Here is a 54,272-nt window from a genome sequence, read left to right on the forward strand (position 1 = left end):
TCTGGCCATCAATATCGCGGCTTCTGTTTTGATCATCACCTGCCCCTGTGCTTTGGGGTTGGCCGTGCCTGCGGTGGTGACCGCCGCTTCGGGCAAGTTGTTCCGCAAGGGGCTTTTGATCAAGGATGGCACCGCGCTGGAGCGGTTGGCCGAGGTGGATACCGTCGTTTTCGACAAAACCGGAACGCTGACATTGGGCGCGCCCGTGCCGGAAAACTTGGGCGATTTCGATACCGAAACGCTTTCGATTGCGGCGGCCCTTGCGGCGGCCTCTGCGCATCCTTTGGCCAAGGCGATCCATGCGGGCGCTTTGGAGATGGGCGTTGCGCCCGCGCGGCTGGATGACCTGCGCGAAGTGCCCGGCTTCGGGGTGGAGGGGCGTCTGGGCAAGCGCAAGCTGCGGTTGGGCCGGTCCGATTGGGTCGGCGCCGATCCGGTGGAAACCACCGCGACCCATCTGCGCCTTGGCGAGGCGCCGCCCGTCACCTTCCGCTTTTCTGATCATCTGCGCCCCGGCGCGGCGGAAGGCGTGGCACTGTTGCGCGCAAAGGGCAAACAGGTGTTGCTGGTTTCCGGCGATGTCGAAGCCGCCGTGGCCAAGCTGGCGCAAAAGCTTTCTATTTCCGAGTGGCGTTCGGGCGCGCTGCCTGCGGAAAAGGCCGCGCTTGTCGCTGATCTGATGGGGCAGGGGCGGCGCGTCTTGATGGTGGGCGACGGGCTCAATGATACCGCCGCGCTGGCAGCCGCCCATGTCTCGATCTCGCCCGCCACCGCCTTGGATGCGGCGCGCACGGCCTCTGACATCGTGCTGTTGGGCCAAGACCTTGCGCCGGTGGGCGATGCTTTGCGGATCGCCAAACAGGCGCGGGCCCGGATCAAGCAGAATTTCGCGATTTCGGCGGTGTATAACACCGTCGCTGTGCCGCTGGCGCTGATCGGTCTGGCCACCCCGCTTTGGGCGGCCTTGGCGATGTCGTCATCCTCGATTACGGTTTCGTTGAATTCGTTGCGGTTGCGCTAAGGGGAATGCCATGTCGGTTCTGACCTATCTCATTCCGATCTCGCTTTTCTTGGGTGGTTTTGGGCTGGTGGCCTTTATCTGGTCGCTCAAGAACCGCCAATATGATGATCCTAAGGGCGATGCCGAACGGATCTTGTCGGGCCAATATGACGACCATCCCAAGCCCTGAGCCCTGACGCGCTGCCCCCAGTAACAGGCCAAACAAAAGCCCGGGCGCCATATCGGCCCCGGGCTTTGTTTATAGCGGGTCGCTTGCCGCGCGTTACGGGCCGATCACCGTGCAATCGACGGCGCGCGCGCGCAGGCGGGCGCAGGCCAGATCGGCATTGCCTTGGGTCAGGCCGACAAACAGTGCCTCATGCCCTGCCGGGCGGCTGGCGACCTTGCGCAGCCCATCGCCCAAGGCGGTGCTTTCCATCAGCGCGGTTTTCAAAAGCGCTTGTTCGGCAGCATATTGCGAGCGGTATTTGCCAAGGCTCACACCCCATTGCCGCCCGCCCGAGCTGGAGGCCCGTGCCACCACCTCGCGGCGCGCTTGCGGCGCGGGCGGCGGCGGGGTCAGCGCGGCCAAGATCACCGTATCGTTGCGGGGGGCTTGCCTGCGGCTCATCGCCAAGGTTTCGGGCTGGGCCGTTGCCGTCTGAATAAAGATCGGCGCGCTTGCATCGGTGTCGCCCTGCGCCTGCACGCCGTCGTCTTCGTCCAGCATCGCCAGCGTTTCAAGCTCCGGTGCGGCGACCTCGACCAGCGGGGCAGGGGTGTCAGGGTCTTCTGCCAAGGCAAGTTGCACCGCCGCCCCCGTATCGGGCTTGGCGAGGGGGCGCGCGGTGCTGGCTTGCGCCGGAGAAACGGAAATGATCGGTGCCGCGGCAGGCGCGGGCACGGCGGCCGCCAATGCGACCGCTGCGGCAATCGCATCGGTATCCACCGCAGGCACCTCTTCGGCCATCGCCAGCGCGATGGCGGGTGTGACCGGGCGCGGCACCGGGCGCGGGCTGGTTTTGAGCAGCGGGCCGGGCAACCCGGCGGGGGCGGCGGCCAGAAGCATCGGCGGCTCGGGCTTCACGGTGCGGGCGCGGTTGGGCGCGCGGGCAAAGCCAAGATCCAGAAGTTCGGCCATTTTCGCATTGCGGCTTGCGGTCGATGTGCCGCCGAAAACGGTCGCAATGATACGCTTGTTGCCACGTTTGGCCGAGCCCACAAGGTTGAAACCTGCCGCGACGGTATAGCCCGTCTTGATGCCATCGGCGCCTTCATAGGCGTCCAGAAAACGGCGGTTGGTATTATAGACGCGCTTGATCCCGGCATCGGCACTGCGGCGCGAAAACAGGTTATAATATTGCGGGAAGTCGTAAAGGATGTGCCGCCCCATGATCGTCATATCATGCGCTGTGGACAAATGCCCTTCGCGGGTGAGCCCGTTGGCGTTTTTGAAGGTGGTCTTGGTCATGCCAAGCGCGCGTGCGGTGCGGGTCATACGGACGGCAAATGTTGCCTCGTCGCCGCCGATGAAATCACCAATCGCAGCAGCCGCGTCATTGGCGGATTTCACCGCAGCCGCGCGGATCAGATAGCGCAGCGCGATCTTTTGCCCGGTCTTGAGCCCCACGCGCGACGGCGGCTGCGCGGCGGCATTGGCGGAAACGGTCACCATCGTGTCAAGGCTCAGCCGCCCCGCCTCGATTTCCTGAAACGCGATGTAAAGCGTCATCATCTTGGTCAGCGACGCCGGATGCAGCCGGGTTTCAGCGTTCTTGGAATAGAGCACCTCGCCCGTGCGGGCATCGATCACATATGCCGCATAGGGGGCGGCCCAAAGTGCCACCGGTGCCAAAATAAGAAGAATTGCCACAAGCCCTGAACGGACCCAGCACGAAAGCCTGGTCACGGTACTGCCCTTACACTGCCTCGGATACCCCTGTTTATTCGGGGCTTTCGATTAGCCTAGCATGGGATGTCAGCGGTGAAAACCAAGAAGATTCAAAGGCTTTGGGTGCGGCCTTGATGCAACGAAAAGGCCCGTTAGCGCTATATTTCGTGCGTTGGGCTTTTGCTCAATCAAAATCTAGTGGCTTTGGTCCGTGGAAAGGCTGGGGCGGGCTGGTTTCGGTCGGGGCTGCGCGCCCGGGTTGCGCTTTTGCGCGTTCATCCTATCCTTGCGACAAGATCGCTCAGCCCGCCAAGATCGGGCAGTTCGGCAAAGCGGGGATGGCCTTCGGGGGGCAGGGCATGTTCAAGCGCCCATGTCAGATCATGGGGCACATAAACCCCCCATCCCCCGGCCGCGATCATCGGCAAAACGTCCGATTTCAACGAATTGCCGATCATCATGCCCTCATCAGCGCCGCTGCCGTGGCGGGCGAAAACGGTCGTGTAAGTCTCGGGCCGCTTGTCCGAGACGATTTCGACCGCGTCGAACAGATCGCCCAACCCCGATTGCGCCAGCTTGCGTTCTTGATCGAGCAAATCGCCTTTGGTGACCAAAACCAGCTTGTAGCGCCCCGAAAGTGCCTCGACCGCCGCGCGGGCGCTGGGCAGCAGTTCGATCGGATGCGCCAGCATTTCGCGCCCGGCGGCCATGATCTCGCCGATCACCGCAGCGGGCACCCGGCTTTCGCTGACCTCGATGGCGGTTTCGATCATCGACAGCGTGAACCCCTTCACGCCAAACCCATAATGGCCGATGTTGCGCCGTTCCGCCGCCAAGAGCCGCTCTTCCAGCCGTTCGGGCGGGGCATGATCGGCCAGCAGGTCGTGAAACCGCGCCTGTGTCAGCCGGAAGAACCGCTCGTTGTGCCAAAGCGTGTCGTCGGCATCAAAGCCAATGGTCGTCAGCGTCATGGGCGCCTCCTTGCGTCGTCAAGCTGACGTGAACCCTCTCGTTTGGCAACTGTTCCGCTTGGGCTTTTTTTCTGCCACCATCTTCCTATATTGACGCGCATGCCCAGCGATTCCCTGCCTTTGGAGGACCCCGTGCTTCAGCCTTTCCTTGCCAGCGCCGATGACGATGGCGACCGCGAGGGCGATGGCGACGCCGGCCTTGCCACCAAGACGCGCGCGCGCACCAAGCGCCCGCCGATGTATAAGGTGATGCTGCTCAACGATGATTACACGCCGATGGAATTCGTCGTGCATATTCTTGAGCGGTTCTTTGGCATGACCCATGCGCAAGCCTTTGAAATCATGTTGACGGTGCACAAAAAGGGGCTTGCCGTGGTGGGCGTTTATTCCTTTGAAGTGGCCGAGACCAAGGTGGGGCAGGTGATGGATTTCGCCCGCCGCCACCAGCATCCGCTGCAATGCACGATGGAAAAGGAGTGAGGGCACACGCCCTCTGCTGACACCGACATGAGCCATACCCGTCTGTCGCTGGCGCTCGATGCGCCCGAAGCTTTGCCGACCGAGGGACGGATCGCGGTGTTCCGTCCGACCGCCGACACCGATCTGTCGCTCTTGCCCAAGGATCGGGCGCATCTGGTGCAGGGGTTCCGCCCGGATTACGATGCCCTTTCGGCGCGTGGCTACACCGTTTCTCCGATGCCCGAGGGGGATTATGCCGCGGCAGTGGTGTTTTTACCCCGCGCCAAGGCCGAGGCGCGCGCGCTTTTGGCGGCGGCCTGCGACGGGGTTGCCCCCGGTGGCCCGATTTGGGTCGACGGGATGAAAACCGATGGCATTGACTCGATCATCCGTGATGTGCGCGCGCGTTTGCCGATCTCTGACCCGATCGCCAAGGCGCATGGCAAGATTTTCTCTTTTGCGGCCACGCCGGGCGGTTTGGCGGGCTGGGCGGCGCAGCCGATGACCCCGGCGGAGGGCTTTACCACCCAGCCGGGCGTGTTTTCCGCCGATGCGGTGGATCGTGGCTCGGCGCTTTTGGCCGCCTGTCTGCCCGACCACCTGCCCGCCAAGATGGTTGATCTGGGCGCGGGCTGGGGCTGGCTTTCGGCGCAGGTTTTGGCGCGTGACGGCGTCGAAAGCCTAGAGCTGATCGAGGCCGAACATGCCGCGCTGGAGTGTGCCAAGCAAAATATCACCGATCCACGCGTGCAGTTCACCTGGGCTGATGTGGGTAAGGTGACGCGCGATCCGCGCCCCACCGGCGCGGTGATGAACCCGCCGTTTCACACGTCGCGCAATGCCGATCCGGCACTGGGCGCGGCCTTCATTCGCGCGGCGGCGGGGCTTTTGTCGCTGTCGGGCACGCTTTGGATGGTGGCGAACCGGCACCTGCCCTATGAGGCCGTCTTGCGCGAAATGTTTCACGAGGTGACCGAATTGACCCCGCCCACGGGGCGCGACGGGGCCTTTCGTATCTTTCGGGCCGAACGTCCGATTGCCCATGCCGCCAAGCCGGGCAAGGGCGCTCAAACGCCCGCGCCCACCGGGGCAAAGCCGCGCCGCGTGGCGCGCACCCGCCGCTAAGCCGGCGCCTTTCTTCGGGACCGTCACAAAGGATTTGCCATGACGCTCGCAATTTCTGGCAAGACCGCCATCGTCACCGGGGCCGCCAATGGTATCGGCTTGGCCATCGCGCGCCATTTCCTTGACCGGGGCGCGCATGTGATCTGCGCCGATATTGACGAGGTGCGGCTTCAGGCCGAATGGGGCGATGCCGCGCGCGACGAAAACGGGCCGGTGCGGCTTTTCGCGGGCGATCTGTGTGAAAAGCTGACCGCGGCGAACCTTTTGTCGGCGGCGGTGGATGCGTTCGAGCGGATCGATGTTCTGGTCAATGCCGCGCGCAGTTTCGCCCCCACGCCCGATCCGCTCGACCCGTCCGATTCCGGGCTCGAAGAGATGCTGGCGCAGAATATGAAATCGAGCTTGCGGCTGTCGCAGATGACGGCCAAGCGGATGATCGCGCTGGCCGAAAAGGAAGAGCGCACCGAGGGCGAGATCGGCTCGATCATCAATGTCTCGACCTTGGCGGGGTGCCGTAACCAGCCGCAACTGCTAAACTATTCCATTGCTTGCGCGGCGTTGGATCAAGCGACACGGGCGCTGGCCGTGGCGTTGGCGCCGCAGCGCATCCGTGTCAACGGGGTGGCCTTTGCCTCGGTGATGAGTGCCTCTTTGCAATCGGCGCTGAAGGAAAACACGCCTTGGCGCGGCGCGATCTCCGAGGGCACGCCGATGGGCCGGATCGCGCCTGCCTCGGAACTGGTTGATACGGTGCAATATCTTGCCTCGCCGGGGGCGGGTTTTGTCACCGGGCAAATCGTCACCGTGGATGGCGGGCGGGGGCTTTTGGACCCGGTCTGCGTGCCCGCCTACTGATCATTCCTCTGGATAGGCGACGCGGCAGGCCGCCACAGCCGCATTGGCGGCCGGGGTTAACGCGCGCACTCTTTTGCGCAATCCATCGCGCTTGCGCGCCTCGGCTTTGGGGTCAATCGCCACTTTGCGGGTGCGGGTGACGGTATAATCCTCAAGACACATTTCGGGCTTTTCGATCACCGTGCCATCGGGGCGGGTAATCCTTGTGGTGCCGCAGACTTCCCAGCGCGTCATCGGCACGTCATAGTCTTCATAAGCGTAGCCGCGCGCCAGATTGCCTTCCACCGTGGCCAACAGGTTTTGCACGCTGCGCAATTCGCGCGTTTCGCGGTTGATGCAGCGTTCTTGCGGCGTGCCGCAGGCTGCCAGCACCCCCAAGGCGATCAAAGAAAGCTTGCGCATCGAAATCTCCGGTCTGGTTGGGCGCAGTGTTGCCCGAGTGGCGTGCAAGCGCAATGGGGCAGGCGCAATCGGGCAGGCGCGCCAAGATGGCCGGGCGGTTTGCCGCTCGGCTGCGCCTTTGCCCCCGGAATTTTCACCACGGTGACAAGGAATCGACGCTTGCGCCACAACGGGGCTTTCTTTTTGAGCAAAAGAGGCGTAGGGACTGCGCTTTCCGTCTTATCGAAAGCCTTCCCCATATGACCGAGTTCCCCCATCTTCCCGCCGCGCTGTCACAGGCGCTGGCTGCGAAGGGTTACGCTTCCCTCACCCCGGTGCAGGAGGCGGTGACGAAGCCCGAGGTGGCGGGGCGCGATTTGCTGGTCTCGGCACAGACGGGCTCGGGCAAGACGGTGGCTTTCGGTCTGGCGATGGCTGGCGAATTGATGGGCGAGGCGGGGATTTCCCCGTACCCCGATCTGCCGCGCGCGCTGGTCGTGGCGCCGACGCGCGAATTGGCGATGCAGGTCAGCCGGGAGTTGAACTGGCTTTACGCCGGTGCGGGGGCCGTGATCGCGGGGGCCGTCGGCGGGATGGATGCCCGTTCCGAACGGCGCGCGCTGGAACGCGGCGCGCATATCGTCGTTGGCACGCCGGGGCGGATTTGCGACCACATTCGGCGCGGTGCGCTGGATCTGGCGGCGCTGTCGGTCGTGGTGCTGGATGAAGCCGATGAAATGCTGGACCTTGGGTTCCGCGAAGATCTGGAATTCATCCTCCAATCGGCGCCCGAAAACCGCCGCACGCTGATGTTTTCGGCCACTGTCCCGCGCGAGATTGAGCGGATGGCGGGTACCTTCCAGCGCGAGGCAGAACGGATTTCCACCATTGCCGCGCGCGAAAGCCATGCCGATATTGATTATCGCGCCTTCTTGGTGGATCGCTCGGATCGGGAAAATGCCATCGTCAACCTGCTGCGCTTTCATGAAGCCGAACGCGCGATTGTCTTTTGCTCGACCCGCGTTGCCGTGGCGCATTTGACGGGGCGGCTTTTGAACCGGGGCTTTTCGGTCGTGGCGCTGTCGGGGGAGTTGACGCAAGACGAACGCTCGCGCGCGCTGCAAATGATGCGCGATGGCCGGGCGCGGGTGTGTATTGCCACCGATGTGGCCGCGCGCGGGATCGACCTGCCTGGGCTGGAACTGGTGATTCACGCCGATCTGCCGATGAACCGCGAGGGTCTTTTGCACCGCTCTGGCCGCACGGGCCGCGCCGGGCGCAAGGGGCTGTCGGCCATCGTCGTGCCCGCCAATATCCGCAACAAGGCGGAACGTCTGATCCGCGAGGCCGGCGTCAGCGTGACATGGGATACCGCGCCCACGCCCGAGGCGATCTTGGCGCGCGATGAAGAACGCATTTTGCAAGAGCCGGGGCTGGTGGAGCCGGTCACGGCCGAAGAATTCGATGCGGTCGAACGCCTGGTCTCGGCCTTTCCGCCCAAGCAATTGGCGGCGGCGGTGCTGCGCCATTTCCGGGCGGCGCGCACCGCGCCCGAAGACATCGTGCCGATGGTGGTGGGCGAGGGGCCGAAACCCCGCGCGCGCGAAGAATTTGGCGCCGCGCGGTTCTATCGTTTGTCGATGGGCCATGACCAATGGGTCGATCCGAAATGGCTTTTGCCGATGCTGTGCCGCGCGGGCGATCTGACGCGGCGCGATATTGGTATGATCCGGGTGATGGAAGATCATACTTTCGTGCAAATCCATGAATCGGCGGCGGCAAAGTTTGAAGCCGGGCTCGCCCCCTCGATGGTGATGGAAGACAAATGCACCGTCGAACCGTTGGCCGAGGCGCCCGCAGGGCTGGAGCGTCCGGCGCCGAAACCGGCGCGTTGGGGCAATAAGAAACCGGGCGCTGGCAAGGGCTTTGGCGGCAAAAGCTATGGTGACAAGCCGCGCAGCCCGAAGCCGCATCGCAAGGGCCCGCCGCGTGAAGACCGCAGCGAGGGCGGCGAGCGCCAAGAGCGCAGTGAACGCCCGGCCCGCAAATTTAGCGAAGGCGCGCCCGCCAAAGGCCGCAAAGCCGCCCCTTGGGCGCGCGAAGGCGGGCATGGCGCTGCCACGAAAGAGGGCAAGCCGAAGGCCAAATACGGCGCAAAGCCCGCAGGCAAGCCGGGCGGTAAACCCGGCCCCAAGAAACCGCGCAAAGCGTAAAAGCAAAAAAAGGGGGCCGCTTGGCCCCCTTTCGCTTTGGTCTCCCCGACCGCAGCTTAGCCGTTGCGGATGGTTTCCATCAGCAAGGTTACGTTCTCCGGATCGGCTTCGGGCGTGATGCCATGGCCAAGGTTGAAGATATGCGGGCCGTTTTTGAAGGCCGCGACAACCTCTTTCGTGGCCTTCACCAGACCTTCGCCGCCGGTGATCATATGCGCCGGGTTCAGGTTGCCCTGCACACAGCCATCTTTTTGCACATTGGCCGCGGCCCATTCGGGCGAGACCGAATTGTCAATCGCCACACAGTCCGCGCCGGTTTTCTGCGCAAAGCCAATGTAGCCGTCGCCCGCTTCACGCGGGAAGGCGATGACCGGCAGGCCCGGGAAGCGGGCTTTGAGTTCGGCGGTGATGCGTTTCGCCGGTTCGACCGCGAAATCTTCGAAATCTTGGCCCTTCAGGCTGCCCGCCCAGCTGTCGAACAGCTTGACGACTTCACAGCCCGCTTCGACCTGTTTCGACAGATATTCGATCGTCGCATCGGTCACCTTGTCAAGCAGCGCAACAAAGGCGGCGCGGTCGGTGTCTTTGAGTTTATGCGCGGCGGCTTGGTCTTTCGAGCCACGGCCCGCGATCATATAGGTCGCCACAGTCCAAGGCATGCCCGCAAAGCCGATGAAGGTGGTTTCTTTGGGCAGCTCACGCGACAAGATTTTGCAGGTCTCGTAGACCGGGGCCAGCTTGTCGTGGATGTCGTCTTTGCCTTTAAGCGCATTCACCCCGGCCATGTCCGTCGTGGTGGACATGCGCGGGCCTTCGCCGGTTTCAAACCACAGATCGGCACCCAAAGCCTGCGGCAAAAGCAAGATATCGGCAAACAGGATCGCGGCGTCAAAGCCAAAGCGGCGGATCGGTTGCAGCGTCACTTCTGCGGCCAGATCGGGCGTGTAGCACAGGCTCAGGAAATCGCCCGCCTGCGCGCGCGTCGCGCGGTATTCGGGCAGATAGCGGCCCGCCTGCCGCATCAGCCACACCGGCGGCGTGGGAAGAACTTCGCCCTTCAGGGCGCGCAGGATCGTCTTTTCGGTCATGGGGGCCTCCTTCACTTGTCCCCTTTCATCGCCCCCTGCGGCTGAATGTCAAGTCTTGTTGACAGTTGTAAAGCTTGCGCGGGCAATCTGACGCGGATATGCCAAGCATATGGAACAGATGCCCTCGCCCAACGCCCCGCTGAAGATCGGCACCCGCGGCAGCCCTCTGGCGCTCGCGCAAGCCTACGAGACCCGTTCGCGGCTCATGGCCGCGCATGATTTGCCCGAAGAGGCCTTTGAGATCGTGGTCATCAAGACCTCGGGCGATAATGCTTCGCTGATTGCGGCGGATAAGCCGCTCAAAGAGGTGGGGGGCAAAGGCCTTTTCACCAAAGAAATCGAAGAGGCGATGGTCGATGGCGGCATCGATATTGCCGTGCATTCGATGAAAGACATGCCGACGGTGCAGCCGGAAGGGTTGATCCTCAACTGCTTTTTGCCGCGTGAAAATACCGCCGATGCCTTTGTCTCGATGAAATACAATTCGATCGCCGATCTGCCCGAGGGCGCGGTGGTCGGCACCTCGTCCTTGCGCCGCCGCGCGCAATTGGCCTACCGGCGCCCGGATCTGAAAATGGTGGAATTCCGGGGCAATGTGCAGACCCGGATGAAGAAACTGGGCGATGGCGTGGCCGATGCGACCTTCCTTGCGATGGCCGGTCTGAACCGTCTTGGCATGTCGGATGTGGCGAAATCGACGATTGCGCCCGAAGATATGCTGCCCGCCGTGGCGCAAGGCTGCATCGGGATCGAACGCCGCATCGCTGACGAACGCTGCGAAGCGCTGTTGATGCCGCTGATGGATGGCCCCGCCGGGCTGCGCATGGCCTGCGAGCGCAGCTTCTTGCACACGCTTGACGGGTCTTGCGAAACGCCGATTGCCGGTCTGTCGATCATCGAAGGCGATGAAATCTGGCTGCGCGGCGAGATTTTGCGCCCCGATGGGTCGGAAGCGATCAATGACGAGATTCGCGGCCCCGCGACCGAGGGCGCGGCGCTTGGTGCGGAACTCGCCCGGCGGATGCTGGGCGCGGCCCCGGCGGATTTCTTTAGCTGGCGCTGCTAAGGCTGCCCAGATAAACCCTTTCGGGCCGGAAGCTTGCACCGCGCAGCTTCCGGCCCGTTGCTTTTGATGGCCCCCTGCGCAAGGACCGCGTTCGATGGATATGCTCGCCCGCCTGACCGAGATTGTCGGCCCCGCCCATGTGATGACCGGGGCGGCGGCGATTGCGGCGGGGTTCGGACGCGAATGGACGGGGCATTACCGATGGACGCCCTTGGCCGTGGTGCGCCCCGGCTGCACGGCAGAGGTTTCGGCGCTGATGCAATGGGCGGATGAAACCGACACCAAGGTTGTGCCCGTTGGGGGCAATACCGGGCTCAATGGCGGCACCTTTGCCGAGGGGGCGGTGATGGTTTCGCTGTCGCGGCTTAACCGGGTGCGCGCGCTCAACCCGGCGGCCCGCACCGTTGTGGCCGAGGCGGGGGTGGTGCTCGAATCCCTGCACGATCTGGCAGCCGCGCATGATCTGGCCTTTCCGCTGTCTTTCGGGGCCAAAGGCTCGGCTATGGTCGGGGGCTTTTTATCGACCAATGCGGGCGGTTCGAACGTGGTGCGCTATGGCTCGGCGCGGGCCCTGTGTCTGGGGCTAGAGGTGGTGCTGGCCGATGGCCGCATCTGGAACGGGCTAAGCGATCTGCACAAGGATAACACCGGCTATGACCTGCGCGATCTGATGATCGGGGCCGAGGGCACATTGGGCATCATCACCGCTGCGGTGCTGAAGTTGACGCCCGCGCCCAAAGCCTATGCCACGGCGCTGATCGGCCTGCCCAGCCTTGGCGCGGCGCTTGGTGTGCTCAATGCGGTGCAGATGGGCAGCGGTGGCGCGGTCGAAGCGTTCGAATATATGCCCGACAGCTATATGGAGCGGCTAGGCCGGGCGAAACCCGCGCTGGCCTGCCCGTTTGCGCCGCAACCCGTCAATGTGCTGATCGAAACCGCCACCACCGTGCCCGGGGCCGATCCGGTGGCGCAACTGGAAGCGGCGCTGTTCGAGGCGATGGAGCAGGGTCAGGTGACCGAGGCGGTGGTGGCCCATTCGACGGCGCAACGCCGCAAGCTGTGGGAAATGCGCGAATCAGCCGCCGAAATCACCTTCACCACGCCCGATATCGTCGATTGTGACATCGCGCTGCCGCTCGACCGGTTGCAGCCGTTTCTGGACCGCATGACTCCGCGCTTGGCCGCGCTTGATCCGCAGGCCGAGGAACTGGTGATCGGCCATCTGGGCGATGGCAATCTGCATTATACCGCCTATCCCAGCCGGTCAGAGGCCGCGCTGGGCCAAGCGATCCGCGCGGCGGTGAATGAAGAGGCGATGGCCTTGGGGGGCAGTTTCTCGGCCGAACATGGGGTGGGGCTGTCCAAACGCGCCACCATGGCTGCGCATAAAGACCCGGTGGCGGTGCAGATGATGGCGGCGATCAAGGGCGCGCTTGATCCCAAGGGCCTTTTGAACCCCGGCAAGGTTCTGCCCTAAGCGCTTGAACTTCGCGCCGCTTCGGCGCATGGATCGCGCGACATGAGCCTGTCCACCCCATTCCGCCCGATTTTCCGTGTGCCTGCGCTGCGCCTTGCCGCCGTGCTTTTGGTGCTATTTGGCGCCCATGCGGCGACGCTTGCGCCCTATGTCTCGACGCTGGCGGTGAAACGCTTTGGGCTCAGCGACAGCGCCTTTTCGGTGCTTTTGGTGGCGGCGGCGGTGGTGGCGGTGGCCGCCTCGGTTATCTTTGGTATTCGCGCCGATCAACGCGCGAACCGCCGCAAGATTGCGCTGATCGCGATTGGCGCGCTGACCTTGGGCACCGCGCTGATGACCTTTGCGCCCACGGCGCCAACCTTTGTGCTGGCACATGCGCTGATGCTGCCGATTTCGGGGGCAATCTTTGGGCAGGTCTTCGCGCTGGCCCGGCTTGCGGCCTCTACCTGCCCGGCGGAGGAACGCCCGGCGGTGCTGTCGACCCTGCGCGCGCTGTTTGCGCTGCCCTGGGTCATCGTCTTGCCGATCTGGTCGGTGGTGTTTCAGACCGAGACGCCGCTGACCGTGGTCTATCCGGTCTGTCTGGGCTTTTCGGGGGTGATGCTGGGGCTGACGCTGGCCTTTTGGCCGCGCGATGGGGCCACGGCTTGGGCCGATGCGCCTTCGGGGCTTAGTTTCCGCGCTGCCTTGCGCGAAATCGGCCATCCGCGCGTGCTGATCCGGGTGCTGGCGCTGGGCACGATCAATGGCGCGGTGATGCTTTATATGGTCGTGGTGGGGCTGGTTTTTGCCGCCATCCCCTATCGCGGCGCGTCCGATACCGCGCTTTATGCCGGGATCATGGCGGGGCTAGAGGTGCCCTTCATGCTGGCGCTGCCCTTTGTGATTGGCCGCATCCGCCAGACATGGTTCATTTTCATCGGCACGGTGCTTTATGCGCTCCACCTTGCGGGCATCCCGCTTTTGGCCGAAAGCCCCGCCGTTTGGGCGTTGACGCTTTCGGGGGCGATTGGCGGGGCAATCGTACTGACCCAGCCGATGGCCTATCTGCAAGACCTTATGGCGGAACGCCCCGGCGCGGGGGCCTCGCTCATGGCGTTGCAAAAGCTGGCGGGCGACGGGTTTTCCGCCGCCTCTTTCGCTTTGGGAACCGCGCTCTCGGCGGGCTATGGGCTTGCGGCCTTTATCGGTGCGGGGCTGGCACTTTGCGGCGCGACGCTGCTGATCGTGCTGGATCGGGGCCGATAGGGTCAGCTTTGCGGCGCGACGCGCTCCAAAAGCTCCAGCACCTTTGGCCCCAACGCCTCGACCACCAAGGTCACCCCCTTGGCCGAAGGGTGAATGCCATCGGCCTGCATCAGCCCTTGTTCGGCGCGCGCCTCGGGGCTTTGCGCGGCAATCGGGCCCAGAAGATGATCGACCACCACCGCATCGTATTTCGCGCCAAGCTCTGGCCAGATCGCGTTGAAATCGGCCTGATAGGCAGTGCCGTAATTGCCCGGCGCTTGCAGCCCCACCAGCGCGGCGGGCAGCCCCTTGGCCGTGACCTCGGCCAGCATCGCATCCAGATTTGCGCGTGCCTTCGCAGGCGGCTGACCGCGCAGCATATCATTGCCGCCAAGCGCGATCATCACCGCATCCACCTCGGGCGTGAGCGACCAGCCCAGCCGAGCGCGCCCGCCCGCTGTGGTATCCCCCGACACGCCCGCATTGATCACGTTCACGTCAGCGCCATGATCTTCCAGCCAGCTTTGCAATTGCGGCACCAGCCCCTGTTCCGGGGCCAAACCATAGCCTTGGGTCAGGCTATCGCCCACGGCCAGCAAAGTGACCGGATCTGCGCTTGCGGCGGATGCCAAGGAAAGGCTGACCAATCCGGCCGCCAAAACCTTGCCCGCGCCGCGTGCAACCCCATATCCCCTTGAACACAATGACAGGCAGGTTTGCATGACGGATACGGTTCTTTCCCTTGATGAAGCGCGGCTGACCTTGGCCGGAAATGCTGGCCCGGTCGAGATTTTGCGCGGGATTACGCTTTCGGTCGGCAAAGGGGAAAGCGTGGGGTTGGTCGGGCCGTCGGGCTCTGGCAAGTCGTCGCTCCTGATGTTGATGGGCGGGCTGGAACGCGCCACCGGGGGCAAGGTCACCGCTTTGGGGCAGGATCTGACCGCGATGGGCGAAGATGATCTGGCCCGCTTTCGCAGGGGGAATATGGGCATTGTGTTCCAATCTTTCCACCTTGTGCCCACCATGACCGCGCTGGAAAATGTGGCCCTGCCTTTGGAAATTGCCGGGCAGCCCGATGCGCAGGCCCGTGCAATGGAAGAATTGAACCGTGTGGGGCTGGGCCATCGTCACCACCATTACCCGTCTGAAATGTCGGGCGGCGAACAGCAGCGCGTGGCCTTGGCCCGCGCGGTCGCGCCGCGCCCGGCGATTTTGCTGGCCGATGAGCCGACGGGCAATCTGGATGCCAAGAACGGCGCCGCGATCATCGAGCTTTTGTTTGATCTGCAAACCCAGACCGGCGCAACGCTGGTGCTTGTCACCCATGCCCCCGATCTGGCCGAGCGCTGCGGGCGGCTGGTGCGTCTGGCCGATGGGGTGCTTGAATGAGTTTGGCGGTTCGGATTGCGCGCGCCGAATTGCGCGGCGGGCTGCGCGGGTTTCGCATTTTTCTTTTGTGCCTGATGCTGGGCGTTGCCGCGATCACCGCCGTGGGGCAGGTGCGCGAGGCGATCAAGGCAGGTTTGGCTGCCGAGGGCGCGACCATGCTGGGCGGTCAGGCCGAGATGGAATTCACCTATCGCCGCGCCACGCCCGCAGAGCGCGACTGGATCATGGCCAATGCGGCGGCCTTTTCCGAAGTGGTCGAGATGCGTTCGATGGCGGCGCTGGCAGATGGCTCTGAAACCGCGCTGACGCAGATCAAGGCGGTGGATGGCGCTTGGCCGCTTTTGGGGCAGGCCGAGCTTGACCCGCCGGTGAGCGTGGAGGCTTTGGCGGGGCAGGGCGGTGTGCCCGGTGCGTTTTTGGACCCGGTCTTGGCCGACCGGCTTGGGCTGCAACCCGGCGACAAATTCAAACTGGGGGGCGAGCCCTTCGTGTTGATGGCGCGGCTGGTGCGCGAACCCGATGCCGCCAGCGCGGGCATGGCCTTTGGCGCGCGCTCGGTCGTGGCGCTGTCGGCGCTGGAGGGCACGCCGCTTTTGGCGCCCGGCTCGCTTTATGAAACGAAATACCGGGTGATGCTGCCTGACGGCACCAGCCTGCCCGCGCTGCGCGCGGCGGCCGAAAAGCGGTTTGACGGCGCGGGGATGAAATGGGCCGATGAAACCCGCGCTGCCCCCTCGATTGAGCGGTTCACGGATCGGCTTAGTTCCTTCCTTGTCTTGGTGGGGTTGGCGGGGCTGGCGGTCGGCGGCGTGGGCATTTCCGCGACGGTGCAGGCGTGGATTGCGCGCAAGGCCGCCACCATTGCCACCCTGCGTGCGCTTGGGGCCTCTGGCACCACGATCCGGGGCGCGTTCCTGATCCAATTGGCGGTTTTGACGACCGTGGGCGTTGGCGCGGGGCTGGCGCTGGGCGCGGGGGCGGTTTGGGCCGCGCGCGGTCTGATTGTCGATGCGATGCCGGTGCCGGTGGAGGTGGCGCTTTCGGCCCGCCCGCTTTACGAGGCGGCGATCTATGGCGCGCTGACGGCGGCGATCTTTGCGCTGTGGCCTTTGGCGCGGCTGTCCGAACTGCGCGCCGCCACGCTTTACCGCGAGGCGGAGAAACCGCGCCGGGGCCTGCCGCCGCTGACGTTCCTTGCCATTATTGCCGGGTTGACAGGGGCCTTGGTTCTGGCGGCGGTGCTGTTTTCGGGCCTGCCCACGCTGACACTGGTCACGCTGGGCGGGGTGGCCGGGGCGCTGGTGCTGCTGGCGCTGGCGGCGATGGGCATTCGGGCGCTGGCGCGCCGGTTCGCGCCGCGCGCCGCGCGCCGCCCGGCGTTGCATGCCGCGCTCGCCGCGATTGGGGCCCCGCGGTCCGAGGCGACGGCGGTGATCTTGGCTTTGGGGCTGGGGCTTACCGTGCTTTCTGCCGTGGCGCAGGTGCAAAGCGGGTTGCGCGGCGCGATTGCGCAGGAACTGCCGCAACAGGCGCCCGCCTTCTTTTTGCTCGATATTCCGCCGCCCGAACGGGCTGCGCTGGTGGATCGACTGATGGCGCAAGAGGGCGTCAGCCGCGTTGACACCGTGCCGATGCTGCGTGGCATCGTGACTGAGATCAACGGTCAAAATGCGCGCGAGGTCGCGGGCGAACATTGGGTTTTGCGCGGTGACAGGGGCGTGACCTTTGCGGAAACACCGCGCGAAGACCTGACCGCAGGGGAATGGTGGCCCGAGGACTATACCGGCGCGCCGCTTGTGTCCGTTTCCCAAGAGGAGGCGACGGAGCTGGGCCTGAAACTGGGCGATAAGCTTACGGTGAACATTTTGGGTCGCGATATCGTGGCCGAGATCACCTCGTTCCGAAATGTGGATTTTTCCACCATGGGGATCGGTTTCGTGCTGACCTTTGATGCCGCGACACTATCGGGCGCGCCGCACACCGATCTGGCGACTGTCTATGCGCCCGCCGAGGCGGAGGCGGGCTTGTTGCGGCTGATGGCGCAGGAATTTCCCACCGTGACCGCCGTGCCGGTGCGCGAGGCGCTGAACCGGGTCAGCGAGGCTTTGGGCTCGATTGCCACGGCTGTGGGTTTGGCCGCCTCGGTCACGCTGGTGACGGGCTTTGCCGTGCTTTTGGGGGCGGCGGCTTCGGGCGAAGAGGCGCGGGCGCGCGAAGCGGCTTTGCTGAAAACGCTGGGGGCCACGCGCGGGCTTATCTTGCGCTCGTTCGCCTTGCGCGCGGCGCTGATGGGGGCGGCGGCGGGGCTGATTGCCGTGGGTGTTGGCGCCTTGGCCGGTTGGGCGGTGCTGGTGTTGGTGATGGAAGCCAGCTTCCGCTTTGATCTGCTGGCCGCGCTTTTGGTGATTGCGGGTGGCATGGGGGCGGTGCTTTTGGCGGGGACGGTCTTTGCGCTGCGCCCGCTTGGCGCGCGCCCCGCGCGGATCTTGCGGGCGCAAGACTAAGCGTGTCGGTAACTTTGGTCGGGGCGCATGCGCCCCCGGTCTTACGTCCGCAGCCCGGTTTCGCGCAAAATTCCGCGCCGTTTTGCCTCGTAATAATAGCCGCGCGCATACCACATCACAGCGGTCTGTTCGTCGCCATCGGCGCACATCCAAGCGCCGCGCAGGTATTTGACCGCGTATTTCAGGTTCGTATCGGCATCAAGCAGGTCCGCGGGCGCCCCCCGAAACCCCATTGTGCGGGCGGTTTGCGGCAAAATCTGCATCAACCCGTAATAGGGGCCGTTGCGCGCGGCGGGGTTATAATCGCTTTCGCGCTGCACCACCCGATGCACCAGCGAACGCGGCACCTGATAATGATCGGCCCAGCGATTGATCTTGGCGCGCAATTGCGGCGTTTCGCCGGGATAAAGTTCGCGCGGCGTCTTGGTGGATTCGCGCCCGCCACCACAGGCAGACAGGGTTGCAAGGGCACAGGCCCCCAGCAGCAGGGAACGACGAGACAGCATCGGGCCTCCGGCAATCGTGACGGCGAAAATGGGATCGTCCTCTTTGATACGCGGGCCTCATCCTTGGGGCGAGCGAAAATGTCGCGCCCGCTTGGCGCATGGGCAAGGCTTTGCCGATCCGCGCGCTACGTCGGCGAAATCCTGAATACATTCTATAACTTGAATTTGATCATAATGAATGCTAGCTCACGCTTTAGCATTTCCCCAATCGGAGCCTTCCCATGACCCTTGATCGTGCCGTTCTCGTTTTCGCCGGGATCATGGTTCTTGTCAGCGTGATCCTGACCTGGACCGTATCCGTCTACTTTTTGTGGTTCACCGTCTTCATCGGCGTGAACCTGATCCAGTCGGCCTTCACCGGCTTTTGCCCCGCCGCGATGGTGCTGGGCAAGCTCGGGTTCAAAACTGGCTGCGCCTTTGAGGCGAAATAAGTGCTGACTGACAGATCAAAAGAAAGGGCGGGAAATCCCGCCCTTTTGCGATCTGACGCCGGTTTTGGCGGTTTAGAACACGATTTCGGCGCTGGTTTCGGTCAACTCCCAGCTGACGCGGCGGCCCTGATGGCCCGCTTCGCGCGGCAAAAGCGCGAATTGCACCTGCGCGGGGCTGACGGGCACAAGGCTGCCGGTGAGCCGCGACCACAGCTCCGGATCGGGCTTGGTGCGCTTGGTTTGCGCGCTAAGCCGCCATTCCCCGCCCTCTTCGCGGATCACAACTTCGCCACCCCAAGGCAGCGCGGGTTCCAGACACAAAAGCCCCAAGAAGATCAGTTTGACCAAACGGCGCGGCTGGTCGCCCGCGCCCAGCCAATGGTATTGCAGCCGCCCGCCGCGCGAAATTTCTTCAAGCACGGTAAGGATTTCTTGTGTGCCAAGCTGTTGGTCGGCATTGGCCTGACCAAAGGCCACACGGAAGAATTTGATCCGGGCATTGGCGGCGGCGACGCTTTCAGAGATAAGCTGGACCTCGGGGCTGGAGCCCAGCCCCGACATGCCCAGAAGCTCGACCCCGTTGCCGATTGCGCCCAAAGGGCTGATAAGGTCGTGACAGAGTCGTGACCCCACCAGTGCCACAAGATCGGCATCCAGCAGCGTATCGTCAACGGTGGGGGCGGGGATCGTGGTCGTGTCGTGCGGCATTTTCAGGTGTTCCAACTGGGGGCGGGATGAACGAATTTCTTGAACCGGGGATGCTGGTGACAAACCCGCAAGCCCCTGAATGGGGCCGGGGCCAGGTACAATCGCGCATTGGCGATAAGGTGACGGTCAACTTCGAACATGCAGGCAAGCGGGTGATCGACGGGCGACGGGTGCAACTTTCCCTCGTTATCGAGGGGCAAGGTTGACAAAAGGTTAACATTATTCTGCTTGGTTAACAGCCCGGACCGGCATCGTGGTGTCGCGCGTGGCGTGAACAGCCCAACTGGGTGTTGCAGGCATTGATCGGCACGATTGCGCCCCTACATCGGGGCAAAGTGAAAGGCAGGGACGATGGCGGGAACGCCGCTGGTCTATGAAACACGAATTACGAACGATGCGCGGGACATTCGTGCCTCGCAACGGCTGCGCTATCGGGTTTTCGTAGAGGAATTGGGCGGCTCCGGGCCGCTTGTCGACCATGACAACCGGCTGGAAGCCGATGAGCTTGACCCGCTTTACGATCACTTGCTGCTGATCGATCCGCACAAAGACCCTGCGGATCTGGACCGGGTCGTGGGGGCCTATCGGCTGCTGCGCTCGGACCGTGCCGCCGAGATCGGGCGGTTTTATTGCGATGCGGAATATGACCTGACGCCCTTGCGCGCATCGGGGCGGCGGCTGTTGGAACTTGGCCGGTCCTGTGTGCACCCCGATCATCGCGGCGGGGCGGCAATGCTGATGCTGTGGAATGCGCTGGCCGATTACGTGCTGGAACACGAGATCGATATTCTGTTCGGTGTCGCTTCTTTCCATGGCACCGATATCGATGCCTTGCGCGCGCCGCTGGCTTGGCTGCATCACCACCATCTGGCCCCTGAAGCCCTGCGCCCGCGCGCGCGGGGCGATCATTTTCAGCGCATGGATCTGGTGCCCGAAGCCGCACTGGACCGGCGCGTGGCGATGGAACAGATGCCCAATCTCATCAAAGCCTATCTGCGGCTGGGCGGCTTTGTGGGCGAGGGGGCCTATGTCGATCATCCATTCAACACCACCGATGTATTGCTGTTGATGGACACGCAGGCGATGTCGGAAAAGCACCGCGAGTTCTACACGCGGCGCGCGGAGGGGCGTGGATGACCCGGCCCAACGACCAAGCCTCGAAACCGCTGTGGATGGGGGGAGAGCCGCCCGAGGTGCCGTCCGCCGGGCTGGGCGGCGTGCTGCGGCTTGTGCTGCGTGGCACTGGCTTTGCGCTCTTGCTGAGCTTTGGGCTGGTGCTGCTTTTGGCGCTGCGGCTGCTGGAGCGCCCGTTTTATGGCGCGGCGCGGCCATGGACACCTGCGCTGACCCGGGCCGTGTGCCGGATCAGCATCGCGATCATGGGGATTGGCTATCAGGTGCGCGGCACGCCGATGCATCATATCGGCGCGGTGGTTGCGAACCATTCCTCGTGGCTTGATATTTTTGCACTCAATGCCTGCCAGCGGGTCTATTTCGTCTCCAAAGCCGAGGTGGCGCGCTGGCCGTTCGTGGGCTGGCTGGCGCAGGCCACGGGCACTGTTTTCATTCGCCGGGACCCGCGTGAGGCGAAGGCGCAGCAAGCGGTGTTCGAGGCGCGTATCCGCGCCGGGCATCATCTGTTGTTCTTCCCTGAGGGCACCTCGACCGATGGTTTGCAGGTGCTGCCGTTCAAGACCACGCTGTTTCAGGCATTTTACACCCATGGGCTTGATCGGGTGATGCAAATTCAGCCGGTCAGTGTGATCTATCACGCCCCCGAAGGCCAAGATCGGCGCTTTTACGGCTGGTGGCGCGATATGTCCTTTGGCGGCCATCTGGCCAAGGTGCTGGCCGCGCCCCGCCAGGGCTGGATCGAGGTCATGTTCCACGATCCGCTGGATGTGGCGGCCTATCCCTCGCGCAAGGAGCTTGCGGCGGCTTGCGAGGCGTCGGTGCGCGCGGGGGTCACACAAGCCCTGTCGCGGTAAAAGGCCAGCACTTCAAGCCGGATCGCGGTGGCAAGGCCGGTTTCTTGCCCCCTTGCGGTGTCGATCTCGCGGGCGAGTTCATTGATGCCCAGCCCGCGCGCGGCGGCAAGCGCCTTGAAGCCTGCCCAAAACGCATCTTCGAGCGAGACCGAGGTGCGGTGCCCGCCCAAGGTCAGCGAATGTTTGCGCGGGCGGCTCATCGCCCGTCGTCATCGCGTTTCGCGCCATCCAGCAGATCGCGCGCCTTTTGCGCCTGCGTTTGCTCAAGCTGCTTTTGCGCCTTGGTGCGGCCGAACTTGGCCGCATTGGCATCGGCTTTGGCGCGCGCCTCTTGGCGGGCGGCGGTTTTGCGGAAACGGTTGAGGTTGACGATCTCGGCCATAGCGGCAGCATCGCATGGCGCGCGGGCTTGCGCAATCCGGGCCGGGCAGCGCCCCTTCTGGGGATGAAAAAGGGCGGCCCGAAGGCCGCCCCATAGTCCGATGCCAGAAAGATCAGCCTTTCGGGCCGATCATATCTTCGGGGCGCACGATCTTGTCGAAGGTCTCGCCATCGACATAGCCAAGCGCGATGGCTTCTTCACGCAGCGTGGTGCCGTTTTTATGCGCGGTTTTGGCGACTTTGGTGGCCGCATCATAGCCGATGGTCGGCGCAAGCGCGGTCACCAGCATCAGGCTTTCTTTCATCAGCTTGTCTATGCGCGCGGTATTGGCCTTGGTGCCGACCACCATATTGTCGGTGAAGGCCGAGGCCGAGTCGCCCAAAAGTTGCATGGATTGCAGCACGTTATAGCTCATCATCGGGTTGTAGACGTTCAGCTCAAAATGCCCTTGGCTGCCCGCAAAGCCGATCGCCGCGTCATTGCCCATGACATGGGCGCAGACCATCGTCAGCGCTTCGGCTTGGGTCGGGTTCACCTTGCCCGGCATGATCGACGAGCCCGGCTCGTTTTCCGGCAAGATCAATTCGCCCAGGCCCGAGCGCGGGCCGGAGCCCAGAAGCCGCAGGTCGTTGGCAATTTTAAAGAGCGAAGCCGCCACGGTTTTCAGCGCGCCCGAGAAGAACACCATCGCATCATGCGCGGCGAGGGCTTCGAATTTGTTCGGCGCGGTGACAAAGGGTAGGCCGGTGATGTCCGCGATTTGCGCCGCGACGCGGGTATCCCAACCGACTTTGGTGTTCAGCCCGGTGCCCACGGCGGTGCCGCCTTGGGCGAGTTCATAGATATGCGGCAGGGCAAGCTTCACGCGCTCGATGCCGCGTTCCACTTGCTTGGCATAGCCCGAGAATTCCTGCCCCAAGGTCAGCGGCGTTGCATCTTGGGTGTGGGTGCGGCCGATCTTGATGATATCCTTGAATTCTTCGGATTTGGCGACCAGCGCGGCATGGAGTTTTTCGAGCCCCGGCAGCAGCACATCGCGCGCCTGCATGGCAATCGCCACATGCATCGCAGTCGGGAAAGTGTCGTTCGACGATTGGCCCATGTTGCAATGATCGTTCGGGTGCACGGGCGTTTTCGAGCCTTTTTCGCCGCCCAGCATTTCGATCGCGCGGTTCGAAATCACCTCGTTCGCGTTCATGTTCGACTGCGTGCCCGAGCCGGTTTGCCAGACAACCAGCGGGAAGTTGTCGTCAAACTTGCCCTCGATCACCTCGGTGGCGGCGGCGGCAATCGCATCGGCGATCTGCGCATCCATATCGCCTTGGGCTTTGTTCACCAGCGCGCAGGCTTTCTTGATCACGCCAAGGGCGCGAATGATCGGCACCGGCTGCCGCTCCCAGCCAATCGGGAAATTCATGATCGAGCGCTGGGTTTGCGCGCCCCAATATTTGTCGGCGGGAACTTCAAGCGGGCCGAAGCTGTCGGTCTCGGTTCTGGTCGCAGTCATCCTGGGCCTCCATGATGCGAAAACTCCCGCGCGTTCTAGGACGGCGGGAGCGGTTTGGCAATTGGTATGCGAGCGTATACGGACGCGGGCCTAGCCCGCCGGGGAAAAGACCCGCGCATTGGCGCACAGCGGATGGTCGACCAAAAGCTCGGCCAGCGCGGCCTCGACATGGCGCACGGCGCGGCAGTGGAAATAAAGATCGGTCGTTTTGTCAAAGTCGCGCTGGCCCATGAAACGCCCGCCCGAGCTGATCTTGTGATTGATCCGTTCCAACAATTCTTCGGTCTTGTGTTCGGCTTTTACCGCCTCGGGCAGCCCGGCCATGTCGAGTTCGAGCACCAGAACATGGGTGGAGCCGAAGCTGCGCAGTTCTTTGCCCTCTTCATCGGTGAAAACCGAGCCGCGCGGCGCGCCCAAAGATTCAAAATGCGGCACAAGCCGATCCATCAGCTTTTTATCAAGCCCTTTGATCTGCATCGTCACGGTGCAGCCGGTCACGCGGCCCGCGGCTTCGCCTGCGGAACTGCCACCGGTCACCGCGCCCACGCCCCATGCGGTGAGCGCTTCTTGCACCGGGCCATCATAGCGCGCGGCGCGCTGGGCGTCTGTCAGGCAAGTGGGCAGGTGGGCGGTAACGGTGACGGTCTTTTGCGGCTTGAGAAAGCTGAACATCTGGGGGGCCGTTGCTTGCGGAAAGTTGAAGGAAAAATCTTATTTGCGGAACTTGTCGAGGCTGACCACTTCGGCCTCGGTCCGGGGTTTTTCTTCGACGGGCTCGGTGATTTCGAAGCCTTCCTCCTCGGTTTCGTCGTCCTCTTCCTCGTCGTCGTCGCTGTCTTGCGATTCGAAGCGCAGGCCGAATTCAACCGACGGGTCGACGAAAGTATGCACCGCATCAAATGGGATCCACAGCGGCTCGGGCTGGTTGCCGAAATTGAGCGTGATGCCGAAGCCTTCTTCGGTCACATGCAGATTGTCGAACCAATGCTGGATGACGATGGTCATTTCTTCCGGATAGCGCGACTTCAGCCAATCGGCCATTTCCACCTTTTCGGCGCGGGTGTCGAAGGTGATAAAGAAGTGATGCGCGCCGGGCAGGCCATGCTCGGCCACCTCGCCCAGAACGGTCTGGATGAGGCCGCGCATCGCGCTGTGCATGAGAGTGCCGTAATCGATCGTACGCGTCATGGGGGACCTTTCCTTTGGCGCCCAGCATAGGGAATTTGCCGGGCAAGGAAAGGGGGAAGGCAGGGCACAAAGGTCGCGCCATGCCCGCGCAGAAGGCTCAGTTCAATTGCTCGCCACTGAGCAGCAGCGCCATCGCATTTTGCGGCAAGGCGCGGATTTGTTCGAAGAACTGCAGCATGTCGGTGGTGTTATGCGCTTCGACGAATTGGCCGTTTGCAATGCGCACCGCGACTTGGCTGGTCATGTCGACGGGCGCGGCGTTGCGCCGGGCATAGCCGTGAAACCGCACAAGCGCCCAAAGCCAATCCTCGGTTTCGATATGGCGCAAGATTTCATAGTGCATGTCTTGCACCACGGCCTGCATTGCGGGGATGAATTCGGCGAAGTCGCGCGGGGTTAGCGACAGATCCGGCAAAAGGCCATTTGCGGCACTGTCTTCGGGGAAAAACTCAGGAATCGCGGCGATATCGCCGCCGATCCAGACGCGATCATACCAGTTTTTCAAGATGTCGAGGTGGCTCATTCCTGGTCTCTTGGCTGGGAGGTTGTGGTTAAGGTGCCAAACAAGGCTTTCAACACGGTTAACAGCAAACAAGCTTCAGTCCGGATGATCTTTCGTGATCACATCCGGGGCACTGGTCACAACATCGGCCGCGTGGGCGCTAAGGTATGGGAAGTGCAGGTTTCTGTTGCCAGGCACCTGCGAGCCCCGCCTAAGGCGGCTAAGCGTTAGGACTTAAGTTTCGGTTACCCGAGCTGCTTACGCAGCCAGAGCCACCGGAGCACGGTTGTCGTTGGCAACTGTACAATTTGCACCGATAACGGTGGTCGCTCACCGGGACAAAGCTATCACCTTTACACGTTCGTCGATCCTATTTCGGCCCCATGTGCCCCCAACGAGGGATTTTGGTGGAGCCGCCGGGTACCGCCCCCGGGTCCGATCCGCTTATTACGTGCGCGTTTATGCCCATAGTCCGGGTTGCCCCGAACAGGCCTAACTTAGGGTGTGCGGCGGTGGGCTGCAAGGGGCGGCGGTGGAAAGGTGGGTCACGCCTTGGCGCGCCGCAGCGCGCGGTCCAGCGCGTCCAGGAAACGCGACCGGTCTGCCTTGGTGAACCCCCGCCCGTTTCCTTGCAAAAACGGGTTGGCCGCACGCAGATCGGCCATCAAATCGCGCGTGGCGAGGATATTGCCGATATTGTCGGGGCCAAGCGCCTCGCCATCGGGTTTGAGCACCTGCGCGCCCGCTTCGACGCATTTGGCGGCCAGCGGAATATCGGCGGTGATCACCACATCGCCCGGGCCCGCCCGCTCCGCAATCCATTTATCGGCTTCGTCGGGGCCTTGTGCCACGATCACGCTTTGCACAAGCGGGTTTTGCGAGGGGCGAATGCCGCCATTCGACACCAGAACCATGGGCACGCCCAGCCGGGTGCCAACACGTTCGACCTCGGCTTTCACCGGACAGGCATCGGCATCGACATAGATCATGGGCGCCCCGCTGCGTTTGGTGTGGTCTGCCCGAAAGCGGGTGACCGCGTCAAGCACCCAACAACTGCAACGGCCCCGCAGAGGGTCAAGGTCTGCGGGGCCTCGGCGATCAGAGCGCGGGGCTATCAGCGCCCGTAGGTCGCCGTAAACGAGGCGCTGTCAAGCGCGGAGGTATTGGCAAAAAAGCCGACCACGGCGCCGGAGGCGGTTTCATCAATGCCCAGCTTTTCTTGCGGCATCGCATAGACGGTGAAGATATAGCGGTGCGGCGTATCACCTTGCGGCGGGCACGGCCCCCCCCAGTTGTTGGCCGAATAATCGTTGCGGGCCTGCATCGCACCTTCGGGCAGGTCGATGGCGGCGCCTTGCGGCAGTTCGGTCACCGAGGCGGGCAGGTCAAACACCGCCCAATGCCAAAAGCCCGAACCCGTCGGCGCATCGGGGTCATAGACGTTCACGATATAGCTGTTGGTGCCTTCGGGGGCCCCCTCCCACGCCAGCGCGGGCGAGGTGTTCGGCCCGGTGCAGCCGAAACCGTTGAAGACAAAGGCATCGCCGATCGTGCTGTCGGGGGCGATATCGGGCGAGGTGAGGGTCATTTCCGCATGCAGCGGGCTGGCTAGGCAAAAGGCAAACAGGGCACCGGCAACAACTTTCGAGGCGTGCAAAGGCAGGGTCATGAAAAAGCTCCGTATGGCTTGCGAAAGCCCCGACATGGGGGCGGACAGGGCCAGATTAGGCCCGCGGGAAAGATGCGCTATACCCCCGTTGGGGAATTGACACTGTGCTGCGATGCGGCGCGGACTGGGCGCGGCGGCGCGGCTTGGGCCGACAAATGCGCAAACAGCCGGGGCCAATGGCTAAAAAACACGAATTGCCCGGCGTTTTCATGCAGTTCGAAGTTGATCCAGGGGTAGTCTTCGCGAAATTCTGCAATCGTTTCGGGCGGGGCAATCGGGTCGGTCGCGCCATTGATGAAGGTCACGGGGAACCGTCCGCGTGCGGCGGCGACGCTATCGCTCCAATCCCCGCTTGCGAAGGCGCGCATTTCTTGGGCATAGGCGCGATGCGCCAGATGGCGCGGCGACAGCGCAATCCGCGTGCCATCCAAGATCGCGGCGCGCGCAGCGGGGTCTTGCAGAACCGCCACATCGGGCGGCGAGTCGGCATAAACCTGACGCACGAATTCCTCGCGCCCGATCCGCGCGGCAAAATGAAACCCGCCCTGCGCCACCAACGGGATCAGCGCGGGGGTATAATGCGCGGTGCCCACGACGAAGCGATGCCATTTGTCCATCCGCCCGTATTGTGCCTTGCGCGTGACCGGCAACACCCCGGCAAAGGCGATCAGCGCGCTGACGCGGTCGGGATGGGCGCGCGCAAAGGCAAAGCCCAGAAAACTGTCGTTTTCCAGCGTGACCAGCGGCGCGCATCCCACGCCTTCTTGGGCAAAAATCGCAATGATATCGTCAAAGATACGCTGGGGGTTCAGGGCCTCTTCGGCGCCGGTGGTGTTGCCATAGCCCGGCCGGATCGGCACGATCACCCGCCAGCCGCGCCGCAGCGCTTCTTGCTCGGCGGCGTGGGGCCAGCAGCAAAAGCCATAGGTGCCATGAAAGGCCAGCACCGGCTGGCCTTGCGGATCGCCGAAGATGCGATAGCTGATGCAGCGCCCCGCCGCGAAAATCTGCCGCTCATCCGGAAAATAGGGCAGCGGGCCGGCTTGCGCCTGCACAGTGTTGGCCTCTGGCGGCATCGCAGGGGCCTCGGGCTGGGGCCACGGCGGCGCGGGGGCGGCGGTGTCGCGCCACAGCGCCGCGCTCATCAAAGACAGCTCTTGCTGCGAGGCTGCGCCCGTTTTGGCCAAAATCCGTTCGATCTGCTTTTTGACCGTTTCCGGCGACACGCCGCGCCGATTGGCGATTTCCTTGCGGCCAAGGCATTGCAGCGACAGGGCCAGCACGTCGCGTTCGGCTGCGGTCAGATCGAAGGTGCCCGCCAGTTGTGCGGCCAGCCGGGCTTGGCTGGCGCGGTCAAAGAGCACGGTGAAAAGGCAATCTTGCGCGCCTTCATAAGATACGGGGATGCGCCGCATCACCGTGCCCGAGAGCTTGCCAGAAAGATCGCCCGGCCCGCTGGGCAAGCTGCTGGCCCCGTCCAAAAGCGCCATGGCGCCGGGATTGGCGTGCAGCACCTGCCCCGTGGCCGAGGTCAAAAGCGCGGGCAAATGGCGGTAAAGCGTAAAGAGGCGCTCAATTTCCGGGTATGGCGCCGAGGTGCCAAGGATGCTGCCCGCTTGCGCCACATGGCGCGCCGAACTGAGCGGATCGGGGGCGAGCCCGATCGTTTCGATCCGGGCGAGGGCGTCCAGCCCGGCATCGACCAGCCGTTCGTATTGATCGGGATTGAGCGCGGTATGATAGATTTCGCACACCAGATCATCGGCCAAGGGGCCAGAGGCGCTGGGCACACTCGTGGCCTTGGGGTGCCAGCGTTGTGGAGTATCCTCGAGCATCTGAAAGCTCCCAGCCATGGACACGTTGAAAAAACGGTGCCGGGCGATGTGCAATGAGATTGGCGCGCAGCCCCGCCCCGGGCGCAAATGGGGCGGATCGTCCAGACACGACTATAGGCGGATCGGGGATAAGCTCAACCATCGCGGCGCAGATCTGCCCGGCCGCTTTGTGTCGCAGGCGGTATTTCGCCTCGGCTTGGCCGAGGCGACCCGCAGGGGGGCGCTGCCCGCCTCTTGGCCTGTGGCCAATTCACCCCCGGGGATATTTGGACAAAGTCGAAGGCAAACAGGCGCAGTGGTGTCGCAGGGGCCGGCGCGCCCTTTGCGCGGCGCGGCACTTGCGCCACACTTCGCCCCGGCGCGAGTATGGCAGCATGGAGGGCAGCATGGAGGGCAGGATGGAGCGGATTGGGGTGATCGGGCTGGGCCGTATGGGGGCGGCCATTGCACAGCGTTTTGGCATGGCGGGCGCGCCGGTGCGGGGGTGGACCCGTTCGGGGCGCACTGTGCCGGGGGTGTCTGGGGCGGACAGCTTGGCCGGGCTTGTCGCGCAAAGCGATGTGGTGATCTTGAGCCTTTATGACGATGCGGCGGTGGGCGCGGTGCTTGATACCTTGCTGGAGCTGCCGCTAGAGGGGCGGCAGATCATCGATACCAGCACTGTCAGCCCGCAGATAGTGCAAAGCCGCGCGGCGGCCTTGACGGGCAAGGGGGCGCGGGCCGTGGATGCGCCGATTTCGGGCGGGCCCGAGCTGGTGCGCGCAGGCCAATGCGGCATTTTCATTGGGGGCGCGGAGGCCGATGCTATGGCGGCGCGCGCCGTGTTGGCCCCTTTGTCCGAGCGGATCTTCCATACCGGGCCTTTGGGCGCGGGGCTGGTGATGAAAGTCATCAATAACGGGATGTTGCAGGCTTATTGGGCGGGGCTGGCCGATCTGATGCCACTGGCGCGCCGTGCGGGGCTGCCGCTCGAAACGGTGCTGACGATCCTTTCGGGGGGGCCTGCGGGCCTGCCCGCGTTGCGCGACCGTCTGCCCAAGGTGCTGGGCCAAGATGACAGCGTGGGCTTTCCGGCGCGTGGCGTGTTCAAGGACAATGCGCTGTTTCGGCAGATCGTCGCGGCACATGGGGGGCACGCGCCCACGCTGGAGCGGTTGGCCGCAGAGGAAGGCGCCGCGCAGGCGGCGGGGCTGTTGGATCACGACCTCGCCCGGCTGGTCTGGCTGGCCTATGAAGCCGGCGCCGCCAATCTGTCGCAGCGCGATTTGCTTGACTGAAAGTCTGATTTATTCTTCCCTGCGCGCGTTCAAGTTCCGGTGAGAGTCGGATGAAAAGGGAACGCGGAACGGTGCGCGCACCGAAGCCGTGGCTGCCCCCGCAACTGTGAGCGGTGAGCGACGTCGACATGCCACTGGGCCAAGGCCCGGGAAGGCCGGCGAAGCCCTGACCCGCGAGCCAGGAGACCTGCTTGAGCGATCACCCTTTCCGGGCGCGGGGCGTGCCATGGAAGCGGCTTGATCCGCAGTGGTGACATGTCGCCGTCTGCGGGTGTCTTTCCCGCAGCATTCGCATTGCAGGCCTAGGGCCTGCGCTTGTCATGTCGGGCCGATGGGGGTCCGGGGGAAAGAACCTATGGCTTTTCAATCCACGCTTCGGCGTTTGCTTTTGGTGTCCAGTTGTCTGTGCGGGCCGGGTCTGGCCAGCGCGCAAGACTTCATGCTGTTGGACGAAATCCTTGTGCGCGCCAATCTGGAGCAAACCGACCCGGATCGCGCGGGCAGCACGGTGCATGTGGCCACCGCCGAAGATCTCGCACAGGCACCTTACACGCGGCTGGGCGCGGCATTGGCGCAGATGCCCGGGCTGACCTTCAAAAGCTATGGCCCGCCCGGCACCGCCTCTAGCATCACCTTGCGCGGCGCGCCTGCGCAATATGTGCCGGTGCTGCTTGATGGGATCGCGATGGGCGATCCCGCCGCTGGCAACGGGGATTTTGATTTCGGCACGCTTGGCATCGCGGGGCTCGACCGGGTTGAGGTGCTGACCGGGTCGCAAGCGGCGCTTTATGGCGCCAATGCCGTGGGGGGCGTGATCAACTTGACCAGCTTTCGCGCCCATGAGATTGGCACCGCGCAACGTTTCGTGGCGGAATATGGCAGCTATGCCACGCGCAAACTGAGCTATGCCCATGCGATCAAGACCGCGCGGGGCGATCTGTCGGTGACGCTGTCGCATATGGCGTCGAACGGGTTTTCCGCCCTTGATGAAAACGCGGGGAATTTTGAGCCCGATGGCTTTCGCGCCAACCGGATCGGCTTTTTCACGCAATATGATCTGACGGAAACGGTGACACTTGGCTTGAACGGCTTTTTCGAAGACAGCCGGGGCGAGAGCGACGTTTGGTCGGGCGATACCGTGGCCAATATCGGGCAAGATTACACTGACCGGCGCACCACCGGGCTGCGCGCCTTTGCCGACATTTCGGGTGGCGCCGTCGCGCACAAGCTACAGGCCGTCTATTACCGCTCTGACCGGCAAAGCTATACCTTTGGATCGTTGGTGCCTTCGGATTTCGATGGCACGCGGGTGAAGCTGTCTTACAGCGGTGCGATGGATCTGGGCGCTTCGGCGCGGTTGGTGTTTGGGGCCGATCACACGCGTGAGGCGGTGGATGGCAATGGCAGCGTGACCGATGCCGGGGCTTTTGCCGAGCTGACATGGGCGGCGAATGACCGGCTCGATGTTGCGGCCACCTTGCGCCATGATGACCATGAGATGTTTGGTCATTTCACCTCGGCGCGGCTATCGGGGGTGTATCGCCTGCGCGAGGATGTGTTGCTGCGCGCCTCTGTCGGCAATGGGTTCCGTGCGCCCACGCTTTATCAGCTTTATGGCCTCTATGGCGATGCCGGGCTGACAGCGGAAGAAAGCCTGAGCGCCGAGGTGGGCGTGGAAAAGCGCTGGGGCGAAACCGCCAGTTTGCGCGCGACGGCGTTCTTTTTGAAGGCCGACGATCTGATTGACTTTGTCCGAGCCGCAACGGTCTGCGGGCAGGCTTTTGGCTGCTATGCGCAGGTGACGGGCGAGACCCGGCGCAGCGGGCTGGAGCTGGAGGCCGAGGCCGCGCTAAGCGATCGGCTGACGCTCTCGGGCAATTATACCTATACCGACAATTATGCCGATGGCGGGGCGTCGGGGGTTTGGGCCGAAATCGCGCGCCACGATCTGATGCTGAGCGCGACGCTGAAGGTCACGCCGGCGCTCGATGCGCAATTGTCTGTGCAACGGGTGATGGATCGCCCCGGCCGTTTGGCAAATTACACGCTGGCCAATGCCGCAGTCACCTATGACTTGGGGGCGGGCAAACAGGCTTACCTGAACATCGAAAACCTGTTTGATGAAGAATATCAAACCTATAGCGGTTATGGCACATCGGACCGGGCGGTTTATGTTGGGTTCCGTGCGCAGTTCTAGTCTGGCCTTGGCGCTGGCGGCGATTTGTGCCGCCAGTGCCCTGGGGGCCGAGACGGGCGCCAAGCCCGCTCCCGCGCCCGCGCGGGTGGTATCGATCAACCTATGCACGGATCAACTGGCGATGCTGCTCGCGGCGCCGGGGCAGTTGCGCTCGGTCACGATGCTGGCGCGGGATCCAACGGTTTCGGTCTTGGCCGAAAGGGCGCAGGCCTATCGCACCAACCATGGCCATGCCGAAGAGGTCTATCTGGATTGGCCCGATCTGGTGCTGGCAGGCCGGTATACCGCGCAAGCCACCGTGAACATGCTGCGCGGGCTTGGCATTCGGGTCGAGATTTTCGAACCCGCGCAAAGCTTTAACGCGCTGCAAGAGGATATTTTGCAGATGGGCCGGGTTTTGGGGCGCGAACCGCAGGCCCGCGCGATGGTGGACGATTTTTCCAAGCGGCTGGCGGCGCTGCGCGCCAGCGCGCCGAAGGGGCCGCGCGATGTGGCGGCCACATGGGCTGCGCGCGGGTATATGTCGGGCAGCCAAAGTTTGGCGGCCGAGATCATCACCACTGCTGGCTTTGCGCCTTTGGCGGTCAAGCTGGGGCGCAAGGCGGGCAGTTTTTTACCGTTGGAGGCTTTGGTTATGGCCGATCCCGATCTGGTGATCGCGGGGCAAAGCCGTGCAGGCCATGCCCATTCCGAAGATATGCTGGCCCATCCGGCTTTGCGCAGCCTGACCGGGCGGCAAACGGCGTTGCAATCGAATGCTTGGGTCTGTGGCTTGCCGGCGGTTCTAGAGGCCGTGGTGGCATTGCGCGCGACCGAAGGGGGCACACCATGACCCGGCCATGGCTTTTGGGGGTGTTGGCGGGGGCAATGGGCGCGCTCTTTGTGATTTCGCTGCTGACCGGGGTGGCCGATCCGGGCGTTGCAACCAGCCTGAAGGCACTGGTCTTGGGCGGCGAAGGCCCGCTTGATATTGTGATGCGCGAAATCCGTCTGCCGCGCGCGCTTTTGGCGGTGATGGTGGGGGCCAGCCTCGGCCTTGCCGGTGCGGCGATGCAGGGGCTTTTGCGCAACCCGCTGGCCGAGCCGGGCGTGATCGGCATTTCCGCTTCGGCCGCTTTGGGCGCGGTGTTGGCCTTGCAAACCGGGCTGGCCGCGATGGTGCCGCTGGCTTTGCCGGGCGCGGCGCTTTTGGGGGCCCTTCTGGGCGTGGGCGCGATCTTGTTTTTGGCCGGGTCGGGCGGGGGCACCTTGGGGCTGATTTTGGCAGGGATCGCGCTTTCGGCGCTGGCCTCGGCGCTGACGGCGCTGGTGCTCAACCTTTCGCCCAACCCCTTTGCCGCGCATGACATCGTTTTTTGGATGATGGGGTCGCTGGCCGATACTTCTTTTACGCAGGTGGCGATTGCCGCGCCGGTGATGGCGCTGGGCTGGGTCTTGTTGGGGCGCAGCGGGCGCGGGCTGGAGGCACTGACCCTTGGGGAAGACACCGCCGCTTCGATGGGGGTGAATCTTGCCCGATTGCGGCTTGCGATCGTGCTTGGCACGGCGGCTGCGGTGGGCGCGGCGACGGCGGTGGCGGGCACGGTTGGGTTTGTCGGGCTTGTCGTGCCGCATGTGCTGCGCCCTTGGGTGGGCGCGCATCCGGGGCGGCTTTTGCCCGCCGCAGCTCTTGGCGGCGCGGTTTTGGTGCTGGCCGCCGATATTGCGGTGCGGCGCATTTTGCCGGGGCAGGATTTGAAGCTGGGGGTGTTGATGGCGCTGGTCGGCGCGCCGGTCTTTTTCCACCTGATTTGGCGGATGCGGGGCAGGCCATGACCGAGTTTCGGGTGGAAAATCTGACCGTGATGCGCGGATCGGCGCGGGTGTTGGACCGTGCTTGCCTGCATTTGCATCCGGGCGAATTTGTCGGGCTGATCGGCCCTAATGGGGCGGGCAAGTCCACGCTGTTGCGGGCCGCTTTGGGGTTGGTGGCGGCGCAGGGCTTCTCTTCCTTGGCGCGCCTCGCGCCCGCCGCGCGGGCGCGCACCTCCGCATGGCTGCCGCAGGCGCGCGAGATCGCTTGGCCGATGCCGGTGATCGATCTGGTGGCCTTGGCTCAGAACGGGCGGCGCGATGCCCCGCAGGTGCGCGCGGCGTTGAAACGCATGGATATCGCGCATCTGGCGCAGCGTCCGGCCACGGCGCTGTCGGGGGGCGAACAGGCGCGGGTGCTGATGGCGCGGGCGCTGGCGCAAGACACGCCCATTTTGCTGGCCGATGAGCCGATTGCCGGGCTTGACCCCGCGCATCAGATCACCTGCATGAACCATTGTGCCGCGCGCGCCGCCGAGGGGCGCACGGTTCTGGCCTCGCTTCATGATCTGGGGCTGGCGGCGCGTTATTGCGCACGCCTTGTTGTGGTGCACGAAGGTCGGATCGTCGCCGATGGCGCGCCCGCAAAGGTGCTGACCCCGGCGCTTTTGCGCGATGTTTTCGCCATTCACTGCCATATCGCACAGGCCGAAGGGGGGCTGATCGTGCAGCCGCTCGACGCCCTGTCTTCATCGGCTGCAAAGGAGAGCTGTCATGTCCCCCGTTGAGACATTGCTGATCGCGCTGTTGGACCGGTTCGGCCTTGCGGGGGCCGCGCAAGCGCTGCGCGCCGCCGAAACGGCGCAGACCCAGACCCCGCTTTCGATGTTCATGGCGGCAGGGCCTTTGGTGCAGGCGGTAATGGCGGGGCTGGCGTTGGCCTCGGTGCTGGTTTGGGCGCTTTGGGCGGGTAAGCTTTTGCAAATCAGCTTGGCGCGCGGGGCGCTTGCGCGTGACTACCGTCGTCTTGCGGTCACGGGCTCCTTATCGGTCGATCTGCCTCGGCGCGGCGTTCTGGCCCGTATGCAAAGCGCCGCACAGGCCGAGATGCACCTTTCGGCGGGCCTGCCGGTTGCCGGGGTGAAAGAGCGTGCCGCGATGGAGTTGGCCCGGATCGAGGCCGGGGCCGCGCGGGCGATGCAATCGGGGGTGACGGTGCTGGGTTCGGTCGGCGCAATCGCGCCGTTTGTGGGGCTTTTCGGCACGGTTTGGGGGATCATGGGCGCTTTCATCGGGATTGCGCAAAGTGGGCAGTCCAATCTGTCGGTCGTCGCCCCCGGCATTGCCGAAGCGTTGATGGCCACCGCGCTGGGCCTTGTCGCGGCGATCCCGGCGGTGCTGCTTTACAACCATTTGACGCGGGCTTTGGGCAGCTATCGCGGGGCGCTGGCCGATGCGCGCGCCTTGATCGCGCGCAGCCTGTCGCGCGATCTGGACCGGGCGCGCGCTGTCACGCATCCGGCGGCTTTGCATCTGGTGGCGGAATGAGGGGCGTCGGCGTGGAGGCGGAGGAGGATCTGCTGCCCGAAACCGGGATCAACCTTACGCCGTTCATCGATGTGATGCTGGTTTTGCTGATTGTTTTCATGGTGGCCGCGCCGCTCTCGACCGCCGATGTCGCGGTCGATCTGCCCGCCGTGGGCGCGCCGCCGGTCCCGCGCCCGGCCAAACCCGTGGTGGTCAATCTGCAAGCCGATGGTACGCTTTTGTTGGGCCACACGCCGATTGCGGCGGCGGATTTGCCCGCCGCGCTTAAAGAGGCCACCGGCGGGGATCGCACGGCGCGTCTTTATGTGTCGGGGGATAAGGCGGTCGCCTATGGCGAGATCATGGCGCTGCTGGATCGGATGCGCGCGGCGGGCTGGCACAAGGTCGGTCTGGTCGGGCTGAGTGCGGCGCCATGAGCTTGGCCTTTGGGCGTGGCGCAGCCCCGGGGGGGCTTCGGGCGCTGGCGGCGGGGCTGGGGCTTTCGCTTGCCGTGCATGGGGCGGTTTTGGCCGGGTTGGGGCGCGCCCCCGTGGCCCCGGCGGCCCTGGTTGCCGCAGGGGCGCAAGGCAAAGAGATGCAAAGCCTTGCCGCCGCGCAAATGGTCGATTTGATGCCTGAAATCGCGCTGCCCGCCCCGAAGATGCGCCTGCCCAAGACACCGCCAGAGATTGCGGCCGATGTGCCGCCCCCCGCCGCGCAAGCGCCGGTGCCGCCCAAGGTGCAGCCCGCACAAAAGGCGCCAGCGCGCCCCGTCGCAAAACCTGCCCAAAAGCCCGCGCCGCCCGCGCAGGTGCGCCATGCGCAAAGCCGGGCCAAGGGGACGGGCGGCGGGCGGCACGCGGGCAAAGCCGGGCAGGCGGCGCAAGCTGCGCTGTCGCCGGGGCAGGAACAGAGCTTGCAGCGGCAATGGGGGGCGAGGCTGCGCGCCCAGGTCGAGCGGCGCAAAAGCTATCCGGCGGCGGCGGGGCGCGCGGCGGGCACGGTGGTGGTGCAGCTTCGCGTGCGCCGCGACGGGCAGCTGTTGTCCGCATCTGTGGCGCGCAGCGCCGGCCATTCGGCGCTGGATGCGGCTGCTTTGCGCGCGGTGCAGCGGGCCGGTCGGTTTCCGCCCGCGCCCAAGGGGCTGACGAAAGCGGCCTATGGATTTGCACTCCAGATCACCTTTGATCGCTAGCGCACTGGACATGGAAGCGCCGGGCCGCATCTTAGGGGAAAGCGGTTCTGGCAGGAGGTAGCATGCGCATCGCGGTCCGATCTGTTCTTGGCCCCGCCTTGGTCATCGCCTTGGCGGTTGCGGGGCCCGCAACTGCCGAAACCGCCACCGCGTCCGCAAGTTTTCCGCACACGATCGAGGCTTTTACCATGCATCCCGAAACCCGCTGGCGGCTTTTCACCGATGGGGTGATGGGCGGCATCTCGACCGCTGAGCTTGTCTTTATCGAGGGGGACGGGGCGCCCTATGCGCGCATGACCGGGACGGTGTCTACTGCCAATCGCGGCGGCTTCATCCAGATGCGGCGCGATCTGGATCGCCCGCCGCCCGAGCGTGCCGCAGGTGTGCGGCTGGTCGTGCGGGGCAATAATCAGCGCTATTTCGTGCATCTGCGCACCCGCGGCACGGTTCTGCCATGGCAATATTACCAAGCCGGGTTTGACGTGACGCGTGATTGGCAAGAGATCAGGGTGCCGTTTTCGGCATTTCGCGCCTCTGGCAAGATGTTGCGCGCGGTGCCGCGCCCGGGGGATGTGCGCTCGGTGGCGTTGGTGGCCTTTGGCCGCGATCATCAGGCCGAGGTGGAGATGCGCGAGATCGGGTTTTACGAACAGCCCTAAAGTGTCTGCTGCGACATCTTGTCAAATATCAACCCGGTTTTAAGGTTTTTCGGCAATCGTCGCGATGGGGGAAGGGAGCCCATCATGACAGTCTTTCGTGACACTTTTGCCGACGTGTTCCACTTTGACAAGCGTATGGAGACCACCGGCCAGAACCTGCGCGGGTCGGATGAATTTCTGGACCTTGCGCAAGGGTTTTACGGGGATACGGTGTTGCAAACCGCGCGCGGCTTGCGGCGAGTTTCAAACCTTATTGAGGGCGATCGTATCCGCACTTTCGCGAATGGCTCCCGCCCGATCGAGGTGATCGAGCGCTTTCCGATCGAACGGCTGCAACACCCTTTGCCGGAACGCTTCTGGCCGTTGGAATTGCCCGCCGGGCTGTTTGGCAATGATGAAAAGCGCCTGATCGCGCCGGAACAATGTTTGGTGCTGCACAGTGAATTGGCGCAGATCGAACTGGACAAGCCCCTGCTGCTGATGCCCGCCAAGGTTCTGAGCCTGTTGCCCGAGGTGCGCGCGGTCAATCCCGGGCCCAAGGCAATGCTGTATCGGTTGCGGTTTGAAACCCCCGAATTGGTGCTAAGTGCGCGTGGCGCGGTGTTTTTGTGCGATATCGGTTCGATGTTCGACGATTGGGCCGATCTCGACCCGCATGATACGCTGGCGCATATGCCCAATGTCGCCGCGCTGCCCTTTGACGAAGCCTATGACATGATCCGCCGCGAGATTGAGATCGATGGCGGCGCGCAGGCGCATTTCGAAAAGCATCTGGAACAGATGAAACGCTGCGCGCAATGCCATCGGGTCGTGTCCCCGCCGACGCTTGACGAGGATGTGCCGGAAATCGCGCAAGCCTGCCGCGCGACCTGCCCGCGGGAATGGGCGGCGGAATAAGCCTGTGCTAGATCTGCCCTGATCGAGGCCCCGCGCAAGCCGGGCGCATCAGGGGACGGGGCTATGAGCTTAAGACAGGTGATCCGCGCCAGCCGCGAAACCGGGCTGGCGCTGGCGGGGCTTGGCGCCTTTTGGGGGGCGTTCGCGGCCTATCTTCCCGATTACAAATTGCGCGCCGGGGTGGCGGATGGCCCCTTTGGGCTGTTGCTTTTATGTGCGGCCCTTGGCGGTGTTGTTGCCATGGCTTTGGTGCCCCGGATCACGGCGCGGTTGGGGGCGCGCGCACTGCCGGTGCTGGCGGGCGCTTTGGCCATTGCGACGCTGGCCCCGCTGATTATCCAGTCGGCCTTGGGGTTGGGCGTGGCGCTTGTGGCGATGGGGGCGGCGATGTCCGCGCTTGATATCGCCACCAATGTACGGGTTTCCGAGGCCGAGCATGATACCGGCCTGCCATTGATGAACTGGAACCATGCGCTGTTTTCCTTTGCCATGGGCGGGGCGGCGCTCGTGACCGGGGCGGCACGTGGCCAAGCTGTGCCACCGGAGGTGGTGCAGCCGGTTTTGGCGTTTGCGTTGGCAGGGATGGCGTGGCGGTTGCGGGCACCGGGTCTGGGGGCGGCACCAGCGGGGGCCACCGCCGATGCCGCGCCCGCGCCGCTGCGCACGCCTTGGGGCGTGGTTGTGCCGGCTGCGCTGATCCTGTTTGCCGCCTTTGTCACCGAAAACACGACCGAGACATGGTCCGCGCTTTATCTGGAACGCAGCTTGGGCGGTGCGGTGGGCGCAGGCGCGCTGGGCCCGGCGATGTTTGGCTTGGTGATGGGGCTTTTCCGGTTGGGCGGGCAGATGCTGGCCACGCGGTTGGGCGAGGCGCGGTTGGTTGCGATTTCCGCCGCCGTCGGGGTGTTGGGGGCCGCAATCACCGCGACCGCGCCCAGTGTCGCCGTAGCGGTGACGGGGCTTGGCCTTTTGGGGATGGGGGCGGCGGTGATCGTGCCCTCGGCCAATGCGCTTTTGGGCCAGCGCGTGGCGCGCCCGGCGCGGGCCTTGGCGTTGTCGCGCGCGTGGATGATCGGTTTTGCGGGCTTCTTTATTGGCCCGGTGGTGATGGGCGGCTTGGCCGATTGGGCCGGGTTGCGCGCAGTCTTTGCCGCGCTGGCGTTGGTGATGGCGGCGGTGGGGCCGGGGTTGTGGGCGCTGTTGCGCTGCGCCCGGACCCCAAGCCGCCTTCCGGCTTAGCTGTAATTATTCAGAAAACCTTTGGGGAGTAGCAGGTTATCGCGGCCCAGATCCTGCACACGCTTTTCGCCGCATAGCGCCATTGAGATATCCAGCTCTTTTTGCATCACCTCAAGCGCGCGGGTCACGCCCGCTTCGCCCATCGCCCCCAAGCCATAGACATAGGCCCGGCCCGCCATCGTGCCCTTGGCACCGAGCGCCAGCGCCTTGAGAATGTCTTGGCCAGAGCGGATGCCGCTATCGAGCCAGACCTCGGTCTTGTCGCCCACCGCCTGCACGATCTCGGGCAGCATCCGAATGGCCGACAGCGCGCCATCCAACTGCCGCCCGCCGTGGTTGGAAACGATGATCGCATCGGCGCCAAAATCGGCGGCAACGCGGGCATCTTCGGCATCCAGCACGCCCTTCAGGATGAACTTGCCGCCCCATTGGTCGCGGATGCGGGCGATCTTCGACCAATCCAGACAGGGATCGAATTGTTCCGCCGTCCAGCTAAACAGCGACGAGGCGTCTTTCACGCCTTTCGCGTGGCCAACGATATTGCCAAAGAACCGCCGCTTTGTGCCCAGCATCTCCAGCCCCCAACGCGTTTTAAGCGCCATGTTGACCAGATTGGGCAGCGTCAGCTTGGGCGGCGCAGACAAGCCGTTTTTCAGGTCTTTATGCCGCTGGCCCAGAATTTGCAGATCGAGCGTCAGCACCAGCGCGGAACACTTCGCCCGCTTCGCCCGTTCGATGATCGCATCGACGAAATCTTCGTCGCGCATCACGTAAAGCTGAAACCAGAACGGATCGGGCGAATGGGCGGCCACATCCTCGATCGAACAGATCGACATCGTCGATAGCGTGAAAGGCACCCCGAATTTGGCGGCTGCCCGCGCGGCCTTGATCTCGCCATCGGCGCGCTGCATCCCCAAAAGCCCAACCGGCGCCAAGGCCACCGGCAGCGCCACTTCCTGCCCCGCCATCGTGGTCGCGGTAGACCGGCCCGCCATGTCAACGGCCACCTTTTGGCGCAGCCGGATTTGCGAAAAATCAGAGACGTTTTCGCGGAAGGTTTGCTCGGTATACGAGCCGCTTTCGCAATAGTCATAAAACATCTTCGGCGTGCGCTTGCGATGCAACTGCTTAAGATCGTCGATGCAGGTAATGACGGTCACGGGGCCCCTCCTAAAACTGGTCAGGTGAAATTACCAATCAAAGTGGGATTTGCAAGCAACCGGTCAGGCGCGCCACTGTCGCAGGGGCGGTGACCCCGCACAGGCTTTGGGCCTGCGCGGGCGGGGGCGCGGCTCAGGGGGCGAAGGTGAAGTCGAAACTGTCAGCTTTCCAAACCGCCGAAAGATCAACCTGTTCCGGTTCAAGTTTGGCGTCGCCGTCGTCTTCTGCGGCGCCTCCGACGCGGGCTACGGTGTCGCGCGTGTCATCAAAGCTGTCTTGAACGCTTTGAGCAAGAGTGAGCAAGTGCGCCGCGTCTTTCAGGGTCTGGCGCAAAACGTTCAGAAAATCTTCGTCGAGGGCGCTGTCGTTGCTTTTCTCATCGTGGCCAAGGGCTTCTGTGAGGTTGGTGGCGATACCGCTCAGGGCATCTTCAATAACCGCCCCGATGGTGCCGATGACCGCCCCCATGGTGTGGCCGATAGGCGCGCCTACCGCTGCGCCTGTGCCATCGGAGTTGGTCCAAAAGCTGTCTTTCATGCCTGAGATGTTGTCCACAACGGACTGAAGTTGATCTTCGCTCGCCCCATTGGCCGAGAATGCCTCAAGTAGATCTGCCATGTCTTTGATTTGTTGGATCAAAGCGTTGAAAAACTCGGAGGCACGGTCATTGTCTGGGTTTTCCACCCCGGTCTCTTCGAGGGCCACTTGTGTTTCCCCTGAAACGGAACCGGCGCGCCCCTGAACGGTGTCCAACACATCCGCACCACCAGAGACGATGCCCGGGCCAGCGGCGAGGGCGGGGTCATAGGTGTTTTGCGTTTCCGGCGCGGTTTCATACATCTCCAGAAGCGCCAACAGGGTTTCGGCTTCTTCTGTCAGGGCGACGGTCTCGAACAGGTCATACATCTGCGCTTTTCCTCTGTCTCGGTGGGCCCGCTCTTGGGCGATCCGGGGCAGTTTGCGGGGCGGCGCAAATCGCAGCAATTCCCCCGGGGGGGAATTGACCGCGGGTCTGAAACCTGTGTCGCTATACGGTTCTTTGTTAACAGCATTTCGCGGCAAGATCCCAAGGCGTAAGACGCCGGCCTGCGCGAAAAATGCCCCAAAGACAGGGCGATGGCCCTGCATCGAAAGGGCCGCATCACAAGGTTTGGGGATGCGCGCGCTTAGGCCGAATGCGCGCCGTGGGCCAGCGCCGCCACCACCTCAAGCACCTCCGCGGGGCTTTTGCCCGCGCCGATTTCCTTGACGATGGCCGAGCCCACGACACAGCCATCGGCCACGCTGGCAATGGCTTGCGCCGCTTCGGGCGTGGAAATCCCAAAGCCCACGATCAGCGGCAGATCGGTCGCCGCTTTGATCCGCGCCACCTCGGGGGCCACGTCATTCACTTGCGCCGCCTGCGAGCCAGTGATCCCGGTGACCGAGACGTAATAGACAAAGCCAGAAGTGTTTTGCAGCACTTTGGGCAGGCGTTTGTCATCGGTGGTCGGCGTGGCAAGGCGAATGAAGTTGATCCCCGCTTCTGCGGCGGGCAGGCACAATTCGCTATCTTCTTCGGGCGGCAGGTCCACCACGATCAGCCCGTCGATCCCGGCCTCCTTCGCATCGGCCAAGAAACGCGCCACGCCGCAGCTATAGATCGGGTTGTAATAGCCCATCATCACAATCGGCGTGGTGGCATCGGTTTTGCGGAAGTCACGCACCATATCGAGCGTTTTTTGCAGCGTTTGCCCGCCATCAAGTGCGCGTTGCCCGGCCAATTGGATCGTCGATCCATCGGCCATCGGGTCGGTGAAGGGCAGGCCCAGCTCGATAATATCAACCCCCGCCGCAGGCATGCCGCGCAAAATCTCGGCCGAGGTGTCCAGATCCGGATCGCCCGCCATGATATAAGCGACAAAGGCTTTCTTCCCCTCGGCCTTGAGCGCGGCGAATTTGGCGTCGATACGAGTCATGGCGGTCCCCTGAATGTGCTTGTGGCGGTTTGCAGAAAGCCCGCGCGAAAATCAATGGCGAAAGGGCCGCGCTTGCTTTGCCCGCCCGCCCCGCGTATGAGGCGCGCAAGCAGATCAGGAGAGTGACATGGGCTTTCGCATGGGGATTGTGGGCTTGCCGAACGTGGGCAAGTCGACGCTGTTCAACGCGCTGACGAAAACCGCCGCGGCGCAGGCGGCGAACTTCCCCTTTTGCACGATCGAGCCCAATGTGGGCGAGGTCGCGGTGCCCGATCCGCGCCTTGATAAACTGGCCGAAATCGCCGGCTCGAGACAGATCATCCCGACGCGGATGACCTTTGTCGATATTGCGGGCCTTGTGAAAGGCGCCTCCAAGGGCGAGGGCTTGGGCAACCAGTTCTTGGCCAATATCCGCGAAACCGACGCTATCGCCCATGTGCTGCGTTGTTTCGAGGATGGCGATGTGACGCATGTCGAAGGCCGCGTTGATCCGCTGGCCGATGCCGATACGATTGAAACCGAATTGATGATCGCGGATCTCGAAAGCCTTGAAAAGCGGCTCGCGAACTTGGGGCGCAAGATCAATGCGGGCGACAAACAGGCCAAGGAAGATGCGCGGCTGATGACCGCCGCGAAAGAGGCGCTGGAAGCCGGGCGCCCCGCGCGCACGGTTGAAGTGGCCGAAGATGACCGCAAAGCGTGGAACATGCTGCAACTGCTGACGGCAAAGCCCGTGCTTTACGTCTGCAATGTCGAGGAAGAAAACGCCGCCAAAGGCAATGCGCAATCCGAGCGAGTGGCCGAAATGGCGCGCGCCAGCGGTGCGGCGACGGTGGTGATTTCCGCCAAGATCGAAGAAGAGATCAGTCAGTTGGATGCCGAAGAGGCCGAAATGTTCCTGTCGGAGCTTGGCCTTGAAGAGGCGGGGCTGGATCGGCTGATCCGTGCGGGCCACAACCTGTTGGGTCTGCAAACCTATTTTACAGTCGGCCCGAAAGAGGCCCGCGCCTGGACAATCCGCAAGGGCACGCTGGCCCCGGCCGCCGCAGGCGTGATCCACGGCGATTTCGAGCGCGGTTTCATCCGCGCCGAAACCGTGGCCTATGACGATTACATCCAATACCGCGGCGAGACAGGGGCCAAAGAGGCGGGCAAGTTCCGCGTCGAAGGCAAAACCTATGAAGTGCAAGACGGCGATGTCCTGCACTTCCTGTTCAACGCCTAATCACCCGGCCAGCGCGGCGCTCAAAGCTTCGCAGTCTTTCAGTGCCGCACTTGCGGGTTCGGCTGCAAAGGCGGCCTTCGCCGTGATCAGGGCGGCCTCGGCTTTGGCCTTATCCCCTTGCATCAGCGCCACGCGGGCCAAGCCAATGTGGTTCGCGCCGGCACGGTAATCGGCAAAGTCACGGCTGCCTAAGGCCAGCGCGGCCTCAAAATCCGCCTCCGCGGCGTCGGGATCCTTTAGTGCCAAATGGGTGAGCGCGCGGGCTTGCAAAAGCCGCGCGCGGGGCGCGGGGGCGGTGATGTCGTCCAGCGCCTCGGTAAAATCTTCCAGCACGGTGTGAAGAAGGGCTTCATCCTCGGTCACCTCGCCCAGATGGCGGTTGGCCATCGCAAGATTGGCGCGCGCGCGCGCGCGATCTTGGGCAAGGTCATCGCCTTCAAGCGCGTCAAACACATTATCGAACATCTCGACCGCGTCTTGGATCGCAACGGGGTCTTGGGCCATCCGCCCAAGCGCGGCCTTCACATTGGCCAGCGCGCTGGTGGTATTGGCCCATTCCACCGGGTTGCCCTGCGCGTTGAACACCTCAAGCACATTGCCATAGGCTTTCGCGGCCTTTTTCAGCATCGCGCCATCTTGGTGGCGCAGGCCGATCAGTTCTTGGATGCCGCCAAGGTTATGCTGCGCAAAGGCCCAGTTTTCGGGCTGTTTGGTGCGGCTGGCCGCTTTGGCGGCGGCGGCAAACAAATCGGCGGCAAGGTCCAGATGCTTGCGGCCCGGGCGGAACTGGCCGATCACTTGGTGGCAATTGGCAAGGCTGGTTTGCGCTTGGCCCAGATCGCGGCCCTTGGCCCGTTTCAACAGCGCCTTGGCCAGTTCCAGCGCGACAAGCATATCCCACGGATCATTTGCCGCCTCGCCCGCTTCGAGCTTTTCATAAAGCAATTCGACTGCGGCCCGGTTCACACCACCTGCGGGCGCGGCGGCTTTCAGCGCGGCCAAGTGGCGCGCGGCGGCGCGCTCGGGGGCGTTGCAGATGCGGTCTTGGCGGAAAGCGGCGGCCTGCCGCGCGTCGTTCGCACCGTCTTTCAGCGCGGCGTCAAGCCGGGCCGCGGCGTCTGCGCGTGCGCCAGTGGCGTTCAACGCGGCCACCTCGGCCAGCACCGGGTCATCGCAGGCTTGCGTTTCGGCCGCTGCCGCCAGCGCCCCTTTCAGCCCGACAAGCGCCACATCGGGGGCTTTGAACCGGCCCGCGGCACTGTCTTCGGCCAAGGCGCGCGACAGCGGCGCGGGATGCGCGCTGGCATCGATCTGTGCAAGCAGGGTTTCGACCAGTTCGGGATGCGCCTCGGGTGCCACGATATCTTCCTTGTCTTCCTGCGCCCGGGGGGCGCGATCTGCCATGCCGTGGCTTACGCCGCCCGGCGGCGCGACACTAGCGCAGCCCCGCGTCGCTTGATATGCCCCTTTGATGGGTGATTTCGGCGCAGCTTGGCCTCGGCGTGCTGCCGCGCCCGATCGCCCCCCGATTCTCGCTTGCCAAAAAGGGCCGTGCGCTGTATGCGCAGCGCCTCATGGGCCCACACCCTTGGAGGGGGCCCTTTTCATATTGGAGATACCAAATGGCCAAAGAGATCGAAACTCTGAACGCCGAGGTGCGCACGGGGACGGGCAAGGGGGCCGCTCGCGCAGCACGTCGTGAGGGCAAGGTGCCCGGCATCGTTTATGGCGATGGCAAGGAACCGCTCGCGATCAACCTCGACTACAACAAGCTGCTCGCCCGTCTGCGCAAGGGCCGCTTCCTGTCGACGCTGTTCAACCTGCACATCGAAGGGCAGGAAGATGTGCGCGTGATCTGCCGTAGCGTGCAACGCGACGTGGTGAAGGACCTGCCGACCCACATCGACTTCATGCGCACCCACCGTGCCTCGCGCATCAACCTGTTCATTCACGTGAACTTCGAAAACCAGGAAGCTTGCCCGGGCCTTAAGCGCGGCGGCACCCTGACGATCGTGCGCCCCGAGGTGGAGCTTGAAGTGATGGCCGGCGATATTCCGGATCACATCACCGTCGATCTGACTGGCCGCGTGATCGGTGATGTCATCCACATCAATGACATTCCGCTGCCGGAAGGCTGCAAGCCGACGATCGAGCGCAACTTCGTTGTGGCCAACATCACGGCGCCGTCGGGTCTTGTGTCCTCGGACAACGAAGAAGCCGACGCCGAAGAGTGATTTCCCTTTCGGGAATGCTGCAAACGCCGGGCCTTTGGTCCGGCGTTTTTCGTTGCGGTCAGGCGCCGGGGGCGAATGGGTAACCTTCGTATTCCCAGCCCATCACCCCGCCCAGCATGATCTTGACCGGGCGACCAAGGCGGGCGAGCGCCAGCGCGGCCTGTTCTGCCGCATTGCAATGCGGCCCCGCGCAATAGACGACAAACAGCGTTTCTGCGGGCCAGTCGGCCATCCGCTCTGCGGTGATTTGCCGGTGCGGCAGGAAAATCGCATTCGGCACATGGCGGCGGGCAAAGGTTTCGGGCGTGCCCATCGTATGCAACAGCACGAACCCCGGATCGCCCCCCGTGTTGAACGCGGCCTGCACGTCAGAGCAATCGGTATGCAGCGCGCATTGGGCCGCAAGCGGGGCCAGCAGGCTTTCTGGCGAGGGGGCGGGGCGGGCAAGAACGGGGTTCATCAGGCTCTCCTAAGTGTTGATGAAATCAGATTGCCAGTGGCTTGGCCGCCGCGTAAGCTGGCAGGATGACAATCAGCGCGCAAATTCTGCCAAACTTGGATCTGCCGCCCCTAGCCAATAACCGGGTGGTGGCGCTGGCTTATGATGGGCTGTGCACCTTTGAATTTGGCATCGTCGCCGAGATTTTCGGGCTGGACCGGCCCGAGATGGGGCCAAATTGGTATGCCTTTGCCACGGCGGCGATTGAGCCCGGCCCATTGCGCGCGCATGGCGGGCTGCGCTTCACCTGCGATGGCGGGCTTGAGGTGCTGGAGGGGGCGGGGCTGATCGTGGTGCCCGGCTGGAAAGGGCTTGATGTGCCGGTGCCCGATCCCCTAATCGCTGCTTTGCGCGCGGCCCATGCAAAAGGCGCGCGGCTCGCTTCGATCTGCTCGGGCGCTTTTGTTTTAGCTGCGACGGGGCTTTTGGATGGTCGCCGCGCCACGACCCATTGGCGCTATGGGGCGGCGCTGGCCGAGCGGTTTCCCAAGGTGCAGGCCGACCCGGATGTGCTGTTCATCGATGAAGGGGATATTCTCACCTCGGCAGGCTCGGCGGCGGGCATGGATTTGGGGCTGCATATCATCCGGCGCGATTTCGGGGCCGAGGCGGCCAATCTGGTGGCGCGGCGTCTGGTAATGCCAGCCAGCCGCGATGGCGGGCAGGCGCAGTTCCTGTTGCGCCCGGTGCCGCGCGCGCGCGAGGCGCATAGGCTGTCGCCGCTCCTTGCCAGCCTGCGCGCCAATCTGCACGAAACGCCCACCGCCGCACAATTGGCGGCACGGGCGGGGCTGTCGGAGCGCACCTTTTTGCGCCGCTTTCAGGAAGCAACGGGAACCACACCCGCACGCTATCTGACAGAGGCGCGGCTGGCGCGCGCGGCAGAGCTTTTGGAAACGAGCCGGGCTGATCTGGAAGCCATCGCTCATGCATCGGGATTTGCCTCGGCCGCGGCGCTGCGTCGCCCGTTTCATGCGCGCTATGGCTTGGCCCCATCGGACTGGCGGCGGCGTTTTGCGCGCCGACCGGTTTGATCCCTTGACGGGGCACATAGCCCGGCAAGGGGGCGCGGCGGGGTGGCGGGGCGCAGCCGAAGAGGGGGCTAGCCCCCCGCGGCCCGGCCCGTTAGAACCACCCCCAAAGGAGAGGCGCGATGCAGCTTTGGGTGGGGCTGGGCAATCCCGGCGCGAAATATGCCGCCAACCGGCACAATATCGGCTTCATGGCGGTGGATCGGATCGCCGCCGATCATGGCTTTGCGCCATGGCGCAAGGGCTATCAGGGGCAGGTGAGCGAGGGGCGCTTTGGGTCCACACGGGTGCTTTTGCTTAAGCCTGAGACGTTCATGAACCTGTCCGGCCAATCGGTGCGGGCGGCGGCGGATTTTTACAAGATCCCGCTCGAAGAGATCACCGTTTTTCATGACGAGCTGGATCTTGCGCCCGGCAAGTGCCGCCTGAAGCAGGGTGGCGGGCATGCGGGGCATAATGGTTTGCGCTCGATCCATCAGCATATGGGGCCGGATTATGCCCGCGTGCGGCTGGGTATTGGCCATCCGGGCGATAAAAACCGTGTCGCGAATTATGTGCTGGCCGATTTCGCGAAGGCCGAGGCCGCGTGGCTCGATGACCTTTTGCGCGGGATTTCCGATGGCGCGCCAGCTTTGGCGGCGGGGGAGGGGGGCAAGTTCCTCAATGCCGTGGCGCTGCGCACCGCGCCGCCGCGTGCCTCTACCGGCACCAAGCCCGAGGGGGGCAAACCCGCAGGGCCAAAGGCCAAGCCCGAACCGAAGCCTGCCCCAAAGACGGGGCCAAAAGAAAGCGCCGAGCCGGAAGACACCCGCTCGGCGCTGGAAAAGCTGGCCGACAAGTTTCGGCGGTAAGCCTTACCAATGCCCGGTATTGGGCATGGACAGCCACGGATCGGCGGGGGCGAGCGCCTCGCCCATTTGCAACAGCTCGATCGAGGCATTGTCGGGGCTGCGCACAAAGGCCATGCGACCATCGCGCGGCGGGCGGTTGATCGTGACGCCATTGGCTTGCAGATGCGCGCACATCGCGTAGATGTCTTCGACCTCATAGGCGAGGTGGCCGAAATGGCGGCTGTCAGAGGGCAGGCCCGCGTCGCCATCCCAGTTGTAGGTCAGTTCCACCGGGCAATCTTCTTGTCCCGGCGGGGCAAGGAAGACCAAGGTGAAGCGGCCCTCTTCGCTTTCAATGCGGCGCGTTTCTTTCAAGCCGAGCAAGTCGAAAAAGGCGATGGTGCGATCTAGGTCAGCGACCCGGAGCATTGTGTGCAGGTATTTGATCTGCATGGGGTTTCCTTGTGTCTGGTGCGCCGATGGTAGCCTTTGGGCGGGCCGAGGCAAGTCAGAAAGCCGATTTGATCCGCATCGACAGGTTCAGCCCATGGCTATCGCTTAGGGCCCAGTTGGAGCGGTTTTGCGTATAGCCAAGCCCGATTTCCGGGGCAAAGCCCATCACCGCATGGTCGCGCAGCAAAGCGTCGGCGCCCAAGGTGATGCGGTGATCGGTGCGCTCATCGGTGCTTAGCGCCAGCAGCCCGTAATCGCGCCGCTCATAGCTTGCGTTCAGCGAGACCTCGGCGCCGAAGACGGGGCGAGCCAGATCAAGCCCGAGGCTGATCCCTTTGCGGATATGCGCGACATCGGCAGAGGCCGAGTCCACCTCGCCAAGCCGCAGACCAAGGCTTGCGCTGCCGATCCGGCCAATCCCGCGTTGCAATTCTAGGTCGGCAAAGCGCAGCACCGCGGATTTGCGCGCAGTGTCTTGCCGCCATTGCCGCTCGACCGAAGCACCAAGATGCATCCGGGTGCGTCGGTCGATCCCGATAGAGCGCCCAAGGGCCAGACTGGCGTAGTTGGAAAGCGGTTGGCCGCTATAATCATTATGCCCGGCAAGCAGGCGCATATCCCATTCATCCCGGCCACGCCCTGCCCGCATTTGCCCGATGACATAGGTTTCCACTGCCCAGAAAGCGTAATCCGACCCTTTGGCGGTCGGCGCAAGTTGCTTGGCTGCATCGGAAAGACGGTAATCTTGCCCGGCGAGGTTGAAGCCGAGCCGCACCCGGTGGTGGTCGGTTTCGGACACCGTGCGTTGCACCGAAAGCGAGCCATGCGTTTGCTGCCCCGACAGCGCCTGCGCATCGCCCGAAAGCGTGAAGGGCAGGCCGTAAAGCCAGATCGTATCCGTTTCCGTGCCGCCGTTGATATTGGACGAGGAGGCAAGCCCTGCATCAAGGGTAAAGGTCCAAGGGTTGCGCGCCCGCACATAGCGGAAATCGCGCAAATCGCGGGCCCGCGTCGCCGGGTCGGGCGCCACGTCGATTGCGCGGCGCAGCCACAATTGCGCGATGGTGCGCCGGCCCGCCGAAGCCTGTGCCTGCGCAAGCGCCAGCATCGCATCATGGCGCTGCGCGTCCCCATCGGCCAGCGCCAGTGCGCGCCGCGCCGCCAGCCGCGCATCGGTAAACTGACCCAGATCACGCGCGGCATAAGACAAAAGCAAATGCGCCGAGAACGTGTTCGGGTCGCGTTGCAACAAGGCTTTGGCAAGGCCTTGTGCAATTTCCGGACGGCCAGCTTCAAGCTGCCGGATCGCCTCCATCTGCGCTTGGTCGGGGGGCAGCCTGACGGGGTCTGCCAGCGCGCCCCCCGCAACAGAGGTCAGCCCCAGCACCAAAAGCGCTGCGCGCAGCGGCTGCTGGACCAGCCCAAGCCGCCGCCCCGCGCCGCAGCGCATGGCCCACATCAGTTATTGGCCCCGCGATACACAATGAAGCCGCCGGTTTCGCGCGCGGTGCCCGATGTGCCCAACGGCCCCTCGACCACCACAATGCCGACAATCTCGCTATCTGCCGTGCTGGCATCGCCCGCCATCACCGCATAGAAATTGCCATCCTGATAGGTGGTGGTCTCGCCCGTTGCCGTGGGCGCGGTTGTAAAGGCCGTGCCTTCCATTTCGCCATTGCCGTTCATCACGCCGCCGGCCTGAATGCGGAACTGCAACACCGGCACCGAGGTCAGCCCCGAACCGCTGGCATAACCCAGATCGTTGTTCAGCGTGGCCAGATAGTTATCGGTGATGTCTGCCCCGGTCAGGCTGTAATAACGCCGCCCCGTAATTTGCGCATCCACGCCATCGCCAATATTCGTCTGGTCATTGAAATCTTCGAAATCGACGGTCACCCGCGCATCGCCCGACACATAGACCAGCCCGGCCGCGCCATCGAAATCCACCATCCCGGCATAATCGCCGGTGAACACGCCCTGTGTCGAGCCGGCGGCGGTGTCGGCCGTCGGCATCGGGATCGTCACGGTGCCATTGCGCTCGAACACAAAGCCGCCGAACCCGTATTGGGTGTAGCTGCCGGTGCGCACGATCGCAAAAGAGGTGCGCGGCGCGCCATTCACCTGATTGACGCTTTCGCCATAGACCGCGCTATAGACCATCTGCGTGATGCTGTCATTCGTGACGTTGTCGGGCACGACTTTGGGCGCCTCATACACCCGAAAGGCCGAAGAGGCCGAAAGGGTCGCACCGCCAATATTGGGCAGCGCGCTTGAGCGGGAATAGGGCGTATTCGACCCGTCAAAAGGCAGGTTGTCCACCCGGATCGTGTCGGTCTGCGCGTCATAGCTGATGCCGCGGGCCGATCCTTCAGCCTCGGTGCCTTCGTAACGCTGCACATAGCTGGCGCTGCTGCTGCCCTCAAGCGAGCTGGTGTCGGTGCCTTCGGTCTCGGTGTTGCCGGACGGCCCTGCCGGGCCAACAACGGCCGGACCACCACAAGCCGCAATGCCCAAAAGCACTGCAAACGGAAAAGCCCGTCTGATCATTGGTTATGTCTTTCGTTGACTGCTCTTTTGCGCGAAGCGTGCCGAAAATAGGCCGAAAAGTCAATTTGCATAAACTTTTGCTGAGCTTGCCAAACCGCCCCGTGCCCCATCTGCGACACTCGCCTTTGCGTCTTACAGCATCTCGCGGTTCCGTGAGGCGGTCCGGGCAGATATAGTCTGCCCGATTCTTACCCCCTGGAGGCCCCCATGTCGCTTACCCCCGAACAGCTTGCCGAGATCGACGCTCAACGTGCTGCCACCACGCCCACCTTGCGCGCCACCTCGGCGGGGATGGAGGGGCGGCTTTACACCGCGCATCCGGTGCTTGATCACGGGTTGGTGCGGGTGATCGATTACATGGGCGATGATGCCGCGATTTGTCAGGCTGCCCGCGTCAGCTATGGCAAGGGCACCAAGGCGGTGTCCGATGACCGCGGCCTGATCCGCTATCTGATGCGGCATTGGCACTCGACCCCGTTTGAGATGTGCGAGGTCAAGTTTCACGTCAAGCTGCCGGTCTTCGTGGCGCGGCAATGGATCCGCCACCGCACCGCCAATGTGAACGAATATTCGGCGCGCTATTCGATCTTGGACCGCGAATTTTACATTCCCGCGCCCGAGGCGCTGGCGGCGCAATCCACCGTCAACAACCAAGGCCGCGGGCAGGTGCTGGAAGGGGCCGAAGCCGCGCGCGTGCTGGATGTGCTGCGCGAAGATGCGATGCGCGCCTATGACCATTACGAAGACATGCTGACGCCCGATGAAGACGCGGGCAAGCTGGGGCTGGCGCGCGAATTGGCGCGGATGAACCTGCCCGCCAATATCTACACCCAATGGTATTGGAAAATCGATCTGCACAACCTGTTCCATTTCCTGCGTCTGCGTGCCGATGTGCATGCGCAATATGAAATCCGCGTCTATGCGCAAATCATGTGCGACATCGTCAAGGATTGGGTGCCGCAAGCCTATGAGGCGTTCGAGGATTACCGCCTTGGCGCGGTAAGCGTGTCGTCAAAGGCGAAAGAGGTGCTGAAACGCCGCTTGGCAGGTGAGACAGTGACGCAAGAAACCTCGGGCATGAGCAAGGGCGAATGGCGTGAGTTTGTGGAGGAATGGGGATGAAGCTGGCGCGCGTTGATGATGTGTATGGTGTAACAAGAGATGTCCCGCTTAACTATGTTGAGCGAGAGAATGTCGACGGAAAGTTCATTAACTGTCTCTCGCAAGATAAGCATGTGATCATTTTTGGGAGCTCTAAGCAGGGTAAGACTTGTTTGAGAAAAAATGGTTTACCTGAGACGGATTTTATACTCGTTCAGTGCCAAAATACATGGGGGATTAGATAAGCTAGCTGAAGCAATACTGAAGGCGGCTGGGTTCCGAGTTGAGCTGTCAACTTCTAAAACTGTTGAGAATAAGTTTAAGCTTGTCGCAAAGTTTGGTTTGCCAGCCTTTGGGGGAGCGGGCTCGGAGGTCGAGTGTAAGGGGTCATTGACAAAAACGGATGTTTCTCTGGAGATAGATCCTTCGGATCCGAATGATTTGGTTGGTGCGCTAGAGAAGGTGGGGTTTGAAAGTTTTATTGTTTTAGAGGATTTTCACTATCTTCCGAAAGAGACGCAGAAAAAATATTCTTTCTTTTTGAAGACGGTGCATGAGCGATCTAATATTTGCTTTATAATTGTCGCTGTTTGGCGTGAAGAAAATCGGCTGATACTCTTTAACGGCGATCTGAGCGGACGTGTTGTATCGGTCGATGCTGATGCTTGGAGTGAAAAAGAGCTTGAGGCTGTCATCAGTAAAGGCGAGGATTTACTAAATATAGATTTTGGTGCGGATTTTAGACGGGATTTGATTAAGGCCAGTCTAGGTAGTGTCTACATCGTTCAAGAGGCATGCAGACGCGCATGTAATGATGCGAATGTTGTTCGAACTGAGTCTTTCAAGGCAAATCTCAAATTGAAGAGGAGTGCGAATGAATATGTCGCTGAAGTGGTTGGTGAATCTGCGCCAAGGTATCGTAATTTCTTGACTAGATTTGCGGATGGTTTCCAAGATACAAACCTTGAAATGTATAAATGGCTCCTTTACCCCATTGTGACTGCTCCGGTGGAGCAATTGGAGCAAGGTTTGAGATATCGATATATAAAAGAACAGTTGATGGCGGTGCATCCTCGGGGGTCTGACCTGAACCCTGGAAACGTTACTCAGGCTTTGATTTCTGTGCCAGCGCTTCAGTCTAAGAAGAACATCAAGCCGTTCGTCCTAGATTATGATCAATCGGATTTGAAGCTTTCAGTTGTGGATAAGGGCTTTTTGATTTGGTTGTCGACGGCTGATGTTTCGGAAATATTAGATTTTCTCGATCTTTCGCCCTTCCCAAAGAAGAGGCCCTGATGCGGCAATATGCCTGTGCTGCGGTGCTGGTGGGCGCGGGGCTCTGGCTGGGAACGGGCGCGCAACGGCGCTATCGTCGCGCCGATTGCACGGAAAGGAACCATCATGGCCGATCTCGACGACATCAAGGAAGGCAAGGATTTCGGGCTCGACCAGCCTGCCGACTTGCAAGGCTTTTACCTCAAAGGGGCCGCGCATTACGATTGGGGGATGAAGAACCGGCTTGCCCGCATCTTCAACCCGAAAACCGGTCGCACCGTGATGCTGGCCTTTGACCACGGCTATTTCCAAGGCCCGGCGACGGGGCTGGAGCGGATGGATCTCAATATCCTGCCCTTGGCGGATTACGCCGATGTGCTGATGTGCACGCGCGGCGCCTTGCGCTCGACCATTCCGCCGACCAACACCAAACCGATGGCGTTGCGTTGCTCGGGCGGCAACTCGATCCTGACCGAATTGTCGAATGAAACGGTTGCGGTGGAAATCGAAGATGCGATCCGGCTGGGCGCCTGTGCGATGGCTGCGCAGGTCTATATCGGCTCGGAATACGAGCATAAATCGATCACCAATGTGCTGAAACTCATCGACACCGGCACCCGTTACGGCATCCCGACCTTGGCGGTGACGGGCGTGGGCAAAGATATGGCGCGCGATGCGCGCTACTTTGGTCTCGCCACCCGGATCGCGGCGGAATTGGGGGCGCATTACGTCAAGACCTATTTCGTGGAAGAGGGTTTTGAGAAAGTGGCGGCCGGTTGCCCGGTGCCGCTGGTGATTGCCGGCGGCAAGAAGC

57 protein-coding genes, 1 other RNA gene and 1 riboswitch (2 of these 59 running past the window's edge) are annotated in these 54,272 nt (G+C 63.3%); of the genes, 33 read left to right on the plus strand and 25 right to left on the minus strand.

Annotated features, from left to right (window positions below):
* Positions 1–1,021, plus strand: partial view of a cation-translocating P-type ATPase gene (locus CKO11_RS02980; protein ID WP_223633064.1) — the final stretch only. It extends 1,100 nt beyond the left edge of the window; the window shows 1,021 of its 2,121 coding nt (coding positions 1,101–2,121); its start codon lies off the left edge, out of view; its stop codon occupies positions 1,019–1,021.
* Positions 1,022–1,031: 10 nt separating this feature from the next.
* Entirely contained in the window at positions 1,032–1,190 is a 159-nt protein-coding gene (gene ccoS, locus CKO11_RS02985; RefSeq protein ID WP_223632702.1) for a cbb3-type cytochrome oxidase assembly protein CcoS, read from the plus strand.
* A gap of 93 nt (positions 1,191–1,283) precedes the next feature.
* Here the strand turns inward: ccoS and CKO11_RS02990 are convergent, their stop codons facing one another.
* Both CKO11_RS02990 and CKO11_RS02995 read right to left on the minus strand, forming a co-directional pair.
* On the minus strand, positions 1,284–2,909 hold the full coding sequence (locus tag CKO11_RS02990; protein WP_411741983.1) for a D-alanyl-D-alanine carboxypeptidase family protein: 1,626 nt from the start codon (positions 2,907–2,909) through the stop codon (positions 1,284–1,286).
* A gap of 257 nt (positions 2,910–3,166) precedes the next feature.
* A complete protein-coding gene (locus CKO11_RS02995) occupies positions 3,167–3,862 on the minus strand; it encodes an HAD family hydrolase (protein ID WP_223632708.1) in 696 nt (231 codons plus the stop codon).
* A gap of 99 nt (positions 3,863–3,961) precedes the next feature.
* Here CKO11_RS02995 and clpS point away from each other — a divergent pair, with 99 nt between their 5' ends.
* From clpS to CKO11_RS03010, 3 genes are read left to right on the plus strand one after another with little or no spacing between them, the layout of a single operon-like run.
* The gene (clpS, locus tag CKO11_RS03000) at positions 3,962–4,342 is read left to right on the plus strand and encodes an ATP-dependent Clp protease adapter ClpS (RefSeq protein ID WP_411741984.1); all 381 of its coding nucleotides are present in this window, start codon (positions 3,962–3,964) and stop codon (positions 4,340–4,342) included.
* Between the two features lie 27 nt (positions 4,343–4,369).
* Positions 4,370–5,446, plus strand: coding sequence for a class I SAM-dependent methyltransferase (locus CKO11_RS03005; RefSeq protein WP_223632714.1), 1,077 nt, complete (start codon positions 4,370–4,372; stop codon positions 5,444–5,446).
* Positions 5,447–5,485: 39 nt separating this feature from the next.
* Positions 5,486–6,301: an SDR family NAD(P)-dependent oxidoreductase gene (locus CKO11_RS03010; RefSeq protein ID WP_223632717.1), complete on the plus strand. Its 816-nt coding sequence runs from the start codon at positions 5,486–5,488 to the stop codon at positions 6,299–6,301.
* On the opposite strand, the gene CKO11_RS03015 is transcribed toward CKO11_RS03010, so the two are convergent.
* The gene (locus tag CKO11_RS03015; protein WP_223632720.1) at positions 6,302–6,703 is read right to left on the minus strand and encodes a hypothetical protein; all 402 of its coding nucleotides are present in this window, start codon (positions 6,701–6,703) and stop codon (positions 6,302–6,304) included.
* Between the two features lie 239 nt (positions 6,704–6,942).
* Here CKO11_RS03015 and CKO11_RS03020 point away from each other — a divergent pair, with 239 nt between their 5' ends.
* A complete protein-coding gene (locus CKO11_RS03020; RefSeq protein WP_223632723.1) occupies positions 6,943–8,895 on the plus strand; it encodes a DEAD/DEAH box helicase in 1,953 nt (650 codons plus the stop codon).
* Positions 8,896–8,951: 56 nt separating this feature from the next.
* Here the strand turns inward: CKO11_RS03020 and hemE are convergent, their stop codons facing one another.
* A complete protein-coding gene (hemE, locus tag CKO11_RS03025; protein WP_223632726.1) occupies positions 8,952–9,983 on the minus strand; it encodes a uroporphyrinogen decarboxylase in 1,032 nt (343 codons plus the stop codon).
* A 118-nt stretch (positions 9,984–10,101) separates the two neighbouring features.
* Here hemE and hemC point away from each other — a divergent pair, with 118 nt between their 5' ends.
* The 3 genes from hemC to CKO11_RS03040 all read left to right on the plus strand — a co-directional run bounded on the left by hemC (position 10,102) and on the right by CKO11_RS03040 (position 13,774).
* Positions 10,102–11,049: a hydroxymethylbilane synthase gene (gene hemC, locus CKO11_RS03030; RefSeq protein ID WP_223633066.1), complete on the plus strand. Its 948-nt coding sequence runs from the start codon at positions 10,102–10,104 to the stop codon at positions 11,047–11,049.
* A gap of 94 nt (positions 11,050–11,143) precedes the next feature.
* The gene (locus tag CKO11_RS03035) at positions 11,144–12,526 is read left to right on the plus strand and encodes an FAD-binding oxidoreductase (RefSeq protein ID WP_223632728.1); all 1,383 of its coding nucleotides are present in this window, start codon (positions 11,144–11,146) and stop codon (positions 12,524–12,526) included.
* A 42-nt stretch (positions 12,527–12,568) separates the two neighbouring features.
* Positions 12,569–13,774, plus strand: coding sequence for an MFS transporter (locus CKO11_RS03040; protein ID WP_223632731.1), 1,206 nt, complete (start codon positions 12,569–12,571; stop codon positions 13,772–13,774).
* A gap of 2 nt (positions 13,775–13,776) precedes the next feature.
* On the opposite strand, the gene CKO11_RS03045 is transcribed toward CKO11_RS03040, so the two are convergent.
* Entirely contained in the window at positions 13,777–14,475 is a 699-nt protein-coding gene (locus CKO11_RS03045) for an arylesterase (RefSeq protein WP_411741985.1), read from the minus strand.
* Here CKO11_RS03045 and CKO11_RS03050 point away from each other — a divergent pair.
* Complete coding sequence (locus tag CKO11_RS03050; protein WP_223632737.1) at positions 14,474–15,142, plus strand: ABC transporter ATP-binding protein; 669 nt, start codon at positions 14,474–14,476, stop codon at positions 15,140–15,142. The genes CKO11_RS03045 and CKO11_RS03050 overlap by 2 nt on opposite strands.
* The gene (locus CKO11_RS03055) at positions 15,139–17,646 is read left to right on the plus strand and encodes an ABC transporter permease (protein WP_223632741.1); all 2,508 of its coding nucleotides are present in this window, start codon (positions 15,139–15,141) and stop codon (positions 17,644–17,646) included. The genes CKO11_RS03050 and CKO11_RS03055 overlap by 4 nt, the downstream gene beginning before the upstream one ends.
* Positions 17,647–17,687: 41 nt before the next feature.
* On the opposite strand, the gene CKO11_RS03060 is transcribed toward CKO11_RS03055, so the two are convergent.
* The gene (locus CKO11_RS03060) at positions 17,688–18,152 is read right to left on the minus strand and encodes a lytic transglycosylase domain-containing protein (RefSeq protein ID WP_223632744.1); all 465 of its coding nucleotides are present in this window, start codon (positions 18,150–18,152) and stop codon (positions 17,688–17,690) included.
* 221 nt (positions 18,153–18,373) lie between these two features.
* On the opposite strand from CKO11_RS03060, the gene CKO11_RS03065 reads away from it, so the two are divergent.
* Positions 18,374–18,583, plus strand: a complete 210-nt coding sequence (locus CKO11_RS03065; protein ID WP_223632747.1) for a DUF2892 domain-containing protein — start codon at positions 18,374–18,376, stop codon at positions 18,581–18,583.
* A 72-nt stretch (positions 18,584–18,655) separates the two neighbouring features.
* Here the strand turns inward: CKO11_RS03065 and CKO11_RS03070 are convergent, their stop codons facing one another.
* Positions 18,656–19,291 (minus strand): histidine phosphotransferase family protein, encoded by a 636-nt coding sequence (locus tag CKO11_RS03070; protein ID WP_223632750.1) that lies wholly within the window; start codon positions 19,289–19,291, stop codon positions 18,656–18,658.
* A 26-nt stretch (positions 19,292–19,317) separates the two neighbouring features.
* Here CKO11_RS03070 and CKO11_RS03075 point away from each other — a divergent pair, with 26 nt between their 5' ends.
* From CKO11_RS03075 to CKO11_RS03085, 3 genes are all read left to right on the plus strand, one after another.
* Entirely contained in the window at positions 19,318–19,497 is a 180-nt protein-coding gene (locus tag CKO11_RS03075) for a DUF3553 domain-containing protein (protein ID WP_223632753.1), read from the plus strand.
* Positions 19,498–19,642: 145 nt separating this feature from the next.
* Entirely contained in the window at positions 19,643–20,428 is a 786-nt protein-coding gene (locus CKO11_RS03080; RefSeq protein ID WP_223632757.1) for a GNAT family N-acetyltransferase, read from the plus strand.
* Positions 20,425–21,279, plus strand: a complete 855-nt coding sequence (locus CKO11_RS03085) for a lysophospholipid acyltransferase family protein (protein ID WP_411741986.1) — start codon at positions 20,425–20,427, stop codon at positions 21,277–21,279. Before CKO11_RS03080 ends, CKO11_RS03085 begins: the two co-directional genes overlap by 4 nt.
* Here the strand turns inward: CKO11_RS03085 and CKO11_RS03090 are convergent.
* The 10 genes from CKO11_RS03090 to CKO11_RS03135 all read right to left on the minus strand — a co-directional run bounded on the left by CKO11_RS03090 (position 21,201) and on the right by CKO11_RS03135 (position 28,362).
* Entirely contained in the window at positions 21,201–21,479 is a 279-nt protein-coding gene (locus CKO11_RS03090) for a ribbon-helix-helix domain-containing protein (RefSeq protein WP_223632760.1), read from the minus strand. The two genes, CKO11_RS03085 and CKO11_RS03090, sit on opposite strands and share 79 nt — an antisense overlap.
* Complete coding sequence (locus tag CKO11_RS03095) at positions 21,476–21,661, minus strand: DUF4169 family protein (protein ID WP_223632763.1); 186 nt, start codon at positions 21,659–21,661, stop codon at positions 21,476–21,478. The genes CKO11_RS03090 and CKO11_RS03095 overlap by 4 nt, the downstream gene beginning before the upstream one ends.
* 112 nt (positions 21,662–21,773) lie before the next feature.
* Positions 21,774–23,168, minus strand: coding sequence for a class II fumarate hydratase (gene fumC, locus CKO11_RS03100; protein WP_223632765.1), 1,395 nt, complete (start codon positions 23,166–23,168; stop codon positions 21,774–21,776).
* A gap of 90 nt (positions 23,169–23,258) precedes the next feature.
* The gene (locus CKO11_RS03105; protein ID WP_223632767.1) at positions 23,259–23,840 is read right to left on the minus strand and encodes a hypothetical protein; all 582 of its coding nucleotides are present in this window, start codon (positions 23,838–23,840) and stop codon (positions 23,259–23,261) included.
* 39 nt (positions 23,841–23,879) lie between these two features.
* Positions 23,880–24,356: an SspB family protein gene (locus tag CKO11_RS03110; RefSeq protein WP_223632769.1), complete on the minus strand. Its 477-nt coding sequence runs from the start codon at positions 24,354–24,356 to the stop codon at positions 23,880–23,882.
* Positions 24,357–24,453: 97 nt separating this feature from the next.
* The gene (locus CKO11_RS03115) at positions 24,454–24,879 is read right to left on the minus strand and encodes a nuclear transport factor 2 family protein (protein ID WP_223632771.1); all 426 of its coding nucleotides are present in this window, start codon (positions 24,877–24,879) and stop codon (positions 24,454–24,456) included.
* Between the two features lie 152 nt (positions 24,880–25,031).
* Positions 25,032–25,385, minus strand: a transfer-messenger RNA (tmRNA) gene (gene ssrA / locus CKO11_RS03120).
* An 18-nt stretch (positions 25,386–25,403) separates the two neighbouring features.
* Entirely contained in the window at positions 25,404–25,847 is a 444-nt protein-coding gene (locus tag CKO11_RS03125; protein ID WP_223632773.1) for a YaiI/YqxD family protein, read from the minus strand.
* Positions 25,848–25,972: 125 nt separating this feature from the next.
* A complete protein-coding gene (locus CKO11_RS03130; protein WP_223632775.1) occupies positions 25,973–26,527 on the minus strand; it encodes a YbhB/YbcL family Raf kinase inhibitor-like protein in 555 nt (184 codons plus the stop codon).
* Positions 26,528–26,604: 77 nt separating this feature from the next.
* On the minus strand, positions 26,605–28,362 hold the full coding sequence (locus tag CKO11_RS03135; RefSeq protein ID WP_223632778.1) for an alpha/beta fold hydrolase: 1,758 nt from the start codon (positions 28,360–28,362) through the stop codon (positions 26,605–26,607).
* Positions 28,363–28,748: 386 nt separating this feature from the next.
* Between CKO11_RS03135 and CKO11_RS03140 the strand changes: the two genes are divergently transcribed.
* From CKO11_RS03140 to CKO11_RS03190, 11 genes are all read left to right on the plus strand, one after another.
* Positions 28,749–29,639 (plus strand): NAD(P)-dependent oxidoreductase, encoded by an 891-nt coding sequence (locus CKO11_RS03140; protein WP_263298382.1) that lies wholly within the window; start codon positions 28,749–28,751, stop codon positions 29,637–29,639.
* A 14-nt stretch (positions 29,640–29,653) separates the two neighbouring features.
* Positions 29,654–29,849, plus strand: a riboswitch (cobalamin riboswitch).
* A gap of 145 nt (positions 29,850–29,994) precedes the next feature.
* The gene (locus CKO11_RS03145; protein ID WP_223632781.1) at positions 29,995–31,836 is read left to right on the plus strand and encodes a TonB-dependent receptor plug domain-containing protein; all 1,842 of its coding nucleotides are present in this window, start codon (positions 29,995–29,997) and stop codon (positions 31,834–31,836) included.
* Entirely contained in the window at positions 31,811–32,668 is an 858-nt protein-coding gene (locus CKO11_RS03150; RefSeq protein WP_223632784.1) for an ABC transporter substrate-binding protein, read from the plus strand. The genes CKO11_RS03145 and CKO11_RS03150 overlap by 26 nt, the downstream gene beginning before the upstream one ends.
* Positions 32,665–33,651 carry a FecCD family ABC transporter permease gene (locus CKO11_RS03155; RefSeq protein ID WP_223632787.1) on the plus strand — a complete coding sequence of 329 codons (987 nt, stop codon included), beginning with the start codon at positions 32,665–32,667 and terminating at the stop codon, positions 33,649–33,651. The genes CKO11_RS03150 and CKO11_RS03155 overlap by 4 nt, the downstream gene beginning before the upstream one ends.
* On the plus strand, positions 33,648–34,415 hold the full coding sequence (locus CKO11_RS03160; protein WP_223632789.1) for an ABC transporter ATP-binding protein: 768 nt from the start codon (positions 33,648–33,650) through the stop codon (positions 34,413–34,415). Before CKO11_RS03155 ends, CKO11_RS03160 begins: the two co-directional genes overlap by 4 nt.
* Complete coding sequence (gene exbB, locus CKO11_RS03165) at positions 34,402–35,175, plus strand: tonB-system energizer ExbB (protein ID WP_317851791.1); 774 nt, start codon at positions 34,402–34,404, stop codon at positions 35,173–35,175. Before CKO11_RS03160 ends, exbB begins: the two co-directional genes overlap by 14 nt.
* The gene (locus CKO11_RS03170) at positions 35,172–35,591 is read left to right on the plus strand and encodes a biopolymer transporter ExbD (RefSeq protein ID WP_223632793.1); all 420 of its coding nucleotides are present in this window, start codon (positions 35,172–35,174) and stop codon (positions 35,589–35,591) included. Before exbB ends, CKO11_RS03170 begins: the two co-directional genes overlap by 4 nt.
* Positions 35,588–36,349 (plus strand): TonB family protein, encoded by a 762-nt coding sequence (locus CKO11_RS03175; protein ID WP_223632796.1) that lies wholly within the window; start codon positions 35,588–35,590, stop codon positions 36,347–36,349. Before CKO11_RS03170 ends, CKO11_RS03175 begins: the two co-directional genes overlap by 4 nt.
* A 62-nt stretch (positions 36,350–36,411) precedes the next feature.
* The gene (locus tag CKO11_RS03180; protein WP_223632799.1) at positions 36,412–37,008 is read left to right on the plus strand and encodes a CIA30 family protein; all 597 of its coding nucleotides are present in this window, start codon (positions 36,412–36,414) and stop codon (positions 37,006–37,008) included.
* A gap of 84 nt (positions 37,009–37,092) precedes the next feature.
* On the plus strand, positions 37,093–37,905 hold the full coding sequence (locus CKO11_RS03185) for a Hint domain-containing protein (RefSeq protein ID WP_223632801.1): 813 nt from the start codon (positions 37,093–37,095) through the stop codon (positions 37,903–37,905).
* A 63-nt stretch (positions 37,906–37,968) separates the two neighbouring features.
* A complete protein-coding gene (locus CKO11_RS03190) occupies positions 37,969–39,144 on the plus strand; it encodes an MFS transporter (protein ID WP_223632803.1) in 1,176 nt (391 codons plus the stop codon).
* Here the strand turns inward: CKO11_RS03190 and CKO11_RS03195 are convergent.
* The 3 genes from CKO11_RS03195 to trpA all read right to left on the minus strand — a co-directional run bounded on the left by CKO11_RS03195 (position 39,141) and on the right by trpA (position 42,263).
* A complete protein-coding gene (locus tag CKO11_RS03195) occupies positions 39,141–40,304 on the minus strand; it encodes an L-lactate dehydrogenase (RefSeq protein ID WP_223632806.1) in 1,164 nt (387 codons plus the stop codon). The genes CKO11_RS03190 and CKO11_RS03195 overlap by 4 nt on opposite strands.
* 133 nt (positions 40,305–40,437) lie before the next feature.
* On the minus strand, positions 40,438–41,211 hold the full coding sequence (locus CKO11_RS03200) for a hypothetical protein (protein ID WP_223632809.1): 774 nt from the start codon (positions 41,209–41,211) through the stop codon (positions 40,438–40,440).
* A 260-nt stretch (positions 41,212–41,471) separates the two neighbouring features.
* The gene (gene trpA, locus CKO11_RS03205) at positions 41,472–42,263 is read right to left on the minus strand and encodes a tryptophan synthase subunit alpha (RefSeq protein ID WP_223632812.1); all 792 of its coding nucleotides are present in this window, start codon (positions 42,261–42,263) and stop codon (positions 41,472–41,474) included.
* 127 nt (positions 42,264–42,390) lie between these two features.
* Here trpA and ychF point away from each other — a divergent pair, with 127 nt between their 5' ends.
* Positions 42,391–43,488, plus strand: a complete 1,098-nt coding sequence (gene ychF / locus CKO11_RS03210; RefSeq protein WP_223632815.1) for a redox-regulated ATPase YchF — start codon at positions 42,391–42,393, stop codon at positions 43,486–43,488.
* Here the strand turns inward: ychF and CKO11_RS03215 are convergent, their stop codons facing one another.
* Positions 43,489–44,892, minus strand: a complete 1,404-nt coding sequence (locus CKO11_RS03215) for a hypothetical protein (RefSeq protein ID WP_223632818.1) — start codon at positions 44,890–44,892, stop codon at positions 43,489–43,491.
* Positions 44,893–45,110: 218 nt separating this feature from the next.
* Here CKO11_RS03215 and CKO11_RS03220 point away from each other — a divergent pair, with 218 nt between their 5' ends.
* Complete coding sequence (locus CKO11_RS03220) at positions 45,111–45,722, plus strand: 50S ribosomal protein L25/general stress protein Ctc (protein ID WP_223632819.1); 612 nt, start codon at positions 45,111–45,113, stop codon at positions 45,720–45,722.
* Positions 45,723–45,780: 58 nt separating this feature from the next.
* On the opposite strand, the gene CKO11_RS03225 is transcribed toward CKO11_RS03220, so the two are convergent.
* Entirely contained in the window at positions 45,781–46,182 is a 402-nt protein-coding gene (locus tag CKO11_RS03225) for a rhodanese-like domain-containing protein (protein WP_223632821.1), read from the minus strand.
* 65 nt (positions 46,183–46,247) lie between these two features.
* Between CKO11_RS03225 and ftrA the strand changes: the two genes are divergently transcribed.
* Together ftrA and pth are read left to right on the plus strand one after the other, a co-directional pair.
* Entirely contained in the window at positions 46,248–47,255 is a 1,008-nt protein-coding gene (gene ftrA / locus CKO11_RS03230) for a transcriptional regulator FtrA (RefSeq protein WP_223632823.1), read from the plus strand.
* 119 nt (positions 47,256–47,374) lie between these two features.
* Complete coding sequence (gene pth / locus CKO11_RS03235) at positions 47,375–48,103, plus strand: aminoacyl-tRNA hydrolase (RefSeq protein ID WP_223632825.1); 729 nt, start codon at positions 47,375–47,377, stop codon at positions 48,101–48,103.
* A gap of 3 nt (positions 48,104–48,106) precedes the next feature.
* Here pth and CKO11_RS03240 read toward each other — a convergent pair whose 3' ends face one another.
* Genes CKO11_RS03240 through CKO11_RS03250 form a run of 3 tightly spaced genes read right to left on the minus strand, consistent with a single transcriptional unit; the run spans position 48,107 to position 51,082 of the window.
* Entirely contained in the window at positions 48,107–48,535 is a 429-nt protein-coding gene (locus CKO11_RS03240; RefSeq protein WP_223632828.1) for a VOC family protein, read from the minus strand.
* A gap of 55 nt (positions 48,536–48,590) precedes the next feature.
* Complete coding sequence (locus CKO11_RS03245; RefSeq protein ID WP_223632831.1) at positions 48,591–49,994, minus strand: surface lipoprotein assembly modifier; 1,404 nt, start codon at positions 49,992–49,994, stop codon at positions 48,591–48,593.
* Entirely contained in the window at positions 49,994–51,082 is a 1,089-nt protein-coding gene (locus CKO11_RS03250) for a hypothetical protein (protein ID WP_223632834.1), read from the minus strand. Before CKO11_RS03250 ends, CKO11_RS03245 begins: the two co-directional genes overlap by 1 nt.
* A 207-nt stretch (positions 51,083–51,289) precedes the next feature.
* Between CKO11_RS03250 and thyX the strand changes: the two genes are divergently transcribed.
* The 3 genes from thyX to lsrF form a co-directional block, all read left to right on the plus strand.
* Positions 51,290–52,204: an FAD-dependent thymidylate synthase gene (thyX, locus tag CKO11_RS03255; RefSeq protein WP_223632837.1), complete on the plus strand. Its 915-nt coding sequence runs from the start codon at positions 51,290–51,292 to the stop codon at positions 52,202–52,204.
* Between the two features lie 162 nt (positions 52,205–52,366).
* Positions 52,367–53,479, plus strand: coding sequence for a hypothetical protein (locus CKO11_RS03260; protein WP_223632840.1), 1,113 nt, complete (start codon positions 52,367–52,369; stop codon positions 53,477–53,479).
* 105 nt (positions 53,480–53,584) lie between these two features.
* Positions 53,585–54,272: the 5' portion of a 3-hydroxy-5-phosphonooxypentane-2,4-dione thiolase gene (lsrF, locus tag CKO11_RS03265; RefSeq protein WP_223632843.1), read on the plus strand. Its footprint extends 191 nt past the window's final position; 688 of the gene's 879 nt are visible here — the first part of the coding sequence; the start codon lies at positions 53,585–53,587; the stop codon falls past the right edge of the window.

The sequence above is a fragment of the Rhodobacter sp. TJ_12 genome, assembly GCF_020023995.1.
Lineage (GTDB): Bacteria > Pseudomonadota > Alphaproteobacteria > Rhodobacterales > Rhodobacteraceae > Rhodobacter.

Excerpts from the sequence above, each read along its gene's own strand:
- ccoS (WP_223632702.1), top strand. The coding sequence starts at position 1,032 with ATGTCGGTTCTGACCTATCTCATTCCGATCTCGCTTTTCTTGGGTGGT.
- CKO11_RS02995 (WP_223632708.1), bottom strand. The coding sequence starts at position 3,862 with ATGACGCTGACGACCATTGGCTTTGATGCCGACGACACGCTTTGGCAC.
- clpS (WP_411741984.1), top strand. The coding sequence starts at position 3,962 with ATGCCCAGCGATTCCCTGCCTTTGGAGGACCCCGTGCTTCAGCCTTTC.
- CKO11_RS03005 (WP_223632714.1), top strand. The coding sequence starts at position 4,370 with ATGAGCCATACCCGTCTGTCGCTGGCGCTCGATGCGCCCGAAGCTTTG.
- CKO11_RS03010 (WP_223632717.1), top strand. The coding sequence starts at position 5,486 with ATGACGCTCGCAATTTCTGGCAAGACCGCCATCGTCACCGGGGCCGCC.
- CKO11_RS03015 (WP_223632720.1), bottom strand. The coding sequence starts at position 6,703 with ATGCGCAAGCTTTCTTTGATCGCCTTGGGGGTGCTGGCAGCCTGCGGC.
- CKO11_RS03020 (WP_223632723.1), top strand. The coding sequence starts at position 6,943 with ATGACCGAGTTCCCCCATCTTCCCGCCGCGCTGTCACAGGCGCTGGCT.
- hemE (WP_223632726.1), bottom strand. The coding sequence starts at position 9,983 with ATGACCGAAAAGACGATCCTGCGCGCCCTGAAGGGCGAAGTTCTTCCC.
- hemC (WP_223633066.1), top strand. The coding sequence starts at position 10,102 with ATGCCCTCGCCCAACGCCCCGCTGAAGATCGGCACCCGCGGCAGCCCT.
- CKO11_RS03035 (WP_223632728.1), top strand. The coding sequence starts at position 11,144 with ATGGATATGCTCGCCCGCCTGACCGAGATTGTCGGCCCCGCCCATGTG.
- CKO11_RS03040 (WP_223632731.1), top strand. The coding sequence starts at position 12,569 with ATGAGCCTGTCCACCCCATTCCGCCCGATTTTCCGTGTGCCTGCGCTG.
- CKO11_RS03050 (WP_223632737.1), top strand. The coding sequence starts at position 14,474 with ATGACGGATACGGTTCTTTCCCTTGATGAAGCGCGGCTGACCTTGGCC.
- CKO11_RS03045 (WP_411741985.1), bottom strand. The coding sequence starts at position 14,475 with ATGCAAACCTGCCTGTCATTGTGTTCAAGGGGATATGGGGTTGCACGC.
- CKO11_RS03055 (WP_223632741.1), top strand. The coding sequence starts at position 15,139 with ATGAGTTTGGCGGTTCGGATTGCGCGCGCCGAATTGCGCGGCGGGCTG.
- CKO11_RS03060 (WP_223632744.1), bottom strand. The coding sequence starts at position 18,152 with ATGCTGTCTCGTCGTTCCCTGCTGCTGGGGGCCTGTGCCCTTGCAACC.
- CKO11_RS03065 (WP_223632747.1), top strand. The coding sequence starts at position 18,374 with ATGACCCTTGATCGTGCCGTTCTCGTTTTCGCCGGGATCATGGTTCTT.
- CKO11_RS03070 (WP_223632750.1), bottom strand. The coding sequence starts at position 19,291 with ATGCCGCACGACACGACCACGATCCCCGCCCCCACCGTTGACGATACG.
- CKO11_RS03075 (WP_223632753.1), top strand. The coding sequence starts at position 19,318 with ATGAACGAATTTCTTGAACCGGGGATGCTGGTGACAAACCCGCAAGCC.
- CKO11_RS03080 (WP_223632757.1), top strand. The coding sequence starts at position 19,643 with ATGGCGGGAACGCCGCTGGTCTATGAAACACGAATTACGAACGATGCG.
- CKO11_RS03085 (WP_411741986.1), top strand. The coding sequence starts at position 20,425 with ATGACCCGGCCCAACGACCAAGCCTCGAAACCGCTGTGGATGGGGGGA.
- CKO11_RS03090 (WP_223632760.1), bottom strand. The coding sequence starts at position 21,479 with ATGAGCCGCCCGCGCAAACATTCGCTGACCTTGGGCGGGCACCGCACC.
- CKO11_RS03095 (WP_223632763.1), bottom strand. The coding sequence starts at position 21,661 with ATGGCCGAGATCGTCAACCTCAACCGTTTCCGCAAAACCGCCGCCCGC.
- fumC (WP_223632765.1), bottom strand. The coding sequence starts at position 23,168 with ATGACTGCGACCAGAACCGAGACCGACAGCTTCGGCCCGCTTGAAGTT.
- CKO11_RS03105 (WP_223632767.1), bottom strand. The coding sequence starts at position 23,840 with ATGTTCAGCTTTCTCAAGCCGCAAAAGACCGTCACCGTTACCGCCCAC.
- CKO11_RS03110 (WP_223632769.1), bottom strand. The coding sequence starts at position 24,356 with ATGACGCGTACGATCGATTACGGCACTCTCATGCACAGCGCGATGCGC.
- CKO11_RS03115 (WP_223632771.1), bottom strand. The coding sequence starts at position 24,879 with ATGAGCCACCTCGACATCTTGAAAAACTGGTATGATCGCGTCTGGATC.
- CKO11_RS03125 (WP_223632773.1), bottom strand. The coding sequence starts at position 25,847 with ATGATCTATGTCGATGCCGATGCCTGTCCGGTGAAAGCCGAGGTCGAA.
- CKO11_RS03130 (WP_223632775.1), bottom strand. The coding sequence starts at position 26,527 with ATGACCCTGCCTTTGCACGCCTCGAAAGTTGTTGCCGGTGCCCTGTTT.
- CKO11_RS03135 (WP_223632778.1), bottom strand. The coding sequence starts at position 28,362 with ATGCTCGAGGATACTCCACAACGCTGGCACCCCAAGGCCACGAGTGTG.
- CKO11_RS03140 (WP_263298382.1), top strand. The coding sequence starts at position 28,749 with ATGGAGGGCAGGATGGAGCGGATTGGGGTGATCGGGCTGGGCCGTATG.
- CKO11_RS03145 (WP_223632781.1), top strand. The coding sequence starts at position 29,995 with ATGGCTTTTCAATCCACGCTTCGGCGTTTGCTTTTGGTGTCCAGTTGT.
- CKO11_RS03150 (WP_223632784.1), top strand. The coding sequence starts at position 31,811 with ATGTTGGGTTCCGTGCGCAGTTCTAGTCTGGCCTTGGCGCTGGCGGCG.
- CKO11_RS03155 (WP_223632787.1), top strand. The coding sequence starts at position 32,665 with ATGACCCGGCCATGGCTTTTGGGGGTGTTGGCGGGGGCAATGGGCGCG.
- CKO11_RS03160 (WP_223632789.1), top strand. The coding sequence starts at position 33,648 with ATGACCGAGTTTCGGGTGGAAAATCTGACCGTGATGCGCGGATCGGCG.
- exbB (WP_317851791.1), top strand. The coding sequence starts at position 34,402 with ATGTCCCCCGTTGAGACATTGCTGATCGCGCTGTTGGACCGGTTCGGC.
- CKO11_RS03170 (WP_223632793.1), top strand. The coding sequence starts at position 35,172 with ATGAGGGGCGTCGGCGTGGAGGCGGAGGAGGATCTGCTGCCCGAAACC.
- CKO11_RS03175 (WP_223632796.1), top strand. The coding sequence starts at position 35,588 with ATGAGCTTGGCCTTTGGGCGTGGCGCAGCCCCGGGGGGGCTTCGGGCG.
- CKO11_RS03180 (WP_223632799.1), top strand. The coding sequence starts at position 36,412 with ATGCGCATCGCGGTCCGATCTGTTCTTGGCCCCGCCTTGGTCATCGCC.
- CKO11_RS03185 (WP_223632801.1), top strand. The coding sequence starts at position 37,093 with ATGACAGTCTTTCGTGACACTTTTGCCGACGTGTTCCACTTTGACAAG.
- CKO11_RS03190 (WP_223632803.1), top strand. The coding sequence starts at position 37,969 with ATGAGCTTAAGACAGGTGATCCGCGCCAGCCGCGAAACCGGGCTGGCG.
- CKO11_RS03200 (WP_223632809.1), bottom strand. The coding sequence starts at position 41,211 with ATGTATGACCTGTTCGAGACCGTCGCCCTGACAGAAGAAGCCGAAACC.
- trpA (WP_223632812.1), bottom strand. The coding sequence starts at position 42,263 with ATGACTCGTATCGACGCCAAATTCGCCGCGCTCAAGGCCGAGGGGAAG.
- ychF (WP_223632815.1), top strand. The coding sequence starts at position 42,391 with ATGGGCTTTCGCATGGGGATTGTGGGCTTGCCGAACGTGGGCAAGTCG.
- CKO11_RS03215 (WP_223632818.1), bottom strand. The coding sequence starts at position 44,892 with ATGGCAGATCGCGCCCCCCGGGCGCAGGAAGACAAGGAAGATATCGTG.
- CKO11_RS03220 (WP_223632819.1), top strand. The coding sequence starts at position 45,111 with ATGGCCAAAGAGATCGAAACTCTGAACGCCGAGGTGCGCACGGGGACG.
- CKO11_RS03225 (WP_223632821.1), bottom strand. The coding sequence starts at position 46,182 with ATGAACCCCGTTCTTGCCCGCCCCGCCCCCTCGCCAGAAAGCCTGCTG.
- ftrA (WP_223632823.1), top strand. The coding sequence starts at position 46,248 with ATGACAATCAGCGCGCAAATTCTGCCAAACTTGGATCTGCCGCCCCTA.
- pth (WP_223632825.1), top strand. The coding sequence starts at position 47,375 with ATGCAGCTTTGGGTGGGGCTGGGCAATCCCGGCGCGAAATATGCCGCC.
- CKO11_RS03240 (WP_223632828.1), bottom strand. The coding sequence starts at position 48,535 with ATGCAGATCAAATACCTGCACACAATGCTCCGGGTCGCTGACCTAGAT.
- CKO11_RS03245 (WP_223632831.1), bottom strand. The coding sequence starts at position 49,994 with ATGTGGGCCATGCGCTGCGGCGCGGGGCGGCGGCTTGGGCTGGTCCAG.
- CKO11_RS03250 (WP_223632834.1), bottom strand. The coding sequence starts at position 51,082 with ATGATCAGACGGGCTTTTCCGTTTGCAGTGCTTTTGGGCATTGCGGCT.
- thyX (WP_223632837.1), top strand. The coding sequence starts at position 51,290 with ATGTCGCTTACCCCCGAACAGCTTGCCGAGATCGACGCTCAACGTGCT.
- CKO11_RS03260 (WP_223632840.1), top strand. The coding sequence starts at position 52,367 with ATGGTTTACCTGAGACGGATTTTATACTCGTTCAGTGCCAAAATACAT.